Origin of the sequence: Pauljensenia sp. 20925_1_25, assembly GCF_041433955.1 — a bacterium.
GTDB lineage: Bacteria > Actinomycetota > Actinomycetes > Actinomycetales > Actinomycetaceae > Pauljensenia.
The window spans coordinates 57,672-111,993 of the sequence record NZ_JAPWCL010000007.1 but is presented as its reverse complement, the minus strand read 5'-3'; the positions used below and the strand labels follow the sequence as shown (position 1 = coordinate 111,993).

Here is a 54,322-nt window from a genome sequence, read left to right as displayed (position 1 = left end):
GTGAACTCCCTGTTTCGTACGTGGGCCGTCTGTTTCGTACGTGGGCGGGGATGTTCGCGGCCAGGTGCCGTACCTTGCTTGAACGTGAACCGGCTCTTCCGCACGTGGGCCGTCTCTTCCGTATGTGGGCGTGGCTGCCCAGGCTCGGAATAGCGGGTTAACGTGCGGATAAAGCACGGCCAGATGAGGTGCTGTTGGATGATCTGGATAATCCGAGCGTAGCGTGCGCGGTTTCCCAACTCCGCAGCAACGAACTCCATCACCCGCCGACCACAGTACCTGGGACTAACCCCATGCTCTCAAATCCCGCTGCTCGCGCACCGTGGGGGACCTCTGTCCCGATTTTAATTTGTCGGACAATCTTTGTTATCGAAACGTGATGTGCCTATCAACTGGGTATCATCCTCGGTAAATGGCAGTTTGTGAGCAATTATCCGCAGAATTACGCAGGTGAACGCGGCTATGTTGCGATGTGAAGCGCATCATTTTATATGCGTGCATGAGCTAAACTGTGCCCTAGGTCGAAGTTGTCGACGGGGATGATTTCGACCTACCTCGGCGGTTCGGCCCCTTCCGATACCGCCACAAACGGGTACACACCCACCCGGGCACCCCCGGCCTCGTCAATGGCGATGAGGCCGGGGAAACACCGACACACTATTGCGACGGTCAGTTATTCGTCTGCGAAGACGCCTCGTCCGGCTGCGCATCGGCGGGAATGAAATTCTCAAGCGTGGCAGTCTGTGTGCCAGGATCATCAAATTCGGTCACGGTTGTCACTTCATCGACAGCGGCATCGGAGATGGCCGACGAAGTCGTCAGCCCCGATTGATCGACGATGGTGAGATGACGATGAGCATCAAGCTCAACCAGGAACAGATTCTCGAGGGCACCCGCACCCGCCTGCTCGAGCTCATCGCGCAACCACTTGTCGCTACGACCAGCCAACTCCATGTTGTCACTGACAATCTGACCGTTCGACACCAGGAGGTAGTTCACGTCGCCTTCATCCATGCGCCGAACGGTCAGCGAACCGTTGGCTTCGCGTTGTGCGAGGCTGATGTCGCTCAGTGAAAAGATGCCCATGCCGCGTAGCTCTGCGAGAAACTCGACTGGGTCGAGCTTGTGATCCGAGCTGTCGAGCGCGTCCTGAGTAAAACGCCCGCCCTCGATGATCCTGTACGCCTTTCCCATCACGAGCGAGCGGGTCGACATGAACTTCGACGTCAGGTAGTTCAGACCGGAGATGATTCCAAAGGTGACGAGCAGGAAGCTGATGTACTCCGCGAACGAGATTGCGTGGTTGTAGATGACGCCGCCGATAACGCCACCGAGGATAAAGTTCCCGATAAAGTCGATCGGTGTCAGCTGGGTCGTCTGCTGCTTGCCCGTGAGGCGCAGGTGGAGGACGATCAGGATGATACCGATCAGGAGCTTAAAGACCGTCATTTCGAAACCATGAACATCGAACATGAGACCAGTCTATTCGCATGTGGGGACGCGGTTTGGCGTGGTGTGATCAGTTTGTTGGATCCGCGTCGATGGCTCCCTGAATATCGTGGAAGATCAGGTTCGAGATTTCAACCTGGACCATCTCAACCTTGGGGACGTCACGCAGCAGCAGCGGATCGTCCGCCGAGGTCTGCAGGGCGAGCGTGCCGCAGCCAAAGAGGCGGTCGTCGATGTTCTTCTCGAGCTGGACGTCGGAGATGCGCGTGAGCGGCAGGTCGTGGCCGGTGCGCGTGAAGATGCCCTTGCGGGTAATAATGCGCTTTGTGGTCACCGTGTAGGTCGAGCTGATCCACTTGATCCAGGGGATCGCCAGCAAGGGCACCGACAGGATCAGAACCACGATCCAGATGGTCGGCAGCGCCCAGGAGCGCGAGTCTTCCGGGACGTAGAACGAACCGACGGTGGCTGCGAGCACCAGGAGAATCTCACCGATGATCTGAGGCAGGATGACCTTGATATGGGTGTGCATGTGGCGGACGACGACCTCGTCCTGACTGAGGAGCTTCTTGGAAAGTGCCATGGTTCCATCATGCCAGATAACGACAGTGCGCGAACATGTGGGTCAGACCGGTCGGCGGTGTGTACCCACGATGTCGGTGTTGACGATGCCGATCGCGGCCATGAGAGCGAGCATCGTTGTGGGTCCAACGAAGCGGAACCCGAGAGCCTTCAAATCGGCAGCCAGGGCACGCGATTCGGGTAGAGCTGCGGGAACCTCGTCCGCACAGGTCGGACGTGGGTCGGCCTCGGGACGATACGACCACACGAGCGCTCCCAGGTGGGAGGCATCGGGGGAGTGGGCCTCGTCCACGTCACGCAGAGCGAGCGTGGCCCGCGCATTCATAATCGCAGCCTCGATCTTGCGGCGGTTGCGGATAATGGCGGGGTTGGATGCGAGGCGGTCGATGTCCTCGTCAGTGAAAGCGGCGACGGCGTCGGGGCTGAAGCCCCCGAAAGCCTCCCGGAATGCCTCACGTTTGGCGAGGACAGTGCGCCACGAGAGGCCCGCCTGAAATCCTTCGAGGGCGAGACGTTCAAACACGCCGGCCTCGTCGTGGACCGGCACCCCCCACTCGTCGTCGTAGTAGTCACGCAGGAGGCGGTCGTGGGACGCCCAGGTGGGACGCACGAGGCCGTCCTCGCACAGCGTCAGGCCATCGGGAAGGGGAACGGAAATCGGGCATTCAACAGAGGCGTTCATAGCCCCATCCTGCGCATTCCCCTCGCGTTCGGGCAAACGCCACTGTGACCCCTGTGGATAACGCCGACGCGCGCACCACCCCTGTGGATAGGGCGATGCGCGCGTCAGCTATGCACAGGAGGTGTCCCTAGCGGCGGCGCTTCTCGCGCACGCGCACCGAGATCTGAATGGGCGTGCCCGTGAAGCCGAAGGTTTCGCGCAGGCGGCGCTCGATGAAGCGGCGGTAGCCCGGATCCAGGAACCCGGTCGTAAACAGGACAAAGCGCGGGGGCTTGCACGACGCCTGCGTGCCAAACAGGATGCGGGGCTGCTTGCCTCCGCGCAGCGGGTGCGGATGCGCGGCCACGAGCTGGCCGAGAAACGCGTTGAGCTGGCCCGTCGGGATGCGGGTTTCCCAGCCCTCGAGGGCGGCGTCGAGCGCGCGCACGATGCGGTTGGTGTGCCAGCCGGTCTTGGCCGCCAGGTTGATACGCGGTGCCCACTGGACCTGCACCAGCTCTCGCTCCAGCTCGTTCTTGATCTCCTTCTGGCGATCCTCATCCACCAGGTCCCACTTGTTGGTGACGATGACGAGCGCTCGGCCTGCGTCGATGACCTGTTGGACGACGCGTACGTCCTGCTCGGTCAGGGGAGCGGACCCGTCGATGAGAACCAGGGCGACCTCAGCCTTCTCGATAGCGGCCTGCGTGCGGATGGACGCGTAGTAGTCCGCGCCGGTCGTACGGTGCATCTTACGGCGGATGCCGGCGGTGTCGACGAACCACCAGGAACGTCCGTCCAGCTCAATGAGTTCGTCGACGGGGTCGCGGGTCGTACCCGCAAGTTCGTTGACGACGACGCGCTCGCCGCCAGCCAGCGAATTGAGCAGTGAGGACTTACCGACGTTGGGACGGCCAACCAGGGCGACGCGGCGCGGGCCACCGGAGGGTAGCGCCGAGGCCACGGCGGATTCTGCCGGCAGAACATCCATGACGACGTCGAGGAGGTCGCCAGTGCCACGCCCATGCAGCGCGGAGATCGCGTGGGGCTCACCCAGGCCGAGGCTCCACAGGTAGGCAGCGTCAGCCTCCTGCAGGGGAGAATCGACCTTGTTGGCGGCCAGGATGATCGGCTTCTTCTTCGAGCGCAGCATCTCGACGATACGCTCATCCGACGCCGTCACGCCGACCGTCGCATCGAGGACCAGTACGACCGCGTCGGCCAGGTCCACGGCGATCTCGGCCTGCTCGGCGACCGAGCGATCCAGGCCCTTCACGTCGATTTCCCAGCCACCCGTGTCCACCAGCGTGAAGTCACGCCCGGCCCACTCAGCGGGGTAGGAGACACGATCGCGCGTTACGCCGGGCGTGTCCTGGACAACGGCCTCGCGGCGCCCCAGGATGCGGTTCACCAGCGTGGACTTGCCGACGTTGGGTCGACCGACGACGGCGAGGACCGGCAGGCCCGCCGCGACATCGCCGGAATCGTCGAACTCAACCTCGCCGGACAGCAGCGCCAAGTCCTCGTCATCCAGGTCGAACTGGTCGAGGTTGGCGCGCATGACGCGGGCGCGGGCCGCAGCGTCATCGTCGGTCAGGTCGATCATCTCAGACGAGGCCGGGGCCTGGTCCGCGGTGTAGGCGTCGGCTGTGTCGTCCCCGGGAATGTGGGTCGCGCCGTGCTGCGTATCGAAGTCGTTCACCCGCCCAGTCTACGGCGTGGCGCGCCGCGCGGGTCGAATGGGGACCCCCGTGGCGCGCCAGTTCACAGGTTTATTACCGCTACTCGTGGGAGCGTACGTCGCAGGCGAGGACCTCGGCGGCGACGGGCACGTCGTTGTAGCGGTGGTGGATTCCTTGGATTTCCTGGTACCACTCAGCGCCCTTGCCCGTAATGATGACGGTGTCGCCGGGCTTGGCCGCCAGGATGGCGCGGCGCACGGCGTCGCGTCGGCACGTCGTAACCTCGGTGACGTCCTCCATGCCGGGGCGCACGGAGGCGATGCCACGCAGCAGATAGTCACGGATAGACTGAGGATCCTCGGTGCGCGGGTTCTCGTCCGTGACCCACAGGATGTCGGCCTCGCGTGCCGCGATCTGCGCCAAATGCTCACGCTTGGTCGCGTCGCGGTCGCCGTCGGTGCCAAAGACGATGACGACTTTGCCGGGGGTCAGCTCGCGCGTTGAGCGCAGCGTCCACTCGAGAGCCTCGGGGGTGTGCGCGTAGTCGACGATCACGAGGGGCTGGGCACCGGGGGTCGGGTTGACCTTCTCCATGCGTCCGGGGATCTGGGGAGCATTTTCGACGGACGTGATGACGTCGGCCAGGTCGATGCCCAGGGTCACCGCGGACACGATGGCGACCGCGGTGTTCTGGACGTTGACCTCACCCAGGATGGGCATTGCAACGCGGTGGCCGGTGCCGGTGGGGTCGACGAGCGTGAAGACCGTGCGCCCGATGGACTGGTCTGGCGCGATGTCACGGACCTGCCAGTCGGCGCTTTCGCTCGTCAGGGCTGACACGGTTGTCACCGGTACGGTCGCCTGCTTCGCCAGGCGACGACCCCATTCGTCGTCGACGCACACGACGCCGGCGCGGGAGTGCTCGGGGGTAAACAGCAGGGCCTTGGCAGCGAAGTAGTGCTCCATGTCGCCGTAGTAGTCCAGGTGGTCGTGCTGCAGGTTCGTGAAGGCGGCGACGTCGAAGACGATGCCGTCGACGCGGTGCAGGGACAGGGCGTGCGCCGACAGCTCGATAACACCGGCACCGCAGCCGTACTGCTCGGTCGCGGCCAGGAAGCGGGCGATGACGGGAGCCTCGGCGGTCGTGCGCACGGCCTCGAACGAGATTGGCCCGACGTGGGTTTCGACAGTGCCGCACAGGGAAGCCTCGGGGAAACGCGAGGCGATGGCCGCGCGCATCAGGTACGAGGTCGTCGTCTTGCCATTCGTGCCCGTCACGGCCATGGTCGTCAGGCGCGAGGCCGGGGCCGAGTAGACGTTGTCACACAGGGCGGGGACGATGCCTCGCGGATCAGCCACCTGAACGACCGGCACGCCCAAGCCTCGTTCACTGGCCTGCTCGCGGCCGGCCTCATCCGTGAGAATCACGGTGGCACCGGCTTCGATGGCCGCGTGGGCGAAGCGGATGCCGTGCTGGGTCAGGCCGGGGATCGCCACGAACATCCAGCCGGATTCGCAGTCATCGGAGGAAACGGTCACGCCCGAGATCGCCAGGTCGGCGGTGTCGAGCGGCGTGGGGGCACCGTCCGCGCCGTAGAACCCCTGGACCTCGAGGCCTGCCAGGGCACGCACGAGCGGGATCGGATCGATGGACGGACGGATATCAATCACTGAGGTCATGTCTCTACTCTAGTTCGTCTACGCGCCCCCGTGTAGCACGCGCATGTTCGGTGACACAGTAGGATAGGAGTCATGCAGATCTTGACACGCAACGAAGCAGCACACCGCGCTGCCACCCTCGAGGTGTCCGCCATCGACGTCACCGTTGACGTTTCGGGTGCCATGAACACCTCGCGAGAGACCTACCCCGTCACCTCCATTCTGACGCTGGTCGCGCGCGAGGAACGCACATTCATTGACATCGCGGGACAGGTCGAAGCCGTTCTACTCAACGGAGCGGAGCACCCCTTCGACGACGAAGAAGACCGTGTCTGGGTGTCCGGCCTGCCAGTGGGGGAGACCGCCACCCTCGAGGTGCGCGCGCTCGCCCGCTACTCGCGCAGCGGTGAAGGCCTGCACCGTTACACGGACCCCGAAGACGGAGAGGTTTACCTCTATACGCAGTTTGAACCCAACGACGCTCACCGCGCGTGGCCGTGCGTCGACCAGCCAGACGTCAAGCCTGCGTGGACCTTCCACGTCATCGCGCCCCAGGATTGGGTCGTCTTCTCCAACGGCGTCGAGGTTGGTGTTGAGACCACCGCTGACGGAGTGACGCGCCGCGATTTTTCCACGACACCCCCGCTCTCCAGCTACATCACCGCGGTTGTCGCGGGGCCCTGGGCGGTCATCGAGGGTCCCACGTGGAGCGGTGGCGGTGCCGATGGCGGGCACGTCGAGCTGCCCCTGCGCCTGGCCTGCCGACGCACGCTCGCGCGCTACCTCGACTCCGAGGACGTCTTCGAGGTGACATGCGCGGGCCTGGACTTCTTCCACGAGCGCTACGGCATTACCTTCCCCTGGGGTTCCTACGACCAGATCTACGTGCCCGAATACAACTTGGGTGCCATGGAGAACCCCGGCTGCATTACCTTCAACGAGTCCTACATCTCCCGCTCCACGCCGACCTTCTCCGAACGCCAGCGCCGCGCGAACACGACCCTGCACGAGATGTGCCACATGTGGTTCGGTGACCTGGCGACCCCAGCATGGTGGGACGACCTGTGGCTCAAGGAGTCTTTCGCAGAGAACCAGGGGGCCAGCGCAATCGCGACAGCAACCCAGTACACGGGGGAGTGGGCGAACTTCGCGATGAACCGAAAGATCTGGGCCTACACGCAGGACCAGATGCCCACGACACACCCGATCGCCGCCGACATCCCGGACGTGGCCGCCGCTAAGACCAACTTCGATGGCATCACCTACGCCAAGGGGGCCGCCGTCCTCAAGCAGTTGGTCGCGTGGGTTGGAGAGGATGCGTTCTACGAGGGTGCCCGACGCTACTTCGACAAGCATCGCTTCGGTGCGACCAGCCTGGGTGACCTGCTCGAGGCACTCGAGGAGGCTTCCCACCAGGAGTTGGGTTCGTGGAAGAGCGCCTGGCTGGATACTCCCGGCCCTTCGATGCTGTCTGCCTCGTGGGAAACCGACCCCGTCGGCGCAATCACGAACTTCACTCTCCATCAGGGTGGCGAGGCATGCGGCGGTGTCCTGCGTCCCCACCGTGTGACCGTCTCGACCTGGCGTGCTGCCGACGGTACCCTCGAGCGCACCCATGTTTTCGACGTGCGCATCGACGCCGAGAACGCACCCATCGACCCCGAGGGAGTGCTCGCCATTCCGGGTGGTGCTGCCTTCGTTGACCTCGTCGTCATCAACGACGACGACCTCACCTACGCGATCTCTCGCCTAGATGAGCGCTCCACCGACGTCGCCTTGGCCTACGTCGGCACGATCAACGCACCCATCACCCGAGCGGTCATCTGGGCGTCCCTGTGGAACGCGGTCCGCGACGGCCTGCTTGATCCGCGCCGCTTCATCGCTGCCGTCCTGGGTGCTGTGCCCACCGAGACCGAACCTGCGATCCGCGACCGTCTGCTGCTCTTTGTGGCCGAGGCCCTGTCCTCCTTCCTGCCCGGAAGCGTCCGCGCCGAATCGCACGACCAAGTGCTGGCCACCACCATTCGCTTGGCGAGGGAATCCGTCGCCAGCGACGCGGACGCGTGGCGTGCCTACACGCGCGCGTTCATCGCTGAGTTCGCCGCCCGAGGCGGAGACGAGTACGAGGCCATGGTGCGCGGCTTCGCTGCTGTCGACAACCCCGACATTGCCTGGCGTGCGCGCCGAGCGCTGGCTGCCCGAGGCCTCGTTGACGAGCAGACGATCCTCGCCTGGCGCGATGCCGATGGTTCCGGAGAGGCTGCCCGTATGGCTGTCGAGGCTATCGCCTCCCTGCCCGAGGAGACAACCCGCTCCCGCGCCTGGGCGTCGGTGATGTCAGATACCCTATCTAATGACTACTTGAGCGCGACCCTCGCGGGCCTCCAGGCGTCCTCCTGGGAGGGGTCCTCCGGCGTGGCCGAGGCCGTGGCGCGCATGCGCGAATACTGGGAGAGGCACACGATCGGCATGGCGCTGCGCTACGTGAGCGGCGTGCTCGACCTCAGCGTCGACGTAACGCGTGAGGGCAGCGTCGAAGCAAGTGTGGCACTGCTGCGCTCCTGGCTTGACGCCCACGAGGACGCCCCAGCACAGCTGCGCCGCATCGTCGTCGAGCATCTCGACGACTTCGAGCGCCGCGAGCGTGTCCAGCACCGCTGGGAGCACGATCAGTGACGCTGCACGAGGAACGCCACGAGGAAGCAAGGGAGGAGAACGAGGCTACCAGGGCCTCGGGACTGGACCCCGCTGCATCGATGTCACTCCTAACATCGATGCTGACCAACCCCCTCGACGCGGGCTACGAGCACTACAGAGCTGAGCACGGACCCACGCCAAACCGATTCGTCGGGCGGCTGGGCGTGTTCATCGTTGCTGTTGCCCTCGGCTTCGGATCCGTCGTGGCCACCGTCTCCCTGCGTACCCCCGTCGGGGACGTCAAGGCTGACCTCAAGCATCAGGCGGCGCAGCGCTCCGCTCAGGTCGCGACCCTGGACGACGAGGTGCAGTCCCTCGGGCGTGCGATCGACGGATACTCTCGCTCTGGGCCGACCACACAGACCGACCATGCTCTGGCTCTGGCGACTGGGTCGAGCGCCGTGAGCGGTCCCGGTATCACCGTGACCCTGACGGACCGAGCCACGCCCGGCAAGGGGAGCGGTGCCGTGCGCGACCAGGACCTGGCCATGGTCGTCAACGCCATGTGGGGCGCTGGCGCTGAAGCGGTGTCGATCAACGGGCAGCGGATTGGACCGACCACCTTCGTGCGTACGGCGGGCTCCGTTATCCTGGTGAACATCACGCCCGTGTCCTCTCCCTACATCGTCAGCGCCATCGGAGACTCAAACGCGCTGTCCGTCGCCCTCGTACGCGGCAACACGGGCGACTACCTGTCCGCAGCCCAATCGGTGACCGGCATGACCGTCTCCACAAAGGTTGCGCCTTCCCTCTCGATGGACGCGCTCGCCCCGACCACCCCCCAATACGCCACACTTCTCACCGCTTCGACCGAAGGAGCCACATTGTGATTGCCGTCATCGGATTGATCATCGGAATCGTCCTGGGCATCCTGCTTGACCCCACCGTTCCCGCCTGGCTCGCGCCCTTCCTACCCGTTGCCGTTGTCGCAGGCTTGGACGCACTGTTCGGCGCGGGGCGCGCGTGGCTCGAAGGAAGGTTCGCGGACCGTGTGTTCGTCACGTCCTTCTTCTGGAACGTTGTTGTTGCCTGCCTCCTGGTGTTCCTTGGCTCTCAGCTGGGCGTGGGATCAGCCATGACAACCGCCGTCGTTGTGGTCCTGGGCATCCGTATCTTCTCCAATACCGCATCCATCCGCCGACTCCTGCTGAAGGCCTGATATGAGCGACCAGACGCCCCGTGCGATCCCCGTAGTCGATGATGCCGCGCCAGAGAGCCTCGCCGAGGCCTCGTTCGAAACGGATGCCACCGGCAAGCGCACCGCTTACCGCGAGTCTCACACAGGACCCGGGCTCTGGGCGCGCGCACGAGAAGCTTTCTTCGCTCTGCCGCGCGGCCTGCACATCGTCATACTCATCATCTTTATGATCCTCGGTTTTGCCCTGGCGACACAGGTACGCGCCCAGCATTCTGACCCCCTTGAGGGACTCTCCGAGCAGGACCTCGTCACCCTCCTGGACGAGCTGGGTACCCAGGAGCAGAACCTGCAGGGTAGGCGCGCTGAACTCGCCGGCGAACTCGATGATCTCCAAAGCGCTGCTAGTGAGGCGGACGCGCGCGAGCAGGCGTCCGCGAAAGCAGCGTTGCAGGCTCAGATCGCTGCGGGCACGGTTGCTGTCCAGGGACCGGGGGTGACTATCTCAGTCGCGGATCCCGGCGCTTCCCTCAGCCCCACCCAGTTTGTCATGACGCTGGGGGAGTTGCGTAATGCCGGTGCCGAGGCCATCGATCTGAATGGTGTGCGCCTCACGATGCGCTCGGCTTTCACCGGTCAGGCGGGTGGCATCATCGTCGATGGCACCCCGATCGCGGCGCCATACACGTGGACGGTCATTGGCGACTCTCAGACGATTGCCACCGCGCTGGAAATTCAGGCGGGTTCCGCCTCACAGATGCGCGCAAAGGGGGCCGTGGTAACAATCACCCCGACCGATTCGGTGACGATTCACTCCCTCGCCACGCCGCGTCCGGCCCAGTACGCAACCTATGAATAAACGCCCCCCGGCCTATAATGAATGTGGAGGTCACCGTGCCCGTGCTTGCGGGATGGTGAACGTTTACACTTATATGACAGTCCCGTTATGAGACCTTTGGAGCGCACCATGTCCGACAACCAGCCTTTTGACCCTACAGCAACGTCCGTTTTCGGCCTGATGCCCCTCACGGATGACGTCGAGGAGGCCCCGGTTGCTCTCTCTGCCCGTGATCGCGAGGCTGTTGAGGCGCTGCCCGCCGGATCGGCCCTGCTGATCGTTCAGCGTGGTCCCAACACGGGTGCCCGTTTCCTCCTCGACCCCGATGTGACGAACGCCGGTCGCTCGCCCCGAGCCGATATCTTCCTCGATGATGTGACCGTGTCGCGTAAGCACTGCCAGTTCATCGCCTCGAACGGACGCCACATCGTGCGCGATTCGGGGTCACTCAACGGCACCTACGTCAATCGTGAGCGCGTTGATTCCGTCGAGCTGCGTGCGGGCGACGAGGTTCAGATCGGCAAGTATCGCCTGACCTATCAGCCGTCGACCAAGCAGGCCTGACGTGACAGGATCGGCTGCTCGTATCCGCGACGCGCGCCCCGCTGCGGGCGTGTCGTCGTGGCCTCACGACGCCGATCATTCCCCTGAGCTGTCGATCGGGCGTGTCGTTGAGGAGTTGGCGGAAGAATTCCCCGCGATCTCACTGTCGAAAGTTCGCTATCTAGAGAGCGAGGGACTCGTGAACCCCGCGCGCACGGGGGCGGGCTACCGTAAGTACTCCGCCGCAGACGTGGAGCGTCTTCGCTACGTCCTGGCTGAGCAGCGTGATTCGTTCACTCCTCTGAGCGTGATCCGCTCGCAGCTCGATGCCCTCGACGCTGGCCACACGCCCACACGTCGTCGCGTCGCTCAGGTCGTATCCTCCGAGGGGCAGACCGTGTCTTTGGGCGGGCGCCGCGCGATTCCGGCCAGCGATCTGGCTGACCTGACGGGCGTCGACATGGACACGCTTGAACGCTATTCTCGCCTCGGCCTGATCACCCCGGACTTGGCGGGGTATTTCCCGGCCCGGTGTGTTCATGCTGTCACTGCGATCGCGCGCCTGGAGTGTGCGGGCGTTGACGTGCGTGTCTTGCGCGCCGTTCGTCAGGGTGCGGAGCGCAGCGCAGATATCATCGACCAGACGGTGTCCTCCCAGAGGGGACGAGGCCGTGGCGCTGACCGCGAGCGGGCACGTGCGCGGGCGATTGAGCTGGGTGATTTATTCGCTGAGCTGCATCGCGAGATGCTGACGGTGGCAGTGTCGGCGCTGTCCGATGAGGGGATCTGACTCTCATCGTTAATCTCCATCTCTAACCTCAAGGTTAGACGCGCCGGGAGGGTCGTTGACCGCCCATCGTCGGTGCACTACCGTAGTCCTGTTCTTATCAATACCCAACGTCAAGGAGTCCCACAGTGAGCGCACAAGCCAGCGCCGTATCTCGGCAAGGCATGCTTTTCGGCGACCCGCTTGAGGGCATTGAAACGGATGAGGTCGGCTATCGCGGACCCATCGCGTGCAGCGCCGCTGGCATCACCTATCGCCAGCTGGATTACTGGGCTCGCACCGGTTTGCTCCAGCCCTCGATCCGCGCAGCGCGCGGTTCTGGATCTCAGCGTCTCTACTCATTCCGAGACATCCTGGTTCTGAAGATCGTGAAGAAGCTCCTGGACGCAGGCGTGTCTTTGCAGCAGGTGCGCGTGGCCGTCGGCTCCCTGCAGAACAGGGGAGTGGACGACCTGGCGTCGATCACCCTCATGAGCGATGGTGCCTCCGTCTACGAGTGCACATCGACCGATGAGGTCATTGATCTTCTACAGGGTGGTCAGGGCGTTTTCGGTATCGCTGTGGGACGCGTCTGGCGTGAGGTCGAGGGGTCTCTCGCTAAGCTGCCGCTCGAGCGTCCCGACGGTGCCTACGTCGATGATTTGGCTGTGCGTCGTCACGTCAAGCGCACTGCCTCCTGAGTGCGAGGTGTCGCGCGAGCAAGGGTAAAGGTATGCGCCGCGCAACGGTCATGACATAAAGGCTGTGGGCCAGGCTTGATGCCTGGCCCACAGCCTTTTCTTGTTGGTGGGGAAAGACGCCTACTTGCGGCCCAGCGGGCGGCGAATCGTGTAGGCGGTATCCAGGTCGGTAATCTCGACCGTTACCATGCCATGCTCGTCGACGATGTAAGACTCCTCGATGAGAGGTCCATCCTCGGTGCGCACAACCTCGATCGATTCAAGGTCCACGTCGCTGCGGCGCAGGCTCTGATCGAAGGGGAAGATGACTTCACCGCAGGGCTGCAGGTCGCCGCGGGGCACCCAGGACTCGTCGAACGACGAGTACTCGACGAAGCGGAAGTAGCCGATGTTGTGCGCCGCTCGGTAGCAGCGCTTAATTGTCAGCGTCTCGCCGGGAGCAAGCTCCGTGTTGGGCTCGAGCAGCGTGTCGAAGGAGATAAAGGAGCCACCGTCGCGCTCACGGAACACGCCGACGCCGCGCGAGAGCTGCTCGCGCACCGTGTAGGCGGCTTCGGGATCGGCACCGATGGCCAGGCCGATGGCGGTCGAGGCTGCCGTGTGCGGAGAGCGGTGGACGCGGCGACCGAAGCGGGCACGCAGGATGCGCGCGACGAGCGGCAGCTGGGAGCCGCCACCCACGACGTACAGGCCTGCGACGTCACCGCCGAGCTGACCGACCCCGGAGGCATCGGGGACGAGCAGGGGTTCCATGGCCTCGACCGTTGCATTCACGAGCGGTGTTGCGGCGTCATAGAAGTCCGCGACGGGGATCGTCGTGGGCTCGCCGTTGACGGGTACGGTAATGAACTTCGACGAGGGGGAGAGGGCCTCCTTGGCGGAGCGAGCATCCTCGATGAGGCGTTCCCACGCGGCGTCTCCGAGCAAACAGGAGTCGGTGCCCGCCGCTGCTGCGAGACGGTTCGCCAAGATGACGTCGAAATCATCACCGCCGACCAGGTTCAGGCCGCGCGATCCCAGGACCTCGTGCAGTGTGCCGGTGGCCGACACGATAGAGGCGTCGAAGGTACCGCCGCCGAGGTCGTAGACGAGGATCGAGGTGCGCTTCGAGTTCAGGGTACCCGCGTGGCGATGCGTGTACTCGAAGCCCGCAGCGGAGGGCTCGTTGACCATCGCGAGGACGTCCCAGCCTGCACGGCGGAACGCCTCGAGGGTCAGGAAGCGCTGCGCAGACCAGGCGTGCGCGGGAATACCGACGAGAGCCTCAAGCTTCTCCGAGGCGGGCACGGAGGCAACCGACGAGTTCGTGCGCACCGTGCGCGCGACATACGTCAGGAAGCCGGTGAGCGCGTCGAGTACGGAGATGCTGTGGTTGCCCAGGCGCAGTGTGGATGTGTCGGTAACCGACGGATCCGACAGCAGGCGCTTGAAGGAGCGCAGGTGGGGCGCACCCTCGCGGGCAGCATCCTCGGCGTCGAAGCCGTAGACGAGATGATCGCCGTCCAGCGCGAGGATTGACGGAATGAAGTCCACCGTATCCTCGCGGTTGTTCACGAAAGAGACGATGGGGTAGTTCCCCCGATCAACAATAGCAATCGCGGTTGTCGTGGTACCAAAATCTACTCCGAGTCTCATAGGACTAACCTTATCGCGCATTTTCAGCCTCTCCTAGAACGTCTCGCCGGTGCTTCGCACATTTTCCGATAACGTGCGCTGTGTAATTGTGACTAAGGTCCATGCGACCAGAAAATACGCCGTTCCGGCGATAGCGTCAACTACATAATGGTTACCCGTTGCGATAATCGTCATGATGGTCAAAATTGGATGAAAAGTTACGATGAGGCGCGCTCGCCATGAGCGCCATACGTAGGTTCCAAGCATAAAAGCTACCCAGACCGACCAGCCCGTATGCATTGATGGCATGGCTCCGTAGGGGTTGGCGAGGGTGCCGAAGAGGTGAGAATACGCGGAGGTGTGCTGGGCGACCGCATCCGTGATGCCGAACTCGGGAACGAGGCGTGGGGGAGCAAGTGGGTAGGTCCAGTAGGTGATAAGCGCGCCCAGCGTCATGATGACGAGCGTCCAGCGGGCACGTGAATAGTACTGCGGAGAACGGACCCACAGGGCGAGCAGGGTAAGCCCGGTAAAGAGAAAGAACGACACGGCATATTGCAAGGAGGCCAGTGAGGCGAGCATCGGATGAGCCGCAAGCCATGAGTTCACGGGCGGCTCAATGTCAATGCCGAGCGAGCGCTCAGCGGAGACGACGTCGTGCGCGTGTGCAACTGCGACGCTCTCGCTGGCTCGCGCCAGGAACGAGAGAATGGAATAGGTCAGGCAGGCGAGGGTGAGGACCAATACCTCCCGCACGGGATGTCTCGCCGTTTGCTGTGTGTGATGGTCCGTAGTCATGATCGTAACTCTAGCGCGTGCGCGTCGAGGGACCAGGGGAGCTAATCGGACATAATATACATTATCGGATCGTTGGGGTGGGGTGAGAAGAGGCCGTGCAGTATTCCGCTTGACGTGTCCGGTAGAATGGGCACGTTTCTTATCTACGTCCAGGAGGCTGTTATGGCTGACCGCGCACTGCGTGGCATGCAGATCGGTGCCAAGTCCCTCGAATCCGAGGACGGCGTCGTTTTCGCCGATCGTTTCATTGTTCGTTACGCGTGCCCGAATGGACACGAGTTCGAGGTGACACTCTCCAGCGAAGCCACCGCTCCGGCGACCTGGGAATGCAAGTGTGGCCAAACCGCCGAACTTATCGGCGAAACTGAGGAAGATGAGGATAACAAGCCCGTCAAGCCTCAGCGTACACACTGGGACATGCTGCTGGAGCGCCGCTCCATCGAGGAACTCGAGATCGTCTTGACCGAGCAGCTCACCGCCTACCGCGAGGGTCGCTTGCGCCCCGAGGGGTCCTACCGCAAGGGCTAATCCCTGCGAAACAGCGAACGCGCGGCCTGAGCCAGACGGCTCAGGCCGCCTTTTGTGACCATCGCTAGTTCCTCGACGAAAATCGACGAGTCGAGCTTTGATTCACCCGCCATGCGCTCATCGAAGGTGATCGGCACCTCGACAATCGTCGCTCCCAGCGAGCGCTCGAGCTCCGTCATCTCTACCTGGAAGCCGAAACCGGTCGCCTCGACGCGCCCCAGGATGCCATGCGTCGACAGGAAGGACGAACGGTGCACCCGCAGCCCCGCTGTCGCATCGTGTACGGGTGTCCCCAGACAAAAACGGACATAATAATTGCCCGCCTTCGACAGAGCGACGCGCTTGGCCGACCAGCCATTCACCTGGCCGCCGCGTACCCAGCGCGAGCCGATGACGAGGTCCGGACAATCCGGCCCGCCCATACGGGACAGCAGTTTGGGTAGATCCACCGGGCGGTGCGAGCCGTCTGCGTCCATCTGGAGGATAAACGGATATCCATGCTCGATGCCCCAGCCCATGCCATCGACGTAGGCAGTGGCCAATCCTGACTTAGCGGGCCGGTGCAGGACGAACAGTCGCTCCTCCCCCGCGCGGCGCTCGTCGACCCACTCCCCCGTGCCGTCCGGCGAGGAGTCGTCGACGATAAGGACGTGCGCGGCCGGGACGTGGGTCCAGATCTCCTCCAGGATCGTCGGCAGCGTCGACATCTCGTTGTAGGTGGGGATCACGATGAGGGTGTTGTCGCCTTGGGGTGATGGAGAAAGACGCTGCTTTGTAGTCATGAGCCACATTCTGCCCGTTTTAACGAGTGGTCGCACGTGCTGCACGTTCGGCGATGCCCCACCGGATCGCGCTCACCCATCCCGAGGCGGCGATCAGCAGGCTGAGTCCCATGAACGCGAAGGGGATCGTCTCCCCCGCCCGGGCGGTCACAGTTAGGGAGGAACGCAGCGGCACATCGGCAACCAGCGTCGCCGCAGACTCCGTGTCCGTAGAAGCGAGCACACTTCCATCGGGGCGGATCACATAGGAATGACCGGTCGTTGATGACTGGACGGCGCTGCGTGAGTACTCCATCGCCCGCATGCGCAACAGCTGGCCCTGCTGTGCAGACTCGCCGGAGGAACGGAAGTGATAGTTGTTCGACGGGGTGACAATCATCTGTCCACCGCGGGCTACGCCCTCGCCGATGACCGAGGGATAGGCGCCCTCGAAGCAGATACCGACGGCCACGGGAACCCGGCGCCCGTCGCGAGCAGGCACCCTCATGAGCGGGGTTTCATCCCCGGCCTCCATGTCCGTGGCGGACTGGGCGGCTTCGGTGGCGAAGGACGCGATGAGCTCGCGGAAGGGAATGAACTCACCGAAGGGCACGGGCACGTGCTTGGAGTAGCGTGCTTTCTCGTCGATTCCCACGCCCGGGCGCCAGATCGCAAGCCAATTCTTCACGCGGTCACGGTCGTTGAGGTTCGTGTAACCGATAAGGATCGGCGCATCCAGGGCTACTGCCGCCTTATCAACGATGGATCCGATACCGGCGAAGGCAACGGGATCACGATCCACCGATCCTTCGCCCCATAGGGCCACGTCGATTGGTTTGTCGATGACCGCAGGATCGGCTGCCAGGCTGAGCGAAGCCCGCATGTTATTGCTCGTCACCTCGCCCGGGTGGCTGTAGGCCCGCGGACCCGGCAGAGTAATGTCGCCCTGAACGACGCCGACGCGCAGGTAGCCCTCCTCGGCTTTGTTTGACAGCGGGATCACCAGGGGTGCAATAACGCCAGCGAGCACGAAGACGGCCAGGAACGGGCGAGAAAACCAATGTTCACGCCGCACGGCTGCATCACGGTAAGCGAACATGCGTCGGGTCAGAACCGCGAGGAAGATGACGGCGGCTGTCACGACGGTCGTCCCGCCATAGGGTGCCAGATGTCCCAGCGGTCCATCCACCTGCGGCAGAGCCACGGACCCCCAGGGGAAGCCCGACCACGGCCAGCGCGAACGAGCGGCATCCACGCCTGCCCACGTGATCGCATAGAGGAGCGCTTGCATGAGTGGGCCGCGCGCCCATGACCACAGCTGCGTCCACCGCGTAAACAGGACCCAGCCGCACAGGAAGAGCGTTTGAGCGAAGGCAAGGACAAACCACGCCGGCTTCATGCCCACGGCCATGGGAACCCAGTCGATAAGAGGCAGCCACATGCTCATCCCGAACGCGACCGTCACGGTGAGCGCGCGAGGAGCCCGGGCCTCGTCGATGCGGGAGATGAACAGGGCCAGCGCTGGGATCGTCATCCACCACCACCCGATCGGCGGGAAAGCGGAGTACAGGGCCAGGCCAGCGGAGGCTCCGATCAACGCATCCCCGCACACGTGTGCGAACGACACTCGGTGCAAAATCTCCCGATGCACCATGCCTACCTCCCCGGAGTGTCAAATGGTGGACCAGGCCACGATACCGCGACCGATGCGATCCTTGGCGGCCTCGGCCCGACGTGCGAGATCGCTCGTGGGCACGGAGGAAGCGATCTGTCCCAGGCAATCCATGACCTGGCGCATCCAGCGCACGAAGTCACCAGCCTGAATATCAGTCCCGTCGATGGCGGTGGCCAGCGTCGAGCCGTGCGCCCACGCGAGTGTCGCAGACATGAGTCCCGCATCCAAGGATGGCGTCGGGTCGCACCCGCACTGCTTCTCTACGCGGTGCACGCGCGCGAGCGTTCCCAAGGATTCTTCCCACGCCGTGCGCAGACGGATGCCGACACCGGTGGGGGCCAGCTCGTTGGCGTCGTCGTCACTGCGAGAGTCATACACCAGGGCGGAGACCATCGAGGCAAGCTCGGCCTCGTCCAGGTCGTTCCACGCGCCCTCGTTGAGTGACATCGCGATCACCAGGTCACGCTCACCGAAAATGCGGCGCAGCCTCTCCCCCGACGCCGTCACCCGGTCGCCGTCCAGAAAACCGAGGCGCTCAAGGACCGCGCAGACACGGTCAAAGTGGGCCGCCACCGAACCCGTCTGAGAGTCGATGGAGCGGCGCAGAAGATCGATCTCACGTCCCAGGCGCGCCCACTGGGCACCCGCACGCGCATGCTCCTCGCGGTGAGGGCAGCGGTGCGCGGGGTGGGCGCGCATGGCCGCGCGCAGCTCTCCGATCGTGTCCGCTTCGCCCGAGGCCTGGGCGGGCAGTGGGTAGCATCCCTTGGCCGCACCCGAGCGCAACTCTCCAGCGATGCGGGTACGTTCCTTCGTGCGGCGCAGGGCCGAACCGCCAGGGATCGACATGTGTCCGACGACGGCGATACCGCCGCGCACATCCTCCGGAGCCAGCGCCCGCCAGGTGGCATCCTCGGCGATGACGGAGACCTCGACGCGGCCCGAGGCGGACGTCGCCTTCGCGCCGACGACGCACAGGCGCGTCTTACGCCCGCGGATCAGGGCGAGCACATCTCCCGGGCGTACGCCCGCAAGCACCCGACGAGACTCGTCGCGCGTCTCGCGCTTACGGGCGCGCGCACCCGACTTTTCAGCCTGGCTGATGCGATCACGCAGCGTGAGGTACTCGCCGACATCGCCCGCGGAACAGGTCAGGTCATCGGCGATCGCGTGCTGCCGTGCCTCGAGTTCGGTCAGACGCGTGGCCAGCTGCACAACGGCCGAGTCGGCCTGGAACTGTGCGAACGAGGACTCCAAGACCTTTCGGGTCTGCGTGCGCGTTGAGCGGGCCAGCAGGTTGACGACCATGTTGTAGGTCGGTGTGAACGCAGAGATCAGCGGATAGGTACGTTTGGACGCGAGCGCCGCGACCTCCTCGGGTGCCACTCCCCCGCGGTGGGAGACGACTGCGTGCCCCTCGGTGTCGATGCCTCGGCGTCCCGCGCGTCCTGACAGCTGCGTAAACTCGCCAGCGGAGAGCGACACGTGCGCCGATCCGTTCCACTTCGTCAGCGATTCGATGACGACGGTGCGCGCAGGCATGTTAATGCCCAGGGCCAGTGTCTCGGTCGCGTAGACCATCTTGACCAGCCCCTGGGAGAACAGGTGCTCGACGGCCTCCTTCATGAGAGGCAACATGCCGGCGTGGTGGGCGGCGATGCCGCGCATAAGGCCACGCTTCCAAGCGTCAACACCGAGCACGACGGCATCCTCGGGAGCTATCAGGGCGATGACCTCGTCGACGTAGCGTTCGATCTCGGCCGCCTCCGAGCGCGTCGTCAGCGTGATACGCGTGAGCAGCACTTGGCGCACGGCATCCTCGCAACCCGCGCGCGAGAAAATGAAGGTGATCGCGGGCAGCAGGTGGGCGCGATCCAGCGAGATGAGTGTGGAAGGCCGCGACTCCCGGCGCACGCGCATGGGTCGATTCCACGAGCGAGATCCACGCCCGCCGCGCATCCCCGAGTCGTTCGTAGCGGCCACCAGCTCGGGGTTGAGCTTGCGCTTGCCGGTTGGCGCGTACAGGTCGAAGATGTCCTCCCCGACGATCATGTGCTGGTAGAGGGGCACCGGGCGTTGCTCCGAGACAATGATCTCGCAGGATGAGCGCACCTCGCGGATCCACGCCCCGAACTCCTCCGCGTTCGACACGGTCGCCGACAAGGCGATGATCGACACGTGCGCGGGCAGGTGAATGATCACCTCTTCCCACACGGGTCCGCGCATCTTGTCGGCCAGGTAGTGCACCTCGTCGAGGACAACGACGCCCAGGTCATCCAGGGATGCCCCCGCGTAGATCATGTTGCGGCATACCTCGGTCGTCATGACGACGACCGGAGCTTTGGAGTTAATCGACGTGTCGCCGGTCGCCAGGCCGACGTTGTCCGTCCCGTAGAGGTCGCACAACTCGAGGTACTTCTGGTTGGACAGCGCCTTGATGGGCGTCGTGTAGAAGGCGCGCATGCCGCGCTGCAGGGCCACGTAGGCACCGAACTGGCCGACGATAGTCTTGCCCGCGCCCGTGGGTGCCGCCACCAGGACGGAGTTGCCCGCCTCGATGGCGTCGAGCGCGTCAAGCTGGAAGGGATCGGGAGTAAAGCTCAGTCCCGCCACCCAGCGTCCGCGCAGGGACGAGGCCGCGCGGGCGTGCTCCTGGAAGGCAGCGTAGCGCTGGGCCGCACTGCCCTCGCCGACGCTCGTGCGTTCCTCGGTGCGTTCGACCCGTTTGTCGGTGGCACGGTGTCGGCGTCGTTTCGGGCTCACGATTGGTCCTCCTGGGTCCACACGTCGATGATGGAGCGGGCACGTGCCCCGGCCTCGGCCCGACGGTCGGGAGAAACCGCGCGCACGTGGGCTGCGATGTCAGTGAGGAGGCTCAAGCCCCACTCGTCGTTCCATACGGGTACGTCGATGCGCGCTCCGCCCTCGCTCAGCTCAGCGACAATGGTGCCACCGTACTCGTCAGCGATCCAACGGGCCGGGCGATCCACGTCGAGCCTCCACGCGGGTGCGTCATCGCGCACCCGGCGCGGTGCCTGCAGGCGCGGGCCATTCACCCTCACATCCGAGATTGAGGCCACCGCGAAGGTGCGCGGAGCACGGGCCGTATCACACCAGCCGCGCAGCAGCCAGCCCGTCGCCGAGGCCTCCAACGACCACGGGTCGACGACGCGATGCGAGACCTGGCCGCGGGTCGACACATAGTCGAAGGACACGCGCTCACGCCGCTCCAGGGCATCACGCAGCGCCTCCACGATCCTTGACGAGGCCGACGCGGGCGACGCGTCAATCGTGCCCGAGCCGCCCGCCTCCCCCAGCCCACCCAGCGCGGAGACGACGAGAGCAGCGTGAGGCAAGTGCGCGGCCACGTCCGGCGCCAGAAGAGGCGCGATCGCCGAGAGTCCAATCAGGAGAGCCTGAGCCTCAACCTCGGACAGACGCAAGGGCGTACTCGCGCCCAACGTTGAGCGCAGCGACACGCGCTGCTCCTCCTCGAAAAGCCCCCAGTCCACCTCGAAAGACTCACCGGGCAGAGAATCACCGACCGATGCCAAGTACTCAATGTCGCGGCGTACCTGGCGGCGCGTGCGGCCAAAATGCGCGCCTATATCATCCACGTGCACGCCGGGATGCTCGGCAATCCACGCAACCATTGACGACAGACGCACGAAAGCAAGGGACACGTTCTCAGGCATCGCCACCTCCCCAAGCGGCCGCCGCGCGCAAACGCTCCAACATCGCCTCTCGAAGCACCTCGGGGCCCACCACGACAACGTCGACAGCCACCGGCAGCAGGCGGGCAATCCACGTGCCCAGCTCGCCATCCTCCAACGCCATGGACTCCCAGCCCTCCCGTGGAGAACGCTCATCAACAGCCTCAGCCACGGCCTCGTACCCGAGGAGCAGCGAACGCGCCGCGCTGCCCGAGCGCACCCACACGAGCGGAGACACCAGCGACGAGACACGCGGGGCCGGACCTGAGGGCGCGACCGACGCATCGCCGCTCTCCCCCAGGAACTCCACACTCGAGCGCACCCTCGAAACACGGAACGTGCGCTGCGCGCACCGATCCAAGTCCCACCCCCACAGGTACAGCGCCCTCCCCTGCACGGTCAGCGCCCACGGCTCCACCGCACGTTGCGTCAACCCCCCCGACCCCGGATATTCAAAGCTGACGACGCGGCGCTCGCGGATCCCGCGCGCGAAAGCAGTCGCGGCTTCTAGCCCCGTCAAGCCGAGCCGGATCACGGGTGCGGACACCTCCTCCTCCGAGGATGCTGCCGCCTTGGCGTCAACGGAAGCGGCCAGAACGTCCCCGCGGTCCCACGCGCGCGCCGCAAGCGAGAGTAGCGCGCGGTCCGCGGCCCCCACCTCGATGTCGGGGGCAAGAGAATCCCGGTCGATGCTGTAGTGCTCCCCCCGCCCGATCCTCAGCAGCACGCCGGCGTCGCGCAGCGCATCCTTATCACGCTGAAACTGAGTCTCGAAGGCATCATCGGCGAGTCCTCGATAGCCGGGAAGTGCGCGCAGCTGGGCCTTCGTGCGTCCCGGTTGGGCACCGAGGAGCTCGACAAAAAGCTCAAGGACGCGCACGTTCGCGGCAGGAGCGGTACTCACCCGCCTACCCTACGTCCAAACGTGCGCGTCCTTCGGGACGGCTCACCGCCAGGAGTCAGGACTGCGGTTCCTCGGCGGGACTCACGTAGTCATTCGTCGCCACCGACGCGGGATCCACGGGGCCTTCCAGCTCACCGAGCGAGTCCAGGAAGGTCACCATCTGCGCCCACGTGGTCAGGTCCTGCATGCCGGTCGCGTGACCGGACGTGCCCAGCCACAGGGGCACAGTCGCCGCAAGCACCGCGTTTGCGCTCGCCAGGGAGTCCTCGCTCGCCAGCGAGTCATCCCAGGGCTTCGTGGCGTCGATAGCGATCTGCGGGTCGGCCGCAATCGCGTTCATCGCGTCGGTCGTCGCCTTCACGACGGCGCGCGCCTGCTCGGGGTGTGCCTGCGCCCACTTGTGCGTCGTGATGATCGAGGCACTCACGAGTGGAGTGTGGGAAGGATCGAGCGGAATCTCGCGAATCTCCAGACCAGCCAGGCGCATCTGAACGGCATCGTTGTTGGTGAAGCCGACGACCGCGTCAACCTGACCCGATGCGATAGCAGCCTGCTGCGTGTAGCCGATCGGCGAAATCGTCACGTCCGACTCGGCCAGGCCAGCCTCCTGCATGGCCGAGCGCGTCGCGTAGTAATTCGCACCGTGCTCGCCGGGGATACCGACCGTCTTCCCCTTCAGGTCAGCCAGCGTTGTGATCTCAGAGCTCGCCGGGACGATGACCGTCCCCGGGTAGGAGGCGTAGTACTGACCGATCGAGACGATGTCCAGGCCCTGTGCGGCGGCCGCGACAGCCTCGTCACCAGAGGCAATCACCACGTCCTCCTCGCCGGCCAGGAGCGCCGTGAAGAAGCCCTCGTGCGAACCGTGGTGGCGGATCGTCGCGTCGATACCCGCCTCGTTATACATGCCCTGCGCGTCGGCCACGTACACGGGTGAGAACTGAATATTGGGAATGTAGGTCAGGCCGATCGTGACGTTCGAGGCGTCCTTGGAACCCGACTGAGTGGCCGACCCACCGGGGGCGCACGCCGCCAAGGCAAGCGAGGCGCACGCGCCGAGGGCAACGAGGCGAAGAGCGTGAGACGTGTTCAAGGGGTTCTCCTTCACTGCGTGATGTCGTAACGCTTGGACCGCTCGATCCGGTACACGATCGTGTAAAGGAGGGTCGCCACCGTGCACAAAATGATGATGATGACGAACATCCCGGCGGTGTCGACGTTGTTTCTCATTTGAGTGAGTACCTGCCCGAGGCCGGTTCCGCCCATGACCATCTCCCCCACGACAGCACCCGTGACGGACAGCGCGAAGCCGTTGCGCAGGCCACCCAAAATGGCGGGCGCGGCGAGGGGTAGCTCCATGTGCCAGGCCATCGACCACCCCGTGGCCCCATCGAGCGCGGCGGCTTCAAGTAACTCACGGTCAATATGACGCAGGCCAACCACCGTGGAGACGAGGATCGGGAAAAACACCATGAGGGCGCACAGAACGACGATGGCGACAAAACCATAGCCGACCCACAGGACCAGGATGGGCGCGATAGCAATGGCGGGCAACGCCTGCGTCGCGCCGAGGAAGGGTTCGACCGCAGCGGCCAGCAGCCGCGAGCGATAGATCGCGTAGGCCGACGGCAATGCGACGGCTGATCCGAGAAGACACCCCGCAATGGCCTCAGCACCCGTAATCCGAACCCTCTCCCACGTCATCGGGAGGGCGAGCACGAGACGCCCCTTAGCGACGACGGACTGAGGGGTGGGCAGACGCCAGGCTTCGATGCCGGTCAGCGTCGTCGAGAGCCACCACCCCGCCAGCATGAGGGCGAGGAAGATGATCGGTGCTGCCACGGCGAGAGCACCGTGAGGCTTGTTCCGAGATGCCACGACTAACTTTCCGACACCGGGGTACGCGTAGCACAGCAGGCGCACGGATGCACCTCATGCACTCCTCCCATCCGGACTGTAACCGTCGGTGCCGGAATTTCACCGGCTCAACCGCCCTAATCTGTGAGGGTGGGTCGCGGACTATCACCGCCGGTTCGGACTTTCACCGACCCCGGAGTACTCGCCAGCCATTGTGCCACGTGCACCCGTCACGTGCGACACGTGCTCGCAGGACAAGAGCGGGACGAGGCCTGGGCCTCGTCCCGCTCATCCGTACAGGTGTGCGCTCAGTGCGTATGAGCATTAGCGAGTTCGCGCAACGCCTCGACCTCGCGGTGGGCGTCCTCCGCGCGGAAAACCGCCGAACCCGCGACAAAGTTGTCAGCACCCGCCATCGCCGCGCGCTCGATGGTCGCGCGCGAAATACCGCCGTCCACCTGGATCGAGACCTCGAGTCCGGCAGCGTTAATCGCGGCGCGGGTGCGCTCAATCTTGGGGATCATCTGCTCGATAAAAGACTGTCCGCCAAATCCCGGCTCGACCGTCATGATGAGGATCATATCGAACTCATTGAGGATATCGACGAAGGGAGCGATGTCCGTCGCCGGCTTGAGGGCCAGGCCAGCCCGCGCTCCCAGACGGTGCAGCTCCCGGGCCAAGCGCAGGGGCGCGGCCACGGCCTCGGCGTGGAACGTCACCGAATGGCAGCCGACCTCCGCGTACTGCGGTGCCCAGCGGTCCGGATCCTCAATCATGAGGTGTGCGTCCACGGGCAGAATGCCCGACTTGACGACGGCCTCAGCGACCGGCAGACCCCAGGACAGATTGGGCACGAAATGGTTATCCATGACGTCGACGTGGGCGACGTCGGCACCGGCAATCTTCGTGAGTTCGCCGCGCAGATCGGCGATATCGCAGTTCAGGATCGACGGGCTAATCGTGGCGCTCATAACGCATATGCTAACGCTTGCGTAGGCACGCCACAAACATAAGATCGGTGCCAAACCGGTGGTCCCACAGCTGCAGAGTACGTCCCTGCGTCCCCGAGATGCGGCCTGCCGCGGGTGGTACTTCGAGGGGGTAGGGCGCGCACTCGTCAGCCAGGGCAACGGTGTCAAGGAGTTCAACCTCGCCACGCTCCAGGAGACGGATCACCTGGTCGCGGGTTTCGGCCGCGTGCGGGGAACACGTGATGTAGGTCAGGACGCCGCCGGGACGCGTGAGGGCGACCGCGCGGTCTAACAGCTCGGCCTGGAGTACCGTCAGCTCCTCGACGTCACCGGGCGTGCGATTCCATCGGGATTCAGGGCGTCGGCGCATCGATCCCATGCCCGAGCAGGGGGCGTCAACGACGACTCGGTCGAAGGAGGCTAGCGGCCAGGCACTCTGGCCACCACCGAAGGTTCGCCCATCGCCGCTGACGACCTCGATCGACTCATACAGGCGCGTCGTGCGTTCAATGAGGCGTGCGCGGTGCTGGTGAACCTCGTTAGCGGTCACGCGTGCTCCACACTCAGCGGCCAGCCCAGCGAGCATTGCGGCCTTGCCGCCCGGGCCGGCGCACAGGTCGAGCCAGCGGGCGTCCTCTCCCCCGTTAACGGGGGCCTGCGCCGCAATCATCGCGGCGAGCTGGGACCCCTCATCCTGGGCACCCGAACGCCCATCGCGGATCGAAGGAAGTCGGGCGGGGTCACCCGACTCGAGCAGGACAGCGCGCGGGGAGACCGCGCCGAGTGCGACGCGAGTATCCAGGATGTCCTCAGCTTCGTCTGCCAGTTCGTCGACGCTCATGAGTCCCGGGCGGGCCACCAGGGTGACCGTGGGAACCTCGTTGTCGGCGGCGAGAAGATCCTCGAGTTCGTCGGTCGAGTAGCCGTGCGCCTCCAAAGCCTCGCGAAAGGCACGGACCATCCACGCGGGGTGCGAGTAACGCACACCCAGGGCCTCGTCTTCATCTTCGATAGCGGCCAATGCGGCCTCGCGCTCGGCATCCTCCTCGCGGGTAATCGAGCGCAGGACGGCGTTGACGAAGCGAACCGGACCATCGGTCAGGTGCTCGCGCGCGACGTCGACCGTCGCAGACACGGCCGCGTGGTCGGGCACGCGCATATCGAGGAGCTGGTGTGCGCCCATGCGAGCCAGGACCAGAACACGCGGATCCAGGTCAGCCAGCGGACGATCCACGTGGCGGGCGATCACCCAGTCGAGGCGACCGATGGCGCGCAGCGTGCCGTGCACGAGCTCGGAGGTAAAGGCGGCATCCCGATCACTGAAGTGACCCTCTCGGCGTGCCTGACGCAGCGCCTTGGGCAAGACGATGTTCGCGAAGGCACCCTGGGTGGCCACCTCGTGAAGCACCTCGTAGGCGATGCGACGGGGCTCGTCGGCCCGCCGCAGCTTGCGGTACCCGTCGGAATAGCGACGCTCACTCATCGTGCATCCTCCAGCTCTCCGCCAAGGCGCATCCCGGCATCGGGCCGTGCTCCCCTGGCCCACGCGGCGGCATCCATCCACGACTTACCGGCGGGGGCAACCTGCCCGAGGACCAACGCGCCGCGTGCGCAGCCGACGGTAACCTGCTTCTTGGTGACCTCCAGCTGGCCCGGCTCCAGATCGTCGCGCTCCACGGGGGTGGCCACGCCGAGCTTCATGCGCGCGCGGCCGGGCAGCACCGTGTAGGCCCCCGGGTTGGGGGTGACGGATCGGATGACGCGGTCCTCGTGCGCGGCATCATGGGTGAAAGACACGTAGCCGTCGGCATGCTCAAGGCGTCGTGCGTGCGTGATGCCCTCGGTGCGCTGAGGGATCGCCGTTGCGCTGCCGTCCTCGAGCGCATCAACCACGGCGAGCACCTGGCCAGCCCCGGCCTGCGCCATCGACGTCAGCAGCTCACCTGCGCTTTCACGGCCAATGGGAACCTCCACGCGAGAGTAAACGTCGCCCGTGTCCAGGCCCTCCTCGAGGGTGAAGACACACGAGGCAGTCGCGGGGTCGCCCTCGCGGATTGCCCACTGCACGGGCGCGGCCCCCCGCCAGCGGGGCAGGTCGGAAAAATGCAGGTTCACCCAGCCGTGGGTGGGCATCGCAAGAACGGCGGGAGGAACCAGGCCACCGTAGGCCACGACAACGCCGAGGTCAGCGCCAACTTCAGCGAGACGCTCACCGATCTCGGGGGTCTTCAGCGTCGTGGTCTCGAGCAGCTCCACACCGGCCTGCGCGGCGACCTCGGCAACCGGGGATGGATGCATGGTCTTGCCACGTCCACGGCGGGCCGGAGGGCGGGTGATGACCAGGGCGACCTCGTGGGAAGAAGAGAGCAGGGCACGCAGCGTCGGGACTGCTGCTTCGGGGGTTCCAGCGAAAATAATGCGCACGAGCGCCAGTTTACGGCACCGGGTGGCCTCGGACTTAGAAGAGCTCCGGCGGGTTCACGCTCATTTTGACCGGCGTCACCTTGCGTGCGGCGCGCGAGCGGCGGATGTCGGTGAGCGTAGCGAGCATCGTGGCCGCATTGGCCAGGGGCGTGCGCACGAGCGTACGTACCTGGCGTTCCTCCCCCTCGCGCGTGACCGGAAGTGCGACGGTGCCCACTAGCTCAGCCCCTCCCTCACGGACGACCTGGTCGGCGACTTGACGCACCTGCGCAGGGGTTCCATCGAGGGCGACCATCGTGCAGGCAGGGAAGAAACCGAGGGCCTCGCGTTCATCGAGGAGGCGCTGGGCGTAGTCGGTCGGAGACCAGCGTACGAGCATCTGTCCCAGGGACTCGGGAATTCTTCCCACGACGAGGCCGGGGTGACCCGGGCGCACGAGCGAAAGCGCGTCGAGCCACCGGCGGGCTGCCTCCTCGGGTGCCCACAGCTCCGCTCGACCGGCGAGCGCGGCTGCGTCGAGGATGATCGCACAGGCGTACCCTTCCTCGACAGGCGGCTCGGCACCCGCAGTCGCGACAACGACGGTGGGGCGCGCGGGCAGCATGCGCGTAATGCGGTGAGCCGCGGACGACTCGAGGACGGAGGCGTCCGGAAGGTTTCGCGCGATCTCCTCGGCGGTGCGAGAAGAACCCACGCGCGCACCGCGCAGCTCGCGCCCCGAACACTGGGGGCATCTCCACGAGGTGGGTTCACGGTCACACCACCCGCAGGTCAGGCGTCCCCCCGCATCCATGGACAGCGGACCGGAGCAATGCGGACAGCGGGCCAGGTGATCGCAGCGTCGACACACGACAGTAGGCCAGTATCCGGCAGCTGCGACCTGGATGAGGACAGGACCGGTGCGCAGGCCCTGGCGGAGCATGCGCAGGGCAGCCTGCGGGATACGCATGTGCCCGCCCGCGCCCTCACTGTGCGCCTCCGCCTCCCCGTGCAGGTGTACGCGCGGTGTTGCTGCGCGCAGAGCATCGGGCGTGGGATCGAGGCTCACCGCCCATCCGGAGCGCACGAGAGCCTGGGCTTTCACCGAGCGCGCGTTCGACGCAACGAGCAGGCCCGCTCCTTCAACCGCGCAGCGCTGGACCGCGACATCGAGCGCGTCGCATCGGGGGAAGCGTCGCTCGCGCAGGCGGTCATCCCCGTCGTCGAGAATAACAATCAAGCCGAGGGGGGTAGCGGGCACCCACACGGCCGAGCGCGTCCCCACGACGAGGGGGATACGCCCCAGCGACGCGGCGATGTGCACGCGGTAGCGCTCCTCCGGGGAGACCTCGCCACCGCTGAGTGCCGCACGGATACCAAGATTCTCCTCAAGTTCTCGTGCAACACGAGCGGCATGCTCACCGGTGGGCGTCACGACGATGACAGCGCGTCCCGAGGCCACGGTCGCGGCCACGGCGTCCGACAGGCACGCGCGCAGATAAGGGCGCAGCGCCGTGACGATGGCGCGCGGAGATTCCCCGACGCGCAGACGGGACAGGAACGCCGCCCCAGCGGGGTAGGCACGCCACCCCTCCCCCAACGACTTGTCGATGATCGTGGGCCACGCGGGGGGCTTCGACGCCAATTCCTCCTTTTCCGCGCGCGCGTGCCGGGGAGGCAACGCGAGTGAGAAAACCTGGGAGGTGGTGGCCAAGAAACGCGACGCAATACGGCGCGATGCCTCGTAGAGTGCGGGGGTCAACACGGGCGTGGCAGACACGACCGACTCGACGCGCCCAACGTGATCGTCCACCTCGCGGCGGGTGCGCTCGACGATCCAGCCGTCGACACGATTGCCCGAGAAGCGCACGCGCACCAGTGAACCCACCTGAGCTTGGTCCACGAGGGCGTCGGGTACGACGTAGTCGAGCGAGCGATCCATGTGAGCCAGATCGACGTCGACGATCACGCGGGCGACCTCGGCACTGCGCGCTGCAGGCGCGTCGAACCCGTCGAGCATTCCTTGCATGGACATCATGAGCCTAGTCAAACACCGCCCGTGCCCATGTGCGTCCCGCGCTCAGCCCAGAAGCCTCAGACCGTACTTGCCGACGACCATCGCGAGGACGCCGAACACAATGAGGCCCCACAGCGCCCAGTCCAACCCCTGACCGACGATCCGGCGCAGCGAGGCCGGAGCCGGGATCACGCCGTCGCGGATATTGATCCGCGTGATGCCGCCAAAGACCAGCGTGGTCGTCAGCGTGATAAGCAAGCACCAGGGGCACAGCACCTGAATGATGAAGTAGGACTGGCCAAAGAGCCAGAACGCGAAAAATAGCGCGATCGTGTAGAGCAGGTTCGTGCACGCCATGTACCAGCGGGGAAACGTCACCCCCGCGAAAATGGCGACGGAGATCGCCAGCACCACGGCCTCGAAAAAGATGCCGAGGAACGCATTGGGAAAGCCGAGGATGCGCGCCTGCCACGTCTGGGCGACCGCCGAGCACGAGAGCACGGAGGAGACGTCACAGCCGAAGCGCGCCGACGAGTCGGCGGCCAGCTGCCACGCCTCAATCGACAGAACGAAGGAGGTGACAAGGCCGATGAAGCCCGAGATGATCATCTCCAGGCTCGTACGCCTACGCCACGACCGCCGCGCCTCCTCAGTATCCCAGGAGGGGACGTAGTCGTCGATCTGCTCCGCGGCGGCGCTCATGCGAGGGCGGCCTGAAGCTCGTCGACGCGGTTGGTAGCCTCCCACGGGAACTGCTCGCGACCGAAGTGGCCGTAGGCTGCCGTCTCGCGGTAGATCGGGCGCAGCAGGTCCAGGTCCTCGATCATGCCGAGCGGTCGCAGGTCGAAGACCTCGCGGATCGCGTCGGCGATGCGCTCCTCGGGAAGAGTGGAGGTGCCGAAGGTATCGACGTACAGGCCGATCGGGCGTGCTCGTCCAATCGCGTAAGCCAGCTGAATCTCGCAGCGCTGGGCGACACCCGCAGCCACGACGTTCTTGGCCACCCAGCGGGCAGCGTACGTCGCGGAGCGATCAACCTTCGAGGGATCCTTTCCGGAGAACGCGCCACCGCCGTGGCGGGCCATGCCGCCGTAGGTGTCGACGATGATCTTGCGACCCGTCAGTCCCGCATCTGCGGCAGGCCCGCCCAGCACGAAGCGACCGGAGGGATTAATGAGAGCCTTCATCTCACCCGTAGCCAAAGCCAGCCCGGACTCCTCAATGACGGGGTCGATGACGTGGGCACGCACGGCGTCCGCGATGGCGGATTGCGTCAGGGTCTCGTCGTGCTGGGTCGACACGACGATGGTGTCGATACCGACCGGACGGCCGCCCTCGTAGGCGAGAGTCACCTGAGTCTTACCGTCGGGGCGCAGCCCCTCGACGATGCCCTGTTTGCGCACGTCGGTGAGGCGCTTGGCCAGGCGGTGCGCCAGCCAGATCGGAGCCGGCATGAGGTCAGGGGTGTCCGAGGAAGCGTAGCCAAACATGATGCCCTGGTCGCCCGCACCGAGGCGGTCGCGAGGATCGCCGCCGTCGGTGCCACGCACCTCGAGCGCCTCGTCAACGCCGCCCGCAATATCGGGACTCTGCCCGTCAAGAGAGATGGACACGCCGCAGGACGCGCCGTCAAAACCGACTCGCGAGGAGTCGTATCCGATCGAAAGGATCTCGCGGCGCACGATCTCGGGGATCTCGACGTACGCCTCGGTGGTCACCTCGCCGGCGACGTGGATGAGACCGGTTGCGGCCATCGTCTCGACAGCAACGCGCGAGTGGGGATCCGCATCAAGCAGGGCGTCGAGGATCGCATCGGAGATACGGTCACAGACCTTGTCGGGGTGACCTTCGGTGACGGACTCGGAAGAGAAAAGCTGTTGACTCACCGCTCAAGGCTATCAAGGAAAGCGGCAATCTGATCGGCAAGACCTGCCGCAACCTCATCCTTTGAGCCGGTGTAACGCCCCACGACGCGCCCGCTCGCATCCAGCAATCGAATGTCGTTGGGGACGTCGCCGAAGCCGACGGTCGCACCCACGCGATTCAGGCAGATGAAGTCGACCCCCTTGCGCGCGGCCTTGTCAGCGCCGTAGGCCAGGATCTCCTCATCCGTGCCTGTCTCCGCCGCGAAGCCGATGACGAGGGGCGGACGAATGTTACTGTGTCCGACCTCGAAGAGGATGTCGGGGTTGCGCACGAGATGCAGAACCGGCGCGTCGCTCCTCGCCGGGTCCTTCTTCATTTTCGAGGCCTGGGCGGACTGTGGGCGGAAATCTGCAACAGCGGCGGTCATAACCAGGGCGTCAGCACCGACCACCTGAGCCATCGTAGCTTCGCGCATGTCGAGCGCGCTGCCCACCCGCGTGACCTCGACCGAGGGCGGAAGAAGCGTCATGACGGAATCGTCGATGTTAGCGGCGATGAGGCGGACAGTGGCTCCTGAGCGTGCAGCGGCTGCGGCGATGGCCAGGCCCTGACGGCCCGACGACTTGTTGCCGAGGAAACGCACCGGATCGATGGGTTCGCGGGTACCGCCTGCGGTCACCACGACGGTCCGCCCATCTAGGATGGGAGCGGAGTCAGCCTTTTCTGCTCGTGCGAGCACCTCCAGGGCTCGGCGTGCAATCTCCTCGGGTTCGGGGAGGCGACCGATACCGCTGTCCCCGGACCCGAGGGCACCGGAGGCGGGATCGATGACGTGGACACCGCGACCGCGCAGCGTCGCCACGTTCGCTTGGGTGGCGGGGGCTAGCCACATGTTCGAATGCATCGCGGGTGCTACGACGACCGGCGCGTCCGAGGCGAGCACCGTCAGCGACACCATATCGTCGGCAAAGCCGCCGGCCAACCGGGCGAGGGTGTTCGCTGTCGCTGGAACGATGATGATCAGGTCGGCCACACGGGCAAGCTCCACGTGCTCGGCACGTCCTTCCCCCGCAATTTCGACAGCGACGGGGCGAGACGTGATCCCCTCCCAAGTTGAACGACCCACGAACTCCAAGGAGGCGCGCGTCGCTGCCACATACACGTCGTGGCCCGCGCGTTGACACTCGCGGACCACGATTGGTGCTTTGAAGGCTGCGACGCCGCCGGTCACCCCGACGACGATCGTTGCCATGTCAGGCCTCGGGGTTTGCTTCGAGAGAGAGCAGGCCCTCGTTGATCTCGCGCAGAGACACGGCCAGCGGCTTCTCGTCGGGCTGGACGTCGACAACGGGACCCACGAACTGAATCATGTTCTGCTGAAGCTGCAGGTTGTAGGAGTTAATCTGGCGAGCACGCTTCGCGGCAAAAATAACCAGTGCGTACTTGGAATCGACGTGCTCCAGCAGATCATCAATGGGCGGGGACGTGATACCCACGGGCTGGGCAACAATTCCGGACATACGTGTCTTCCTCTCAGTGGCAGATTCAGGTAGATATTACTCCAGGCCAATGAGCCCGGCCAGCTCACTCACCGCACGGTCGACATCGTCGTTGATCACAACGTGATCGAACTCGGAGGCCGCTTCCATCTCAACGCGGGCGGTGGCGAGTCGACGTTCACGCTCTTCCGGCCCCTCGGTACCGCGACCGACGAGGCGGCGCTCCAGCTCCTCCCAGGAGGGCGGGGCCAGGAAAATAAACTGGGCGTCGGGGCGATTAGCTCGAACCTGGCGTGCACCCGCGAGGTCGATCTCGAGTAACACCGGTTCTCCGGCTGCCAGAGCCGTATCAACGGGACCGCGAGGGGTACCGTACTTGTTTTTCCCATGAACAAGCGCCCACTCCAACATCTCTCCCCTTTCGATCATGGAATCGAATTCGCTAGGGGAAACGAAGTAGTAGTGGACGCCGTCCAGTTCACCAGGCCGAGGATTGCGAGTCGTCGCCGAAACCGACACCCTCAGGTGCGGATAGCGCTTCAAGAGAGCGGCGACAACGGTTCCCTTTCCAACGGCGGTCGGGCCAGCAAGAACTGTCAATTGAGCCTGTGTCATGGCTCAATTGTGCCATGTGTACCCGTATCAGCCGAAACGCTCGACCAAAGCCTTGCGCTGTACGGGGCCGAGGCCTCGTACTCGCCTACTTTGGGCAATCTTGTACTCGTCCATCAGGACGGCGGCCGTGTTCGTGCCGACGCGCGGCAGCGACTCCAGTAGCGAAACGACTTTCATCTTCGCCACGGCCTCGTCTGAATCAGCGAGTTCCAAAACCTCAGACAGGTTCATCGAGCGCGCCTTGAGCGCGTTCTTAACCTCGGCGCGACGGCGCCGTGCCTGAGTTGCCTTCTCAAGGGCCTGTGCCCTCTGTTCCGGCGTGAGATCAGGTAGTGCCATTCTGATCATCTCCTCCGTTGGGATCTTCGGTAAATAAACTATGTCACCTTTCAAAGCACATGCGCCATCCCAAAACGCCGACTTCTGATTAACTCGACAGACTATTGCAGTGATTCGACCGTCGCAAGGTAGGCGTTGCGCAGTCCTGCCACACTCGGACCCGCGCCCAGAATTGCACGAGAAGACGAGGCCAACACAGCGTCCTCAGCGCCTGCGAAAACCTGCCTGACCTGCGCTGGACCAGCACCCTGTGCGCCCACTCCTGGAGCCAAAAACGCGCCTTTGAGTGCAGGCAAATCGATGCCGAGACGCTGCACAGCATCACCAACGGTCGCTCCGATGACGATGCCTGCAGGGCCAAGATGGAATTGATCACAGGAGCTATTAAAGTCCGCCAGTTGAGACACGACCTGACCTGCGACGCTGCTTCCATCCTCCCGACGCGCGTGCTGGACGGACGCTCCCTCAGGGTTGGAGGTGAGCGCGAGAACAAACACTCCCCTGCCGGTAGCTTTGGCCAACTCGAGAGCGGGCATCAGAGAACCGACGCCCAGGTAGGGAGATAGCGTAACGGCATCGCCTGCAAGCGGAGATTGGTCCGACAAAAAGGCTTCAGCGTAGCCTGCCATCGTCGAACCAATATCGCCTCGCTTGGCGTCCACGATACACAGGGTGCCCACCTCACGGCAGGCAGCGATAACCTCTTCGAGGACCGCGACGCCGCGTGAGCCGTGCCGTTCAAAGAAGGCGGCCTGTGGCTTGAAAGCTGCGGCGCGACCACCCAGGGCCTCGACGACGCGAAGAGAAAACTCTCGCACACCGTTCGCGTCGTCGTCAAGCCCCCACTGGGCAAGAAGCGAGGCGTGTGGATCGATACCCACGCACACGGGGCCGTGCTCGCGCATGGCCGCGTAGAGGCGGTCGCCGAAGCCGAGGGATACGGGCGTAGTGGCGGACAGCGGGTTCATCGTGTCTCCTCCGTTCGGATGGCGTCCCACTCCTGCAGGGAGCGCACGGCATAGGAGCCGCGCATACGGACCTCGATGGCCTGCACCATCGCGTTGAAAGCTTGCAGCGTCGTGACGGCCGGGCGGTCCTGCGAGGCCGCGGCTGCGCGGATCTGGTAGCCGTCGTTACGCGGGGCGGACCGCTGCGGGGTGTTGACGACCATGTCGATGAGGCCCTCGTTGATAAGGTCCACGACCGTGGGTTCTCCATCCACGCCGCGTCCCTCCGAGGATTTGCGCACCGAGCGCGCCGGGATGCCGTTGCGACGCAGCACAGAAGCGGTACCGGAGGTCGCCAGGATCGTGAATCCCATTTCTGCCATACGGGCGGCGGGCAGGACGATCGCTCGTTTATCGGTGTCGGCGATCGAGATGAACACCGTGCCCGACGTGGGCATATCCGTGGACGCACCCAGCTGAGACTTGGCGAAGGCCGTCGGGAAGTCGTAGTCGATACCCATAACTTCACCGGTGGAACGCATCTCGGGGCCGAGCATCGTATCGACGATCTCGCCCTTATCCGTGCGGAAACGACTGAAGGGCAGAACGGCTGCCTTGACGGCAATAGACCCACCCTCGGGGATTTCGCGGGCGTCCGTGGCGGGCAGCATGCCCTGCTCGCGCAGCGACGCGATGGAAGCACCGACCTGGATGAGGGCGGCTGCTTTGGCGAGCTGCACGCCGGTCGCCTTGGAGGCGAAGGGCACGGTGCGGGAGGCGCGTGGGTTTGCCTCGATGACGTAGAGGGTGTCGGAGAGCAGCGCGAACTGGATGTTGATGAGGCCGCGCACGCCGACGCCCCGCGCGATCGCCTCGGTAGAGGCGGTAATACGCTCCAGCTCGCGCGCGGACAGCGTCATGGGAGGCAGCACGCAGGAGGAGTCACCCGAGTGGATGCCAGCCTCTTCGATGTGTTCCATGATCGCGCCCATGAAGAGTTCCGTGCCGTCATACAAGGCATCGACGTCGATCTCGATGGCCGCGTCGAGGAAGCGGTCGATGAGCAGCGGGCCGCGCGAGAACAGCAGCTCGGAGTCGTGGCTGGCCAGGTAATCACGCAGCGCCGGCTCGTCATTGATGATCGCCATGCCGCGCCCGCCCAGCACGAAGGACGGACGAACGAGGACCGGGTATCCAACCTTCTCGGCGACAGCAATGACCTGTTCGGGAGTGTGCGCCGTGTCGTGCGCGGGTGCCGGACAGTGGGCCGCCTCGAGAACCTTGCCGAATTCCTCGCGGTCTTCCGCCAGGTCGATGGCCCGCGGACTCGTGCCCAGGATCGGCACGCCGGCGCGCTCAAGGTCGGCTGCCAGCGAGAGCGGAGTCTGACCACCGAGCTGGACGATCATGCCCTTGACGGGGCCGGCCGCGCACTCGGCGCGGTAAATCTCCAGGACGTCCTCGAGGGTCAGAGGTTCGAAGTAGAGGCGGTCCGAGATATCGTAGTCGGTCGACACCGTCTCGGGGTTGCAGTTGACCATGATGGTCTCGTAGTGATCGCGCAAGGACATGGCGGCGTGCACGCACGAGTAGTCGAACTCGATGCCCTGGCCGATGCGGTTGGGGCCGGCACCCAGGATGATGACGGCCTCGCGCTCGCGCGGGCGCACCTCGTTCTCTTGGTCGTAGGTCGAGTAATGGTATGGCGTGCGGGCGGCGAACTCGGCGGCGCAGGTGTCGACCGTCTTGTAGACGGGGTGGATACCGAAGGCTCCGCGCACTTCGCGCACCGTGTCTTCGGACAGGCCACGCATGGCTGCGATCTGGCGATCAGAGAAACCGTGGCGCTTCGCCTCGGCCAGGACGTCGCCCGTCAAGGCCTCGGCCTCGCAGATGCGGGTCGCGACCTCGTCGAGGAGGAACATCTGGTCGAGGAACCAGGGGTCGATCTTCGTCGAGGCGAAAAGTTCCTCGAGGGTCGCGCCTCCGCGGATCGCCTGCTGGACCTGGACGAGACGCCCCTCTGTGCCAACCGATGCGGCCTCGATGAGCGCGCGCGTCTCCTCGGGGGTGGGCGCATCACCATCCCAGTGGAACTGTACCCCGCCCTTATCGATCGAACGCAGAGCCTTCTGGAGAGCTTCCGTGAAGGAACGACCGATCGCCATGGCCTCGCCGACGGCCTTCATCGACGTGGTGAGCGTCGGGTCGGCGGCCGGGAACTTCTCGAAAGTGAAACGCGGGACTTTCACAACCACATAGTCGAGCGTCGGCTCGAACGAGGCCGGGGTCGAGCCCGTGATGTCGTTGGGAATCTCGTCGAGCGTGTAGCCGGTGGCCAACCGAGCGGCGATCTTCGCGATCGGGAAGCCCGTAGCCTTCGAGGCCAGGGCGGAGGAGCGCGACACACGCGGATTCATCTCGATGACGATGATGCGGCCCGTCTCGGGGTGGATCGCGAACTGGATGTTACAGCCGCCGGTGTCCACTCCGACGGCGCGGATGACGGCGATGCCGATGTCGCGCAGGCGCTGCATCTCGCGGTCGGTGAGGGTCAGAGCCGGGGCAACCGTGATCGAATCACCCGTGTGCACGCCGACCGGGTCGACATTCTCGATTGAACACACGACGACGACGTTGTCCGCCTTGTCGCGCATGAGCTCAAGTTCGTATTCCTTCCAGCCGAGGATCGACTCCTCCAGGAGCACCTCGGTCGTGATGGAGGCGGCCAGGCCCTGGCCGGCGATGCGCTCAAGGTCCTCGGGCGTGTACGCGAATCCGGAGCCGAGGCCGCCCATCGTGAAGGAGGGACGAACGACGAGGGGGTAGCCGAGCTCGGCGGCGGCCGCGTGACACTCTTCCATCGTGTGAGCGATGAAGGAGCGGGCGACCTCGGCACCCGAGCGTTCGACGATCTCCTTAAATTCTTCACGGTCCTCACCCGCTCGGATCGCGTCAATCGAGGCCCCAATCAGCTCAACGTTAAATCGCTCGAGCACGCCCATCTCCGCCAGAGCCACGGCCGTGTTGAGGGCCGTCTGGCCGCCCAAGGTGGGGAGGAGGGCATCGGGACGCTCCTTCTCGATGATTGAGGCGACGACCTCCGGGGTGATCGGCTCGACGTAGGTGGCGTCTGCGATGCCCGGGTCGGTCATGATGGTGGCCGGGTTAGAGTTGACGAGGATGACGCGCAGGCCCTCCTCCTTCAGGACGCGGCATGCCTGCGTTCCCGAGTAGTCGAACTCGCACGCCTGGCCGATGACAATGGGGCCCGATCCGATGACGAGGACGGACGACAGATCGTTCCTGCGGGGCATCAGTGGGTCTCCTTAGCTGCGGTCATCAGGGAAATGAAGCGGTCGAAGAGCAGTTCGCCGTCATGCGGACCCGCTGCTGCCTCAGGGTGGTACTGGACGGAGAAGGCGGGGATATCCAGGGCTCGCAGGCCCTCGACGACGCCGTCGTTCAGACCGATGTGCGACACCTCGACGCGTCCGTATCGGCCCGAATCGAAGGGGGCAACCGAGGGCTCCCCCACCGGGGCGTCAACCGCGAAGCCATGGTTGTGGGCGGTGATCTCCACACGGCCCGTCGCCACGTCCTTCACCGGCTGGTTGATGCCGCGGTGACCGTAGTCCAGCTTGTAGGTGCCATAGCCGAGGGCGCGGCCGAAGAGCTGGTGACCGAAGCAAATGCCGAAGTACGGAATGCCCGCGTCCAGGACGGCGCGCAGCACACCAATCTCTCGATCAGCCGTCGACGGGTCACCAGGGCCGTTGGAGAAGAAGACGCCGTCCGGCTTGAGCGCCTCGATGTCCGCAAAGGAAACGGTGGAGGGCACCACGTAGACGCGCGCTCCACGCGCAGCCAGGTGGAATGGCGTGCGCGACTTGATACCGAGATCAACAGCCACGACGCGGCAACGAGGCTCCTTGCCTTCCCACTCCCCCAGCGGCTCGACCACGTAAGTCTCATCCGTCGATACCTCGGCGGCCAGCGCCTGCCCGCTCATGACGGGCGACTCCGACACGATGCGCACGAGGGATGCCACGGCCTCGTCCCCCAGGTACTGCGCACCCACGGGCAGCGCGTCACCCGAGAAGATACCGGCGCGCATAGCACCGCGCTCGCGGATGTGACGGGTGATCGCGCGGGTATCCACGTCAGTGATGCCGACGATCTCCTGAGCGACCAGTTCGTCTTCCAGTTCGCGGCGAGCACGCCAGTTCGAGGCGCGGCGAGCGGCGTCACGCACGACGAAGCCGGCCACCCAGATGCGGGAGGACTCCGGATCCTCATCGTTGACACCCGTGTTCCCGATGTGCGGGGCCGTCATGACGACGATCTGGCGGTGGTACGACGGATCGGTCAGGGTCTCCTGATAGCCAGTCATGCCCGTGGAAAACACGATCTCACCGAGCGTGCGACCTCGCGCACCCCAGGCACGTCCCTTGAAAACGGTGCCGTCCTCCAGGACGAGCAGGGCGATATCGGTCGTAGTCATCGATCCTCCTTGGCGATCGGGGTAGCGTCGGCGACCGTCGGGACGCCGCCATAGATCGTGAAGCGCACCTGACCGGGTAGCTCCATGCCACGGAACGGGCAGTTCGTGGAGCGGGTCCACTGCTTGGCCGGGTCAATCGTGACGCGCGCGGAAGCATCCACGAGCGTGATGTGGGCGGGGGCACCGACGACGATGCCCTGGCCCTGCGTCTCAACGCGGCCGATGCGGGCAGGGGCCGCCGACAGGACGCGCGCGACGTCCTCCCAGTTCATGCGACCGGTGTTCACCATTGTCTCAATGATGATCGGCAGGGCCGTCTCCAGACCCGTCATGCCAAACGCTCCGGCCTGCCACTCGCAGTCCTTCATCTCGAGGGGATGCGGGGCATGGTCCGTACCAACGACGTCGATCGTGCCATCCGCGAGGCCCTCACGCACCGCCTCGACGTCCTCCGCGCGGCGCAGCGGGGGGTTCACCTTGTAGAGCGGATCGTAGGTGGCGGCCAGCTGCTCGGTGAGCAGCAGGTGGTGCGGGGTCACCTCGGCGGTAATGTTTACCCCCTGGGCCTTCCCCCAGCGCACAATGTCGACCGAGCCAGCGGTAGAGAGGTGGCACACGTGCAGGCGCGACCCAACGTGCTTGGCTAGCAGAATGTCGCGGGCGATGATTGCTTCCTCGGCGACCGCCGGCCAGCCGGCCAAGCCAAGCTCGCCGGATAGAGCCGATTCGTTCATCTGCGCGCCCTCGGTCAGAGCGGGGTCCTGGCTGTGCTGGGCAATCACGCCGTCGAAGCCCTTGACGTATTCGAGGGCGCGACGCATGAGGACGGGATCGGAGACGCACTTGCCGTCGTCGGAGAAGACGCGCACCTTAGAGCGCGAGCGTGCCATCGAACCCAGCGCCGCAAGATGCTTGCCTTCCAGTCCCTTTGTGACGGCACCGACGGGACGCACCTCGACCCAGTCGGCTGCCTCGCCCAGATCCAGCACCTGGTCGACGATGGCAGCCGTGTCCTGAGTGGGCGTCGTATTGGCCATCGCATGCACGGCGGTGTAGCCGCCCACGGCGGCCGCGCGGGTGCCAGTGAAGACGGTTTCGGCATCCTCGCCGCCGGGCTGGCGCAGGTGCGTGTGAATGTCCACGAGGCCGGGTAGGGCGACCAGGCCCTCGGCATCGATGACGCGCGGGTCGCGCACCGAATCGGCTGCGCCCACCCCGATGGCAACAATCACGCCGCCGGACAACGCAATGTCGGTGGGCTGCCCACCCAGCAGGGACGCCCCCTTGATGAGAATGTCACGGGTCTGCTTAGTCATTGTGGTGTCCTTCCGATGCGAGAAGCAGATAGAGGGCTGCCATGCGGATGCACACGCCATTGCTGACCTGTTCGACGATGACAGATTGAGAAGAGTCGGCAGCCTCGGCACAAATCTCAAGGCCGCGGTTCATGGGACCCGGGTGCATGACGACCGCGTCGGGACGCAGCTTCGTGAAGCGCTCCGGTGTGAGGCCATATTCGGAGTGGTACGCACCAGGTGAGGGGAAGAATCCACCTCCGGCGCTGGACATGCGCTCGCGCTGGACACGCAGCATCATGACCGCGTCAGGCTGGGTCGCCAAGGCCTCGTCGAAGTTGTACGAGGTCTCGCAGTTCCAGGTCTCGACGCCCAGGGGCAGCAGCGTCGGGGGCGCGACGAGAGTGACACGCGCGCCTAGCAGGGTGAGCAGATCGACGTTGGAACGGGCGACGCGCGAGTGGAGAACGTCGCCGACAATGACGACGTGGGCACCGTCGAGGCCGGTGCCGGGTTCGGGGATGCAGCCCGCGTGGTCGGAGGCACCGAAATGGCGGCGCAGCGTCATGGCATCCAGGAGCGCCTGAGTCGGATGCTGGTGGGTGCCGTCACCCGCGTTGAGGACCGGCAGGTTCATCCACCCGGCGTGAGCCAGGCGGTGAGCCGCACCCGAGGACGAGTGACGCACAATGACCGCGTCAGCCCCCATAGCCTGCAACGTCAGGGCAGTGTCCTTGAGGGATTCACCCTTAGAGACTGAGGAGCCGCGCGACTGGAAGTTGATGACGTCCGCGCTCAGGCGCTTGGCCGCGGTCTCGAAGGAAATGCGCGTGCGAGTCGAGTCCTCGAAGAAGAGGTTGACAACCGTCTTGCCCTGGAGGGTCGGTAGCTTCTTGACGCTGTGGTGTTGCGTGGCCGCCATCTGCTCCGCTGTATCGAGGAGCAGGATCGCCTCCTCTCGAGTTAAGTCGCGGATGGAAATGAGATGGCTGAGGCTCATCGCTTACAGGCCCTTCCCTAGCAGGACGCCGTCGCGTCCATCGGTTTCGTCGAGCAGGATGGTGACAGTTTCATCCCGCGAGGTCGGCAAGTTCTTACCGACGTAGTCCGGTCGGATCGGTAGCTCACGGTGCCCACGGTCGATGAGGACGGCGAGCTGAACGGCCGCAGGACGACCGATTCGGGTGAGTGCATCGAGCGCGGCCTTAATGGTGCGGCCCGTATAGAGGACGTCATCCACCAGAACAACGGTCTTACCGTCGAGGCCCGTAGCCGGAATAAGGGTTTCCTTAGGTGCGCGTAGCGGCTGGCTAGCCAGGTCGTCGCGAAACATCGTGGTGTCGATGATCGCCAAGTTCGCGTAGGTGTCAGACACTTCGCGAATCCTGTCGACAAGCCTGCGCGCGAGGGTGGCGCCGCGCGTCGGAATGCCGGCGATGACGAGGTTGTCGCTACCGCCGTTGCGTTCAATGATCTCGTAAGCGATTCGTGTCAGAGAGCGGGCGACGTCGTCTGCTCCCAATACTTCTTTGCCGCGCGACGCGCGATCAGCGTGCAGTGAACCCACTGCTTGCTCCTTCCCCGCCTCACAGGACGGTCATTAAAGGATGTGTTCCAGTTCAATTTTACGCGCCATGTTTGTCGCACGTAGCTGAGGCACACGTGTGAAAGGCCACGTGAGGGGCTATAGACTGGAAAAATGATCTCCGAGGAGCCGACACCAGCGATCAAACGCGGCCACAACCACACGCCAGCACAAGGTCACGACGTGTACCCCGGTCGTCGGGTCACCCTTGACGATATCGCGACCGCATCTGGGACCTCGATCGCGACGGTGTCGCGCGCCCTCCAGGGATCCCCCCGCGTGGCCTCTGCGACCCGCGAGCGAATCGAGAAGGTAGCAGAGGAACTGGGGTACCGCGCGAACGTCGCGGCATCCCTCCTCTCCTCCGCACGTCCCCACATTCTCGGCCTGATCTGCTCCTTGGGTCGGGAGCTGCACGTGCGCTACCACTCGGGTATCCTCCGCGAGGCGCAGCGGAAGGACTTTAGGGTCGTCGTTGAATCAGTCGATGACCCGCGCGACGTTGATCGCGCATGGGAATCCCTCCTACAGGTGCGCACGCAATCCGTCATAGCCGCTGATTCCTCGCTCGTCTCGCAGCGATATTCGACAGTTCCGACCGTCCTAATCGACCAGCAAGCCCCTCGTGACGACATCGACCTGATCACAAGCGCACACGAATCAGGAATGCACGAGGCGATGACGCTCCTGCGAGGACGGGGACGGCGACGTCTCGCATTCATTGAAGGTCCACCAGGACCCACAGCGCGCGCTAGACAGACTGCCTTTATCGACGCTTGTCGCTCCGTAGAACTCGATTACGTGACGTTGCCCGGCGGAGACGACGTGGACGCAGGATTCCTGGCCGTTCGTGCGGGCCTGCCCGCCGGAGTGGATGCCCTGGTCTGTTACAACGACCAGTGTGCGCACGGCGCGATCCTCGCACTCCTGAAAGATGGCTTGGTCCCCGGGCGCGACGTACTCGTCATCGGTTGCGATAACTCCGCGCTCGCTTCCTCGCGCGCACTTGCACTAACATCAATTGATCCCTCCCCCTCGCGTCTTGCGGCACTCGCAGTAGAGATGGCGATCACTCGAGCCAAGGGACGGAACATCCCTCCCGTGCGCCGAAGCGTTGACACAGAACTCGTTGTTCGGGCCAGCACGGGATGAACGAACAGTCGAAGACAACATAATGCAAGCGTTTGTATTCCGTATGCACAGGCGACAGTTGTATACAGTTTTCTTACATGCAGCCTCAGCCGCGGCGCGAACGTCTTACAGTGTTCCGATGAAAACCGTGGGCACAGACCCTTAATACAAACGTTTGCATTATGCCTTGATTCATATTGGTGGCGCGGCAATGCCACCGTTATCACGCCTGGAAGGTCGATGTGCCAATTTGTTGCATAGGCCTTGCGACGGCTCTACAGGCGCGTAGGCAGCTGACTCCCGCGCTGACTGCATACCGGTTTGCGACCACGGCTCTCCCGCCGCGCAGTCCTGGAGAAACATATACGATGTCGCCTACGAGCATCATGCGAAGACCATAAATGACGACCGCCACGCTCCGAGACCTGCCTCGCACCCAAGGGTAGGCCCAACGCAACAGGCTCCTAGAACTGCTCCTGTAAGAGGCGGACTATGGCATCGCTGACACATAACAATAAGCAGTGATCAGCCATTGCTGCATACTTATACATGAATATATTCACGCAAGCATCATGCATGATTATGCATGCATATATTCGCTAACAATTACGCACCTGTGCACCCTCAGGCCTTACAGCTACTTCTCTCTTGCACGTGATTACTGTGCTGACATTTTCATGCACCACTCTCTATCCATAGCTATGTGGCTGCCCCTCGCGTTGTTGATGACATGACGGAAGGCGAGGGAAGCTATCTTCACAATCTTGTGAGCACGGAATACATGTGCTCACGGCTGCGCTGACGCGCGAGCCTGTTCAGCGGCCAAACGCACGGCACGACTCCCCCGTTCTCCAATCGTGCGATGTCACCACCCAAGGTTCTGTCATTCTCTCACGGCAGGACCCCTGAGACATACCCCCACCCATCAAACTTTATACCCTCACTGGGTATATACCAATACCCAGTGAGGGTATAGGCTTAAGCGCCCTCACACGACCAGCTGCCCGGGGAACGTCACTTAGGAAACCGAGCGAACGACGACGATGCAGCACTGTTCAATCGGCGATAACTGTGTTGACAAGTTCCTCCCTTTCTCGCTTGTCATGCTGCGAGACACGTATGTGACAGTTCTTCTTCCTGCGATAGCCTGTCAGCATGAACGATTCTAAGCTCATGTCCTTCAACGCCGATGTGACAACCGTTGTCCGAGCGACCGACTACTCCGACGAGATCACCCGCGAACGCCTCCTCGCTCGGGATGATTCCGAGCATATGGGGCATGCGGCTCTCGAAGCCATGTGGGACCAGCACGGTATCGACATCGCGGGAGGAGTAGGCGGCATCGGGCAGGGACGAAACTCCCTGGACCTGATCGGCTACACCCCCGGTGAGCTGCACATCGGGCACTGCCATGGTGGAACCTCTCGGGTACTGATCTTTGCTGGCGACGGCCGTGCGGTTCCAGCAGGATCGGCTCCCTCGATTGGGCAACGTCTTCTGGCCGACACGGAGTTCGTGGAGAAGATGAAGGAGATGCCCGCCCTCTGGAAAGCCGTTGTCTCTGGGCAGGTGGTCATCTACTGGGACATGGTCTTCGCACCCTCCGGGCGAATTCACGATTGTCTTTTTTCCTCCACGCCCGTCTCTCTGTCCCCCAGCGACATGGCAGCACTCAACGCAGCCATCGGTATCTGATGGCAGACATGATTGTGGCCACCCTGGGAATCAGGGCGGCCACAATCACGAACGATGCGCAGGCTCAGTATTCTTCGAGCAGCTCATCGAGTTCGTCTTCGACGCTGCCACCATCCAGAGGCTTGGCACCGGCGGGTAGTGAGCGCACCGGAGCTTCCTGAACGGGCAGAGATTCACCGTCATGCGCAGACTCGGCCACGGCCTCGTCATGATCAGAGTCGACGACCGACACCTCTCCCTCGCTGCCCTGCCTGCGCGACCACGCGGGAGACTCGAGATCTTTGCGGATCGCGTCCAGCACAGCGTTGACGAAAGAGGGCGACGTATCGGTCGAGATGGAACGAACAATCGAAATGGCCTCGTCGATGACGATGATCGGCGACACCTCGTCGTTCTCGAGCATCTCCCACACCGCGACGCGCATAACTGCGAGGTCAACGGCGGCGATGCGATCCAGGCCGGGCACGCGGGCGTGCGCGGAGATCAGCGAGTCGATGCGACGCAGATTATCCGCCACACCGGCGATGATCTGGATCGAGAACTCCGGGAGCGGAGTCTGAGCCGCGGTGATGACGCGGCGCTCGCGCAGGAGGTCGCGCAGCACGTCGGGGTTGGACCCCATGCCGCGCTGGTCGGCCTCGTAGACAACATCGGCCGCGCGCTTGCGGGCCTTGGTGCGCGAGGTGAAGCGGTGCTGCTTCGACATTACTCGGTCACGCGACCCGAGTACGAGCCGTCGCGGGTGTCAACCTTGACGCGGGTACCTTCCTCCATGAAGAGGGGCACCTGGATCTCGTAGCCGGTCTCGAGGGTCGCGGGCTTGGTGCCGGCGGAGGAGCGGTCGCCCTGCAGGCCGGGTTCCGTGTGCGTGATCGTCAGGACGACGGTCGCGGGCAGCTCGACGAAGAGAACAGTGCCGTCGTGCTGAGAGACGATGACGTCCTGGTTCTCCACCATGAAGTTGCGGGCGTCGCCCACGGTCTCGGCGGGAACGTTGATCTGCTCGTAGGTGGACTGATCCATGAAGACGTAATCGGTGCCGTCCTGGTACAGGTACGTCATGTCGCGACGGTCAACGGTCGCGGTTTCGATCTTCAGGCCAGCGTTGAAGGTCTTGTCGACGGTCTTGCCGGACAGAACATTCTTGATCTTGGTGCGCACAAAGGCCGGGCCCTTGCCAGGCTTGACGTGCTGGAACTCGACAACCTGCCAGAGCTGGCCGTCGATCACCATAACGAGGCCATTCTTCAGATCATTGGTCGTTGCCACAGTGGTACCTCACTCGTAAAGGAATCAGTAATCAGAGGTCAGTTTACACGCGCGAGCCACCACATCGGCGACTTCTTGCGGGGTGAGGACGCTCGTATCCACTGTTGTGTCGGCCACGGCCTCATAGGCGACACGAGCCTGCCTCATGAGCTGGGTGAGCACAGCACGGGGTGCGCCGAGGCCGACAGAACGCGGGACCCCCAGGTTTTCTCGGCGCGATACCGCGGAAAGGTCCGCGGAGAGTTCGACGACAACGGCACCCCGGCCCCGCGCGTCGTGGATCGCCGAGGCAGTGGCTGAGTCGAGCGGTTGGGAGGCACCGAGCGTGACAATGCCCTCGTCAAGGTGAAGGAGCTGTTCAGCTTCTTCGCGTGCAGTGATGGCCAGGCGAGGGTCACGGCTCACGACAAGCGTGCGCATTGAGGCACCGAGGCGCTCTTCCACAGCATTGTCCGTTTCGCGAAGCGGCAGGTGATAGCGCTGTGCGAGGAGGCGACCGACCGTCGTTTTACCTGAGCCGGTGACGCCAATCAAGACGATCAGACTCATGCGTCGATCCCGATGGCGCGTGCTGGGGCCACCAGTTCGTTGGGTTCCACTGCGAGAGTGCTCGGGTGTGCGATGCCGTCGAGCAGCACGAAGCGCAGGATACCGCGGCGCACCTTCTTGTCCGAGGCCATGATGTGGGTCAGTTCCTCCAGAGAGCTGCCTTCGTAGCGGGTGGGCAGCCCAACGCGGGCGAAGAGTTCGTCGTGAAGCGCGACTTCGTCAGCCCCGAGGAGCCCGCGCTGAGCGCTCAGGCGCGCGGCGAAGCAGCAGCCGACGGCCACCGCGTCGCCATGGCGCCACGTGTAGTCGTTCGCTCGTTCGATCGCGTGGGCGAGGGTGTGCCCATAGTTGAGGATCTCGCGCAGTCCGCCTTCGGTCAGGTCGGCGGAGACGACGTGGGCCTTAACCGTGATCGCGCGGGTAGTGATCTCAGCCAGCTGCTCGCTGGAGGGGTCAAGGAGGATCTCCGGGGAGGTCTCCCCCACGATGCGCAGGATCTCGGGGTCGGCGATGAACCCACACTTGATGACTTCGGCGGCCCCCGCTGCCAGGTCCTCGCGGGGCAGGGTTGCCAGCAGGCTCATGTCGGCGATGACCGCGTTGGCCGGGTAGAAGGAGCCGACCAGGTTTTTGCCCACCGATGTGTTGATACCGGTTTTGCCGCCCACGGCTGCGTCGACCATGCCGAGCAGCGTGGTCGGCACGTTGATGAGCGTCACGCCGCGCAGCCACGTGGCGGCGACGAAGCCCGCCATGTCTGTGGTCGCTCCCCCGCCCATGGCGATGATTGCATCCTTGCGTCCCAGCTGGAGGTGCCCGCAGGTGTCCCACAGGCCGGCCACGACCTCGATGGCTTTTCCGGCCTCGGCGTCAGGATGGTCGGCGGTGGCCACCTCGTAGCCGAGGGAACGAAGGTGTTCGGCGAGCGCCGCCGCCCGTGCCGAGAGCGGGCGTGCGTGGATAATGAGGACCTTCGTGGCTGCCTCATCGAGTGCGGCGGTGATGGGTGCAAAACCCAGGTCGCGGCCGACGACGATAGTTGAGGGCTGGTGGCCGGTGACTTCGATGGTGGTGCTCATAACTGCTCCAGGTGGGTGAGAATGGCGGTGGCGACGTCCTCGGCGGGTCCCGGCCCGGTGGGCACGGTCAGCGTGGCGACGGCACGGTAGTGGGGTTCGCGTTCACTTCTGAGGCGTCGCAGCGTCCCGTCGGGGTCTGTGGCGAGCAGCGGGCGATGAGTCTTGGATGCTGTACGGCGCACGAGTTCGTCGTGTGGAGCGTCAATATAGACAACGGTATGGCCGACAAGTAGGTCGCGCACGGCGTCGGTGGCCGCCGCTCCCCCGCCCAGTGACACGACCGCGCGACGTGAGAGCGCGTCGGCGACCGCCTCGGTCTCCATGAGCCGGAATGCGGACTCGCCGTCGGTGGCGAAAATATCGGAAATCGCTCGGCCTTCTCGCTCGACGATCAGGTCGTCAGTGTCGACGTGACAAACTCCGAGGTGCCCGGCGAGCAGGCGACCGACCTTCGACTTGCCAGCTCCCGGTAGCCCGACGAGGACGATGGGCAGGGCGACGCTCATGCGCGCTCCCCCACAACCTCCAGGTAAGAGGAAAGGTTACGGCGCATCTCGGCCACCGAGCGCCCGCCCGCGTGATCGAAGAGGGCGTCGGCCAAAACCAAGGCCACCTCGGCCTCGGCGATGACGGCACCGGGCACAACCTGGCAGGTGTCGGAGCGCTGGTGCAGGCCCACAGCCTCCTCGCCGGTCGCCAGGTCCACGCTGCGCAGGGCACGGGGGACGGTCGAGATCGGCTTGAAGCCGGCGCGCGCCACGATGGGCGCGCCGTTGGACGTACCTCCCTCGATGCCGCCTGCATGGTTGGTGGTGCGGGTCAGGTGCCCATCCGCCCCGCGCACGATCTCGTCGTGTGCGGCGGAACCGAGCAGGGCGGCCTGTGCGAAGCCGTCACCGATTTCGACGCCCTTGACGGACTGGATCGACATGAGTGCGGCGGCCAGGCGTGCGTCCAAGCGCTCGCGCGCAGTCACGTGCGTGCCCAGCCCCACAGGCACACCGTAGGCGATCACCTCAACGACGCCGCCGATGGTGTCACCCGCATGCTTCGCCTCGTCGACGGCGGCCTCAAAGCGGGCGTTGTCAGCCGGGTCGAGGGTGCGCATAGAGGCCTCGCACAGGGCGTTCTCGTCGGCGGGCATCGGCACCACCTCGGATCTGGCGCGCTGAGTACCGACCGCGATGACGTGGGAGACCAGGCGCACGCCGGCCACCTGCTCCAGGAGTGCCTCGGCGAGCGTCCCGAGGGCGACGCGCGCCGCGGTCTCTCGCGCGGAGGCGCGTTCGAGCACCGGACGCGCCTCGGACAGGTCGTAGGAGAGCATGCCGGGCAGGTCCGCATGACCGGGACGAGGCCTCGTCAGCGGGCGGTTACGCGCGATCTCACGCTCGTCACCCGTGCCAGCATCGATGAGCAGAGCGGAGGGATCAACGGGGTCGGCACTCATGACTGTTTCCCACTTGGGCCACTCGGAGTTTCCAATCCGAATCGCCACGGGCGCACCCGTCGTCACCCCGTGTCGCACACCCGCCAGGATCGAGACCTCGTCGGCCTCGAACTTCTGGCGTGCACCACGCCCATATCCCAGACGCCGACGCGCCAAGACGCGGCGCAGGTCATCGGTCGTGATCCGCAAGCCCGAGGGCAAGCCCTCTATCGTGGCAAGCAATGCGGGTCCGTGCGATTCTCCGGCGGTCATCCATCTCAGCATGCCTCCCAGTGTCCCACAAGGCCGACTGCCGATGCCCGCCCACTCTCACGGGGTGAACGATCAGGACTGCGGTGTCGTATCCCCAGTCGCACTCAGCCCCGGTTCGGTGCCAAGAATGTCGATGACGAAGCACAGGGTGTCGTCGCCGGCCGCCAGGTCTGGGGGAATCGTAATCGCCAGACGCGAGCCAACCTTCTGATCCACCAGGGCGGTCTGCAGGCCACGCATGGCTTTACCGAGATTGATGACCTGGGGGACGCCGGTCTCCCACGTGGACACTCGCACGACACCGTCGTTCCAGCCCACGGCGGTGAACTGGGCGACCACGCGATCACTCTCGTGCACCTGGATGCCATCGCCCTTGATGAGCGTCTGCGTCGTCACACGGTCGGGCACAGTCGTGCCGTGGGTGATGATTGGGCCTTCGGGGACAATGTTGACGGTCAACGGGCCGTTTGACGCATCCGCTTCCGTGCCCACCGCGATGGAGGGCAGGATGTCGATGACCTCAACCTCGATGTTGCTCGTCGAACCAGGCGCGCCTGCGCCCGGCGCAATCGTCCGGTAGGCGAGAATACGCGACCCCTCGTTCTGCCCGATCACAATATTCGTCAGGTCATCACCGATGACGTTGGTGCCGACGATCCCCAGGCTCAGCTGGGGGCGACCCGAATCGGACAGGTTCGTGCCGGTCTTTCCGTCGAAGGCCGTGATAGCGACCAGCACGGGAGACCCCTCGGTGATCTGACGTCCGTTGCCAGCAATGACAGTCGCTGCCTTGGTGCCGTCGACCTCCAGGGGTGCCTTGATCTCAATCGTCGGCGTGGCACCAACGCGCCCCGAGACGGCGACGCGGTCGAACAACGGAAGCGTCGTCGACTGTGCGCTGGTCTCGGCCGTCGTCGTTTCCTGCGCGGCAGGTACGGGGCGGAATGCCCACCAGGCGACGGCCCCGCACGCCCCGAAGACCATGAGCGTGATCAGGAGCCGCATCAGCAGGGATGCGCGCGAGGATCCGCGTGAGCGTTCGCCCCTCGCAGCGGCACGCTGTGAGGAGCCTTTCGAGCGTCGGACGCTCGCATTGTTGGAGTGTTGCGAAGCGGGGGTCATGCGGGAATCGTAGGAGACGACGCGTGAATCTGCGCGATGAGTCCATCAACGCGGGGGTCGGACGTGGCCAAGGGATCCTGCAGGGACAGCGGAATCGCCGTGGAATCATCGAGGCGCACGTGCACCCAGTCGACACTGAGGTCGGCGCGCGCATCCTCCGCCGCAGCGATGATGCGCCCGCGCAGGTGAGCACGCGTCGAGGCCGGAGCGACGGTCGTCGCGCGCGAGACCCCTTCCGGAGTCGTTAGGCGGCGCATGAGACCGGCCTTTTCCATACGTTCGCGCAGGCCCTGCGCCGTGATATCCGAATAGGACAGTTCGAGGCGAGCCACTCGCGGGTCGTTCAGGGCAGCGCCGGTGCGCGCGCAGTAGGAGGACAGTAGCGTGCGTTTGATCGCGATATCAAGTTCCGTGGCGACCCCGCTCCAATCGCCGCTCGCGATCGCGTCGAGGCCTCGGCCCCACAGGTCGACCACGTAGGCGCGCATCGGGTCCAGCTCGGCGACGGGAATACGGGCGAGGACGCGCTCGCGAATCTCTCGCTGCAGAGCGACCGCGGAGGTGGTGCGACCTGAGGCCAGCTCGATGGCTGCAGAGCCGGTCAGATCCGCGTTGATCTCACGGATGGCACGCATCGGATCGGCCAGGGCCAGGTCTTCGATCTGAAGGCCGTCCTCGATGGCATGGATGAGGAGTTCGGTCATGCCGACTTTGAGGGCCGTCGTCGGCTCGGCGACGTTCGTGTCTCCGACAATGACGTGCATGCGTCGGTAGGCACCCGAGTCGGCCAGGGCCTCGTCACGTGTGTTGATAATCGGGCGCGAGCGGGTGGTCGCCGACGATACGGCGTCCCACATCTGGTCGGCGCGTTGGGAGAACTGCAGGCGCGGCGTCGCGGCTCCGGTGTTGATCCACCCGTTACCCACCAGGATCTGGCGGGTCACGAAAAAAGCGACGAGCGCGTCGGCAACCTGGCGGAAGTCGCGGCGTCGGTGCAGCAGGTAGTTCTCGTGGCAGCCATAGGAGTTGCCCTGTGAGTCCAGGTTGTTGCGGAAGAGGTGCAGGCGCAGGTCGGTGCCCAGCTCGCCCAGTGCCTCGTCGGCCTGGACGGCCAGGTCGGCGAGTATCTCGGATCCCGCGCGATCCTGCTCGAGCAGGTCCTCCAGGCGGTCGCATTCGGCGGTTGCGTACTCGGGGTGTGCACCCACGTCCAAGTAGAGTCGTCCGCCGTTGCGTAGGAAGAGGTTGGAGGAGCGCCCCTGGTGCAGGAGCGGCTCGAACAGTTGACGAGCGGCGTGCTCGGCGTCCATCGGCGCTGCCCCGGACGGGGACGCGGCCGTCAGCCCGTACTCCGTTTCGATGCCGAAAACTCGACGCCTCACCTCACTGGCCACCCTTCTGGACGAAACCCTGAACAAAGGCCTCGGCGTTGGTTTCGAGGACAGAATCGATCTCGTCGAGGAGGGAGTCGATCGATGCGGTGCGCGCCTGAACCTGGCCCGCGGCCTCAATCGGGTCATCGTCGGGGGCGGGGGCACCGGCAAAAATCTGGTTCGACATGGTGTGTTCTTCTTTCTGTCGTCGTGTCAGCGGGTGGAGGTATCGAGGGCGTCCGCGATCGGGAAGCGCACCAGATCGCCCTCGCCCGGGTCGAAGACCAGCGAGGACCACGAGGCCTTGACCAGGTCCGGGCGGTTCGCAACGGCCCAGCCGCGTACGTGGGCGCGCGTGTTGGCGGGTGCGACGTCGGCGGCGCGCTCAACATCCTCATCGGAGACGAGGCGCGTCACTAACCCGGCCTTCGCGAGTCGGTAGACGAGGCCGTGGTTGGGCCGCAGGTCCGCCCACTGGAGGTCGATAGCGGCCAGTCGCGGGTCGTTCCACTCCAGACCCGCGCGCTCTTTCTGGCGCTTGACGAGCTGGTACTTGCCGACCCATTCGACATCGCTCGCCACGGAAAAGAGATCGGCGCGCATGCGGTCCAGGACAGACTGCCACAGGGTGAGGATCTCCCGGTCTGCCGCCGTGGGAGTCGTGCCGGTTTCCTCGAAGGTATCCAGGACCAGGTCCAGGTAGACCTGCTGGAGTTCGGCGGCTGTGTAGGAGCCGCCGGCCGTGCCGATCTTGTAGTCGAGGTCGGGATGGTGGGAGACGTTCCAGGTTTCCTGAACCGGATCATCCATGACGATGGAATCCCAGCGCAGATCGGTGCCCTGCTCGATGGCCCACAGGACCAGGGAGGTCGTACCGAAACGTAGGAAGGCGGACACGTCGAACATGTTGCCGTCGCCGCCGATGACGTGGAGGCGGCGGAACTGCGCGGGGTTGGCGTGGGGTTCGTCGCGCGTGTTGATGATCGGACGGTTGAAGGTCGTCTCCAGGCCCACCTCGTTTTCGACGAAGTCGGCACGCTGGGACATCTGGAAGCCCGGAACCTCACTCTTCTGCCCGCGCCCCACGCGGCCCGCGCCGCAGATAACAGGGCGTGTCACCATGAACGGTGTCAGGCCTCGGATGATCGTGTCCAGGTCAGTGATGCGGGGCATCTGGTAGTTCTCATGCGTGCCGTAAGCCGCGCCCTTACCGTCCGTGTTGTTCTTGACGAGTACAATGGGCTCCTCGCCCAGTGCCGCCAGGCGCTCCATGACGCGCCTGGCGATCACCTCGCCCGCGCGATCCCACAGGAGCGCGTCGCGCGCGCCCAGGGTCTCGGGGGCTGAGTATTCCGGATGGGCGTGGTCGACGTAGAGACGCGCACCGTTGGTGAGCACGGCGGTCGTCGCGGCGGGCAGGGCAAGTTCCTCGGCCGTGGGGCGGGCGACGCGCTCGGAGCCACCGGAAGGCGCGAGGTGATACGGATCGTCCGTGAGGAGCGACGGGTCGACGGCTGCACGCGACATGCGCATACCGCGCAGGTCGTTGAGGGGGTCCTCACCCGTGTAATCCCACCGCACGACGCCCGCTCCATCGGCTGGCGAGCCGGAGCGAGAGATCTCGCCGTACGCGGACACAACACGGGTGGACAGGGCAATCGGGTTGGCCCAGGCGTCTCCGGGACGGTACACACCGTACTCGGTCTCGGTTCCGATAATGCGTTCGCTGCTCATTTCACCGCTCCAATCGGCTTGACGCTGACAATCTCGGGCGCGAGTCCGCTCGTGCGGGCCCAGT

The 54,322-nt window shown here is 64.8% G+C and carries 51 protein-coding genes and 1 riboswitch (1 of these 52 running past the window's edge); of the genes, 10 read left to right on the top strand and 41 right to left on the bottom strand.

Features of this window, described 5'->3' with window-relative positions:
• Window positions 1-669: 669 nt before the first annotated feature.
• The 5 genes from O3932_RS05005 to O3932_RS04985 all read right to left on the bottom strand — a co-directional run bounded on the left by O3932_RS05005 (window position 670) and on the right by O3932_RS04985 (window position 6,054).
• The gene (locus tag O3932_RS05005) at window positions 670-1,473 is read right to left on the bottom strand and encodes a DUF421 domain-containing protein (protein ID WP_009648970.1); all 804 of its coding nucleotides are present in this window, start codon (window positions 1,471-1,473) and stop codon (window positions 670-672) included.
• Between the two features lie 46 nt (window positions 1,474-1,519).
• Window positions 1,520-2,032: a PH domain-containing protein gene (locus O3932_RS05000; RefSeq protein ID WP_296504335.1), complete on the bottom strand. Its 513-nt coding sequence runs from the start codon at window positions 2,030-2,032 to the stop codon at window positions 1,520-1,522.
• Between the two features lie 42 nt (window positions 2,033-2,074).
• Window positions 2,075-2,713: a DNA-3-methyladenine glycosylase I gene (locus tag O3932_RS04995; RefSeq protein WP_314567225.1), complete on the bottom strand. Its 639-nt coding sequence runs from the start codon at window positions 2,711-2,713 to the stop codon at window positions 2,075-2,077.
• Between the two features lie 127 nt (window positions 2,714-2,840).
• Window positions 2,841-4,394 carry a ribosome biogenesis GTPase Der gene (gene der, locus O3932_RS04990; protein WP_371536664.1) on the bottom strand — a complete coding sequence of 518 codons (1,554 nt, stop codon included), beginning with the start codon at window positions 4,392-4,394 and terminating at the stop codon, window positions 2,841-2,843.
• A gap of 79 nt (window positions 4,395-4,473) precedes the next feature.
• Entirely contained in the window at window positions 4,474-6,054 is a 1,581-nt protein-coding gene (locus O3932_RS04985; protein WP_314567228.1) for a UDP-N-acetylmuramoyl-L-alanyl-D-glutamate--2,6-diaminopimelate ligase, read from the bottom strand.
• A gap of 72 nt (window positions 6,055-6,126) precedes the next feature.
• On the opposite strand from O3932_RS04985, the gene pepN reads away from it, so the two are divergent.
• The 7 genes from pepN (at window position 6,127) to O3932_RS04950 (ending at window position 12,713) form a co-directional block, all read left to right on the top strand.
• A complete protein-coding gene (gene pepN / locus O3932_RS04980) occupies window positions 6,127-8,709 on the top strand; it encodes an aminopeptidase N (protein ID WP_371536661.1) in 2,583 nt (860 codons plus the stop codon).
• The gene (locus O3932_RS04975; RefSeq protein ID WP_296504341.1) at window positions 8,706-9,560 is read left to right on the top strand and encodes a DUF881 domain-containing protein; all 855 of its coding nucleotides are present in this window, start codon (window positions 8,706-8,708) and stop codon (window positions 9,558-9,560) included. Before pepN ends, O3932_RS04975 begins: the two co-directional genes overlap by 4 nt.
• Complete coding sequence (locus O3932_RS04970; protein ID WP_009648957.1) at window positions 9,557-9,889, top strand: small basic family protein; 333 nt, start codon at window positions 9,557-9,559, stop codon at window positions 9,887-9,889. The genes O3932_RS04975 and O3932_RS04970 overlap by 4 nt, the downstream gene beginning before the upstream one ends.
• Before the next feature lies 1 nt (window position 9,890).
• Window positions 9,891-10,724, top strand: coding sequence for a DUF881 domain-containing protein (locus tag O3932_RS04965; RefSeq protein WP_296504343.1), 834 nt, complete (start codon window positions 9,891-9,893; stop codon window positions 10,722-10,724).
• Window positions 10,725-10,832: 108 nt separating this feature from the next.
• Window positions 10,833-11,267 (top strand): FHA domain-containing protein, encoded by a 435-nt coding sequence (locus O3932_RS04960; protein ID WP_034505589.1) that lies wholly within the window; start codon window positions 10,833-10,835, stop codon window positions 11,265-11,267.
• A gap of 1 nt (window position 11,268) precedes the next feature.
• A complete protein-coding gene (locus O3932_RS04955; protein WP_315294370.1) occupies window positions 11,269-12,036 on the top strand; it encodes a MerR family transcriptional regulator in 768 nt (255 codons plus the stop codon).
• Window positions 12,037-12,161: 125 nt separating this feature from the next.
• The gene (locus O3932_RS04950) at window positions 12,162-12,713 is read left to right on the top strand and encodes a MerR family transcriptional regulator (protein WP_299240736.1); all 552 of its coding nucleotides are present in this window, start codon (window positions 12,162-12,164) and stop codon (window positions 12,711-12,713) included.
• A 120-nt stretch (window positions 12,714-12,833) separates the two neighbouring features.
• On the opposite strand, the gene O3932_RS04945 is transcribed toward O3932_RS04950, so the two are convergent.
• On the bottom strand, window positions 12,834-14,348 hold the full coding sequence (locus O3932_RS04945) for an Hsp70 family protein (RefSeq protein WP_371536657.1): 1,515 nt from the start codon (window positions 14,346-14,348) through the stop codon (window positions 12,834-12,836).
• Window positions 14,349-14,381: 33 nt separating this feature from the next.
• A complete protein-coding gene (locus tag O3932_RS04940; protein WP_371536655.1) occupies window positions 14,382-15,125 on the bottom strand; it encodes a phosphatase PAP2 family protein in 744 nt (247 codons plus the stop codon).
• Between the two features lie 162 nt (window positions 15,126-15,287).
• Here O3932_RS04940 and O3932_RS04935 point away from each other — a divergent pair, with 162 nt between their 5' ends.
• The gene (locus tag O3932_RS04935; protein WP_009648188.1) at window positions 15,288-15,653 is read left to right on the top strand and encodes an RNA polymerase-binding protein RbpA; all 366 of its coding nucleotides are present in this window, start codon (window positions 15,288-15,290) and stop codon (window positions 15,651-15,653) included.
• Here the strand turns inward: O3932_RS04935 and O3932_RS04930 are convergent.
• The 23 genes from O3932_RS04930 to pyrR form a co-directional block, all read right to left on the bottom strand.
• On the bottom strand, window positions 15,650-16,435 hold the full coding sequence (locus O3932_RS04930; protein ID WP_371536652.1) for a polyprenol monophosphomannose synthase: 786 nt from the start codon (window positions 16,433-16,435) through the stop codon (window positions 15,650-15,652). The two genes, O3932_RS04935 and O3932_RS04930, sit on opposite strands and share 4 nt — an antisense overlap.
• Before the next feature lie 19 nt (window positions 16,436-16,454).
• Window positions 16,455-18,068 carry an apolipoprotein N-acyltransferase gene (lnt, locus tag O3932_RS04925; protein ID WP_371536648.1) on the bottom strand — a complete coding sequence of 538 codons (1,614 nt, stop codon included), beginning with the start codon at window positions 18,066-18,068 and terminating at the stop codon, window positions 16,455-16,457.
• Between the two features lie 18 nt (window positions 18,069-18,086).
• A complete protein-coding gene (locus O3932_RS04920) occupies window positions 18,087-20,852 on the bottom strand; it encodes a DEAD/DEAH box helicase (RefSeq protein WP_371536645.1) in 2,766 nt (921 codons plus the stop codon).
• The gene (locus tag O3932_RS04915) at window positions 20,849-21,784 is read right to left on the bottom strand and encodes a YafY family protein (RefSeq protein ID WP_009648189.1); all 936 of its coding nucleotides are present in this window, start codon (window positions 21,782-21,784) and stop codon (window positions 20,849-20,851) included. The genes O3932_RS04920 and O3932_RS04915 overlap by 4 nt, the downstream gene beginning before the upstream one ends.
• Entirely contained in the window at window positions 21,777-22,706 is a 930-nt protein-coding gene (locus O3932_RS04910) for a YafY family protein (protein ID WP_299240744.1), read from the bottom strand. The genes O3932_RS04915 and O3932_RS04910 overlap by 8 nt, the downstream gene beginning before the upstream one ends.
• 55 nt (window positions 22,707-22,761) lie before the next feature.
• Entirely contained in the window at window positions 22,762-23,799 is a 1,038-nt protein-coding gene (locus tag O3932_RS04905) for an ABC transporter substrate-binding protein (protein WP_314567248.1), read from the bottom strand.
• Between the two features lie 11 nt (window positions 23,800-23,810).
• The gene (locus O3932_RS04900; RefSeq protein ID WP_371536642.1) at window positions 23,811-24,584 is read right to left on the bottom strand and encodes an ABC transporter permease; all 774 of its coding nucleotides are present in this window, start codon (window positions 24,582-24,584) and stop codon (window positions 23,811-23,813) included.
• Between the two features lie 55 nt (window positions 24,585-24,639).
• Window positions 24,640-24,768, bottom strand: a riboswitch (FMN riboswitch).
• A 103-nt stretch (window positions 24,769-24,871) separates the two neighbouring features.
• Entirely contained in the window at window positions 24,872-25,534 is a 663-nt protein-coding gene (gene rpe, locus O3932_RS04895; RefSeq protein WP_291450690.1) for a ribulose-phosphate 3-epimerase, read from the bottom strand.
• A 10-nt stretch (window positions 25,535-25,544) separates the two neighbouring features.
• A complete protein-coding gene (locus tag O3932_RS04890; RefSeq protein ID WP_009648186.1) occupies window positions 25,545-27,017 on the bottom strand; it encodes a transcription antitermination factor NusB in 1,473 nt (490 codons plus the stop codon).
• Window positions 27,014-27,958: a methionyl-tRNA formyltransferase gene (locus tag O3932_RS04885; protein ID WP_371536638.1), complete on the bottom strand. Its 945-nt coding sequence runs from the start codon at window positions 27,956-27,958 to the stop codon at window positions 27,014-27,016. The genes O3932_RS04890 and O3932_RS04885 overlap by 4 nt, the downstream gene beginning before the upstream one ends.
• A 34-nt stretch (window positions 27,959-27,992) precedes the next feature.
• Window positions 27,993-29,975 (bottom strand): primosomal protein N, encoded by a 1,983-nt coding sequence (locus O3932_RS04880; RefSeq protein WP_371536635.1) that lies wholly within the window; start codon window positions 29,973-29,975, stop codon window positions 27,993-27,995.
• Between the two features lie 42 nt (window positions 29,976-30,017).
• Window positions 30,018-30,656 carry a vitamin K epoxide reductase family protein gene (locus O3932_RS04875; RefSeq protein WP_299240750.1) on the bottom strand — a complete coding sequence of 213 codons (639 nt, stop codon included), beginning with the start codon at window positions 30,654-30,656 and terminating at the stop codon, window positions 30,018-30,020.
• Window positions 30,653-31,840 carry a methionine adenosyltransferase gene (gene metK, locus O3932_RS04870; RefSeq protein ID WP_314567258.1) on the bottom strand — a complete coding sequence of 396 codons (1,188 nt, stop codon included), beginning with the start codon at window positions 31,838-31,840 and terminating at the stop codon, window positions 30,653-30,655. The genes O3932_RS04875 and metK overlap by 4 nt, the downstream gene beginning before the upstream one ends.
• Window positions 31,837-33,072 (bottom strand): bifunctional phosphopantothenoylcysteine decarboxylase/phosphopantothenate--cysteine ligase CoaBC, encoded by a 1,236-nt coding sequence (coaBC, locus tag O3932_RS04865; protein WP_296504370.1) that lies wholly within the window; start codon window positions 33,070-33,072, stop codon window positions 31,837-31,839. Before coaBC ends, metK begins: the two co-directional genes overlap by 4 nt.
• 1 nt (window position 33,073) lies before the next feature.
• The gene (gene rpoZ, locus O3932_RS04860) at window positions 33,074-33,340 is read right to left on the bottom strand and encodes a DNA-directed RNA polymerase subunit omega (protein ID WP_003792400.1); all 267 of its coding nucleotides are present in this window, start codon (window positions 33,338-33,340) and stop codon (window positions 33,074-33,076) included.
• 36 nt (window positions 33,341-33,376) lie between these two features.
• Entirely contained in the window at window positions 33,377-33,934 is a 558-nt protein-coding gene (gmk, locus tag O3932_RS04855) for a guanylate kinase (RefSeq protein WP_296504372.1), read from the bottom strand.
• A gap of 27 nt (window positions 33,935-33,961) precedes the next feature.
• Window positions 33,962-34,273 (bottom strand): integration host factor, actinobacterial type, encoded by a 312-nt coding sequence (mihF, locus tag O3932_RS04850; RefSeq protein ID WP_007589281.1) that lies wholly within the window; start codon window positions 34,271-34,273, stop codon window positions 33,962-33,964.
• 101 nt (window positions 34,274-34,374) lie between these two features.
• Complete coding sequence (gene pyrF, locus O3932_RS04845) at window positions 34,375-35,241, bottom strand: orotidine-5'-phosphate decarboxylase (RefSeq protein ID WP_299240829.1); 867 nt, start codon at window positions 35,239-35,241, stop codon at window positions 34,375-34,377.
• The gene (gene carB, locus O3932_RS04840) at window positions 35,238-38,537 is read right to left on the bottom strand and encodes a carbamoyl-phosphate synthase large subunit (protein ID WP_371536630.1); all 3,300 of its coding nucleotides are present in this window, start codon (window positions 38,535-38,537) and stop codon (window positions 35,238-35,240) included. The genes pyrF and carB overlap by 4 nt, the downstream gene beginning before the upstream one ends.
• Window positions 38,537-39,724 (bottom strand): glutamine-hydrolyzing carbamoyl-phosphate synthase small subunit, encoded by a 1,188-nt coding sequence (carA, locus tag O3932_RS04835; protein WP_371536627.1) that lies wholly within the window; start codon window positions 39,722-39,724, stop codon window positions 38,537-38,539. Before carA ends, carB begins: the two co-directional genes overlap by 1 nt.
• Window positions 39,721-41,040 (bottom strand): dihydroorotase, encoded by a 1,320-nt coding sequence (locus tag O3932_RS04830; RefSeq protein ID WP_371536624.1) that lies wholly within the window; start codon window positions 41,038-41,040, stop codon window positions 39,721-39,723. Before O3932_RS04830 ends, carA begins: the two co-directional genes overlap by 4 nt.
• Window positions 41,033-42,019: an aspartate carbamoyltransferase catalytic subunit gene (locus tag O3932_RS04825; RefSeq protein ID WP_296504378.1), complete on the bottom strand. Its 987-nt coding sequence runs from the start codon at window positions 42,017-42,019 to the stop codon at window positions 41,033-41,035. The genes O3932_RS04830 and O3932_RS04825 overlap by 8 nt, the downstream gene beginning before the upstream one ends.
• A 3-nt stretch (window positions 42,020-42,022) precedes the next feature.
• Window positions 42,023-42,586: a bifunctional pyr operon transcriptional regulator/uracil phosphoribosyltransferase PyrR gene (gene pyrR / locus O3932_RS04820; RefSeq protein WP_009648192.1), complete on the bottom strand. Its 564-nt coding sequence runs from the start codon at window positions 42,584-42,586 to the stop codon at window positions 42,023-42,025.
• Window positions 42,587-42,718: 132 nt separating this feature from the next.
• Between pyrR and O3932_RS04815 the strand changes: the two genes are divergently transcribed.
• Entirely contained in the window at window positions 42,719-43,756 is a 1,038-nt protein-coding gene (locus O3932_RS04815) for a LacI family DNA-binding transcriptional regulator (RefSeq protein WP_371536621.1), read from the top strand.
• A 1,134-nt stretch (window positions 43,757-44,890) separates the two neighbouring features.
• Entirely contained in the window at window positions 44,891-45,430 is a 540-nt protein-coding gene (locus O3932_RS04810; protein WP_371536618.1) for a hypothetical protein, read from the top strand.
• Window positions 45,431-45,494: 64 nt separating this feature from the next.
• On the opposite strand, the gene nusB is transcribed toward O3932_RS04810, so the two are convergent.
• The 11 genes in view from nusB to arc are tightly spaced (at most 60 nt apart) and all read right to left on the bottom strand, a layout consistent with a single transcriptional unit that may run on beyond the window.
• The gene (gene nusB, locus O3932_RS04805) at window positions 45,495-46,136 is read right to left on the bottom strand and encodes a transcription antitermination factor NusB (protein WP_371536616.1); all 642 of its coding nucleotides are present in this window, start codon (window positions 46,134-46,136) and stop codon (window positions 45,495-45,497) included.
• Window positions 46,136-46,699, bottom strand: coding sequence for an elongation factor P (efp, locus tag O3932_RS04800; protein ID WP_009055954.1), 564 nt, complete (start codon window positions 46,697-46,699; stop codon window positions 46,136-46,138). The genes nusB and efp overlap by 1 nt, the downstream gene beginning before the upstream one ends.
• A 24-nt stretch (window positions 46,700-46,723) precedes the next feature.
• Window positions 46,724-47,248: a shikimate kinase gene (locus tag O3932_RS04795; RefSeq protein WP_296504387.1), complete on the bottom strand. Its 525-nt coding sequence runs from the start codon at window positions 47,246-47,248 to the stop codon at window positions 46,724-46,726.
• Entirely contained in the window at window positions 47,245-48,327 is a 1,083-nt protein-coding gene (gene aroB / locus O3932_RS04790) for a 3-dehydroquinate synthase (RefSeq protein WP_371536614.1), read from the bottom strand. Before aroB ends, O3932_RS04795 begins: the two co-directional genes overlap by 4 nt.
• Window positions 48,324-48,833, bottom strand: a complete 510-nt coding sequence (locus tag O3932_RS04785; RefSeq protein WP_315293761.1) for a shikimate kinase — start codon at window positions 48,831-48,833, stop codon at window positions 48,324-48,326. The genes aroB and O3932_RS04785 overlap by 4 nt, the downstream gene beginning before the upstream one ends.
• Complete coding sequence (aroC, locus tag O3932_RS04780; RefSeq protein ID WP_034505641.1) at window positions 48,830-50,041, bottom strand: chorismate synthase; 1,212 nt, start codon at window positions 50,039-50,041, stop codon at window positions 48,830-48,832. The genes O3932_RS04785 and aroC overlap by 4 nt, the downstream gene beginning before the upstream one ends.
• A gap of 60 nt (window positions 50,042-50,101) precedes the next feature.
• Window positions 50,102-51,151: an FKBP-type peptidyl-prolyl cis-trans isomerase gene (locus O3932_RS04775; RefSeq protein ID WP_299239435.1), complete on the bottom strand. Its 1,050-nt coding sequence runs from the start codon at window positions 51,149-51,151 to the stop codon at window positions 50,102-50,104.
• Window positions 51,148-52,533 (bottom strand): Pup--protein ligase, encoded by a 1,386-nt coding sequence (gene pafA / locus O3932_RS04770; RefSeq protein ID WP_296504396.1) that lies wholly within the window; start codon window positions 52,531-52,533, stop codon window positions 51,148-51,150. Before pafA ends, O3932_RS04775 begins: the two co-directional genes overlap by 4 nt.
• 1 nt (window position 52,534) lies before the next feature.
• Window positions 52,535-52,711, bottom strand: a complete 177-nt coding sequence (locus tag O3932_RS04765) for a ubiquitin-like protein Pup (RefSeq protein WP_009649050.1) — start codon at window positions 52,709-52,711, stop codon at window positions 52,535-52,537.
• Between the two features lie 26 nt (window positions 52,712-52,737).
• On the bottom strand, window positions 52,738-54,258 hold the full coding sequence (gene dop / locus O3932_RS04760; protein ID WP_296504398.1) for a depupylase/deamidase Dop: 1,521 nt from the start codon (window positions 54,256-54,258) through the stop codon (window positions 52,738-52,740).
• Window positions 54,255-54,322, bottom strand: partial view of a proteasome ATPase gene (gene arc / locus O3932_RS04755; RefSeq protein WP_371536608.1) — the 3' portion only. Its footprint extends 1,477 nt past the window's final position; only the last 68 of its 1,545 coding nucleotides appear in the window; the start codon falls outside the window, past its right edge; it ends in the stop codon at window positions 54,255-54,257. Before arc ends, dop begins: the two co-directional genes overlap by 4 nt.

Coding starts and splice junctions, on each gene's coding strand:
- O3932_RS04795 (WP_296504387.1), bottom strand. CDS start 47,248: ATGAGTCTGATCGTCTTGATTGGCGTCACCGGCTCAGGTAAAACGACG.
- gmk (WP_296504372.1), bottom strand. CDS start 33,934: ATGACACAGGCTCAATTGACAGTTCTTGCTGGCCCGACCGCCGTTGGA.
- lnt (WP_371536648.1), bottom strand. CDS start 18,068: ATGGTGCATCGGGAGATTTTGCACCGAGTGTCGTTCGCACACGTGTGC.
- O3932_RS04810 (WP_371536618.1), top strand. CDS start 44,891: ATGAACGATTCTAAGCTCATGTCCTTCAACGCCGATGTGACAACCGTT.
- coaBC (WP_296504370.1), bottom strand. CDS start 33,072: ATGGCAACGATCGTCGTCGGGGTGACCGGCGGCGTCGCAGCCTTCAAA.
- mihF (WP_007589281.1), bottom strand. CDS start 34,273: ATGGCACTACCTGATCTCACGCCGGAACAGAGGGCACAGGCCCTTGAG.
- pepN (WP_371536661.1), top strand. CDS start 6,127: ATGCAGATCTTGACACGCAACGAAGCAGCACACCGCGCTGCCACCCTC.
- O3932_RS04930 (WP_371536652.1), bottom strand. CDS start 16,435: ATGACTACAAAGCAGCGTCTTTCTCCATCACCCCAAGGCGACAACACC.
- nusB (WP_371536616.1), bottom strand. CDS start 46,136: ATGTCGAAGCAGCACCGCTTCACCTCGCGCACCAAGGCCCGCAAGCGC.
- O3932_RS04935 (WP_009648188.1), top strand. CDS start 15,288: ATGGCTGACCGCGCACTGCGTGGCATGCAGATCGGTGCCAAGTCCCTC.
- O3932_RS04915 (WP_009648189.1), bottom strand. CDS start 21,784: ATGCCTGAGAACGTGTCCCTTGCTTTCGTGCGTCTGTCGTCAATGGTT.
- O3932_RS04890 (WP_009648186.1), bottom strand. CDS start 27,017: ATGAGTGAGCGTCGCTATTCCGACGGGTACCGCAAGCTGCGGCGGGCC.
- O3932_RS04940 (WP_371536655.1), bottom strand. CDS start 15,125: ATGACTACGGACCATCACACACAGCAAACGGCGAGACATCCCGTGCGG.
- pyrF (WP_299240829.1), bottom strand. CDS start 35,241: ATGAACCCGCTGTCCGCCACTACGCCCGTATCCCTCGGCTTCGGCGAC.
- carB (WP_371536630.1), bottom strand. CDS start 38,537: ATGCCCCGCAGGAACGATCTGTCGTCCGTCCTCGTCATCGGATCGGGC.
- O3932_RS05000 (WP_296504335.1), bottom strand. CDS start 2,032: ATGGCACTTTCCAAGAAGCTCCTCAGTCAGGACGAGGTCGTCGTCCGC.
- rpoZ (WP_003792400.1), bottom strand. CDS start 33,340: ATGTCCGGAATTGTTGCCCAGCCCGTGGGTATCACGTCCCCGCCCATT.
- O3932_RS04765 (WP_009649050.1), bottom strand. CDS start 52,711: ATGTCGAACCAGATTTTTGCCGGTGCCCCCGCCCCCGACGATGACCCG.
- O3932_RS04775 (WP_299239435.1), bottom strand. CDS start 51,151: ATGACCCCCGCTTCGCAACACTCCAACAATGCGAGCGTCCGACGCTCG.
- O3932_RS04985 (WP_314567228.1), bottom strand. CDS start 6,054: ATGACCTCAGTGATTGATATCCGTCCGTCCATCGATCCGATCCCGCTC.
- O3932_RS05005 (WP_009648970.1), bottom strand. CDS start 1,473: ATGTTCGATGTTCATGGTTTCGAAATGACGGTCTTTAAGCTCCTGATC.
- O3932_RS04825 (WP_296504378.1), bottom strand. CDS start 42,019: ATGAGCCTCAGCCATCTCATTTCCATCCGCGACTTAACTCGAGAGGAG.
- aroC (WP_034505641.1), bottom strand. CDS start 50,041: ATGCTGAGATGGATGACCGCCGGAGAATCGCACGGACCCGCATTGCTT.
- rpe (WP_291450690.1), bottom strand. CDS start 25,534: ATGAGCGCCACGATTAGCCCGTCGATCCTGAACTGCGATATCGCCGAT.
- O3932_RS04945 (WP_371536657.1), bottom strand. CDS start 14,348: ATGAGACTCGGAGTAGATTTTGGTACCACGACAACCGCGATTGCTATT.
- O3932_RS04785 (WP_315293761.1), bottom strand. CDS start 48,833: ATGAGCGTCGCCCTGCCCATCGTCCTCGTCGGGCTACCGGGAGCTGGC.
- O3932_RS04965 (WP_296504343.1), top strand. CDS start 9,891: ATGAGCGACCAGACGCCCCGTGCGATCCCCGTAGTCGATGATGCCGCG.
- O3932_RS04875 (WP_299240750.1), bottom strand. CDS start 30,656: ATGAGCGCCGCCGCGGAGCAGATCGACGACTACGTCCCCTCCTGGGAT.
- aroB (WP_371536614.1), bottom strand. CDS start 48,327: ATGAGCACCACCATCGAAGTCACCGGCCACCAGCCCTCAACTATCGTC.
- O3932_RS04815 (WP_371536621.1), top strand. CDS start 42,719: ATGATCTCCGAGGAGCCGACACCAGCGATCAAACGCGGCCACAACCAC.
- O3932_RS04880 (WP_371536635.1), bottom strand. CDS start 29,975: ATGATGTCCATGCAAGGAATGCTCGACGGGTTCGACGCGCCTGCAGCG.
- carA (WP_371536627.1), bottom strand. CDS start 39,724: ATGACTACGACCGATATCGCCCTGCTCGTCCTGGAGGACGGCACCGTT.
- dop (WP_296504398.1), bottom strand. CDS start 54,258: ATGAGCAGCGAACGCATTATCGGAACCGAGACCGAGTACGGTGTGTAC.
- O3932_RS04830 (WP_371536624.1), bottom strand. CDS start 41,040: ATGACTAAGCAGACCCGTGACATTCTCATCAAGGGGGCGTCCCTGCTG.
- O3932_RS04960 (WP_034505589.1), top strand. CDS start 10,833: ATGTCCGACAACCAGCCTTTTGACCCTACAGCAACGTCCGTTTTCGGC.
- O3932_RS04995 (WP_314567225.1), bottom strand. CDS start 2,713: ATGAACGCCTCTGTTGAATGCCCGATTTCCGTTCCCCTTCCCGATGGC.